This window comes from Kitasatospora sp. NPDC036934, assembly GCF_055608425.1.
This window is the reverse complement of record NZ_JBVJQR010000010.1, coordinates 112767-168937: the sequence shown is the minus strand read 5'-3', so window position 1 is coordinate 168937 and position 56171 is coordinate 112767. Positions and strand designations below refer to the sequence as shown.

Here is a 56171-nt window from a genome sequence, read left to right as displayed (position 1 = left end):
GGGCAGAGCCACGGCGAGGCGCTGGAGCGCACCGTCCGGGCCACCGTCGAGGCCGAACGCGCGGGCCTGGACAGCGTCTGGCTGGCCGAGCACCACTTCGTCCCGTACGGGGTCTGCCCCAACGCCGCGACCCTGGCCGCACTGCTGCTCGGGCGCACCCGCCGGATCGGCATCGGCACGGCGGTCAGCGTGCTCTCCACCAGCCACCCGGTGGCGCTCGGCGAGCAGGCCGCGCTGCTCCACCTCACCTCCGGCGGGCGCTTCACGCTCGGGGTGGGCCGCGGCGGGCCGTGGATCGACCTGAAGGTGTTCGGCGCCGGCGTGGACGCCTTCGAGAACGGCTTCCCGGAGCGGCTGGACCTGCTGCTGCGCTGGCTGCGCGGCTCCCGGGTGGGCGCGGACGGACCGCAGTTCGCCTTCCCCGAGGTGGCGGTGGTGCCGCAGGCCACCGAATCGCCGCGCCGCCCGGGCCTGAGCAGTTGGCTCGGTCTGGACGAGCCGACCGGCCCGGTGCGCTTCCCGCGCCAGCGCCAGGACGCCGACGGCCTGGCCGAGGAACTCACCGCCGCCGGACGACCGGTGGCCGGCCCGCCGGTGGTGGTCGCCTGCACCTCCCCGGGCGGAGTGAAGCTGGCCGCCGAGCGCGGGCTGCCGATGCTGCTCGGCATGCACTCCGGCGACGACGACAAGCTGCGGATGCTGGAGCTCTACCGCGCCGCCTGGCTGGCCGCCGGACGCGGCGAGGAGCAGCTGCGCCGGGTGACGCGCCAGCACGTCGCGGCCGGCGTGGCCCAGGTGGACGACCGCGCCTCGGCCGCCCGCGCCACCCTGCTGAACGCGATGCCCGGCTGGTTCGAGTACGGGCTGGGCGCCCACCGCACCGTGGACGGCCGCGAACGCAAGATGCGCGACCCGCACCAGTACACCGAACTGCTCTGCGACCTGCACGCGGTGGGCACTCCGAGGCAGTGCGCCGACCGGCTGCTGGCCACCGCCGAGCGCACCGGCATCCGGCGGTTCGCCCTGCTCGCGGAGGGCAGCGGCGACCGCGAGGCGACCCTGCACAACATCGCCCGGCTCGGCTCCGAGGTGCTGCCGCAGCTGAGTTGACCCCGGCCCGGACCGCCGCCCTCCCTCCCCGCACCGGGGGACGGGGGCGGCCGGCACCGGCCGGGTCAGCAGTCCCGCAGCTCCTCGGACTGGTTGAGCAGCTGCTCCCGGACGGAGGTGAAACGGCCGTACCGCGCCTCGTTGGCCTCGGACGGCAGGAACACCGCCACCCGGTGACAGTTCTGGAACGCCAGCCGGACGCCGAAGTGGCGCTGCAGGGCGCCCCGGATGGCATCGCTGGCCAGGGCGCGCAGCAGCTGGCCGCGGGCCTGCTCGCTGGGCGGCGGCACCTGGTTGTCGGCGAAGTCGGTGCCGTCGACCTTCGCCTGGGCCACCAGGGAGCTGATCAGGTCCCAGGCGTACGGCAACGAGACGCGGACGCAGTCGACGAATTCCCGCTCGTCGACCTCGCCCCGCTCGGCCTTTTCCAGCAGGGCCGGTGAGACGTCGAGCGACATGGATTCTCCTCTCGCGGTCCACCCGCGGCGGCGCCCGGGTGGTCATGCGTAGTCCAAGCTCACAGTGAGGGTGGGCGATATCGCAGATGGTGTCCGGAACACCGTGGGACGGGCGTTTCCGGCACCTGTTGCGAAGGGCGGCGGCGCCACGGGACGTGACGTCCTGAACACCGACCGCGTCAGAACAGCGTGGCAGTCAACGGCGGAGCGGGCTGGTCGTTCCTACGGATTGCTCCGGAAATACGCCGCGGTGCACCAGATTGGCCGGATCCCGTCGGATCGTTCACCTGAAGTCTCCATCCCCGTTGACAGCGACCCCGCATCCGTGGCGTCACACACCGTAGCGACCCCAGGGGGCGTACGCCAGAGCGCGGCGGGCGGCGGCGGGACCACCGAACCTCCATGTTCGCGGGGTTCGCGGTTTCTTCACCCGGTCGTCTCGGAATCGCATCAACTGGCCCCGGTGGGCTAGCGTGGTCGACCGTGCGTCTCGTAATTGCCCGCTGCTCAGTCGACTATGCCGGTCGGCTCTCCGCCCATCTGCCCTCCGCCACCAGGCTGATCCTGGTCAAGGCCGACGGCAGCGTCAGCATCCACGCCGACGACCGCGCCTACAAGCCGCTCAACTGGATGTCCCCGCCGTGCGCCCTCAAGGTGGCCGACGGGCTCTGGACGGTGGAGAACAAGGCCGGCGAGAAGCTCATCATCACGCTGGAGGAGGTGCTGCACGACTCCTCGCACGAGCTGGGGGTGGACCCCGGCCTGATCAAGGACGGCGTCGAGGCCCACCTCCAGGAGCTGCTCGCGGACCGGATGGAGGTGCTCGGGTCCGGCTGGTCGCTGATCCGCCGCGAGTACCCGACCGCCATCGGCCCGGTCGACATCCTCTGCCGCGACGCCGACGGTGCCACGGTCGCCGTCGAGATCAAGCGCCGCGGTGAGATCGACGGTGTCGAGCAGCTCACCCGCTACCTCGAACTCCTCAACCGGGACCCGCTGTTGGCCCCGGTCAAGGGCGTCTTCGCCGCGCAGGAGATCAAGCCCCAGGCCCGCGTCCTGGCCACCGACCGGGGCATCGGCTGCGTGGTGCTGGACTACGACGAGCTGCGCGGCATCGACGACGACAAGCTCAAGCTGTTCTGACCGGTCAGGCCGGTCCGCTCTTCGCCGAGGTGGTCGGGCTGGGCGTTCCGGTCGGGGGCGACGACGGCGTGGGCGGCGTCGAGGGCGCGCTCGAAGTGGTCGCCGGTGCCGACGGGGCGTGGCTCGGCACCGACGGCGGCGAGGATTGCGGACCCGGCGGCTGAGACTGCTGCGGCTGCGGCTGGCCCGGCGCGGGCGGCTGCGGCTGCCCCTGCGGGCCGTCCGACTGGGTCGCCCCCGGCGAGCTGCTCGGCCGCCTCGTCGGCGAGGCGCTCGGCGAGGCGCTCGGCGAGTGCGACGCGCTGCCGCTCGCCGAGGGCTCCGGGCTGGTCCCCGTCCCGGCCGGCGCCCCCGGCGCGGTGCCGCCGCTCCCGGCGGTACCCGGAGCGCTGTCGGCGGACGGCAGCGGCAGCGGCGCGTTGCCGGTGTCGCCGACCTCGTCCATCCGCCCGTGCGGATCGTTCCCCTTGGCCCCGTCGGGCCCGGCGAGGCTCATCGCCACCGCCGTACCGAGCACGCCGAAGGTGAGCAGGGCGGCGGAGGCCACCACCACCCGGCGGCGCTTCCCGGTACGGGCCTTCAGCCCGGCCGGTACCCGGGCCGCGATCTTGCGGATCACCGGCCCGCGTCCGGCCGCCGCCCCGGCGGGCGCGGCGGCCGGCAGCTGCCGGCCGTCGGCGCGCAGCAGGTCGAGCATCCGGCCCGCGGCGGCGACCCCGCGCTGCTCGCCGGCGGCGGCCCGCAGGGTGAGCGCGCTCTCCAGTTCGGCGATCGCCCGGGACGGCTGCCGGAGGCAGATCGCGTGGACGCCCGCCTCGTGGTGGAACCAAGCCTGGTCGACCGCCGAGCCGGTGCTCCGGGCCGCCTCCATGCCGAGTTGCAGCACCCGCTCCCAGGCGCCCCAGCGCAGCGCCAGTGCCAGCGCGGGCGCGGCCGCCCGGGCCAGCCGGACGACGGCGTCGTGCCGTCCGGCGGTCCGGTCCGCGAGCAGCACGCCGATCAGTACCTCGGCCTCGGCGGCGATCTGCGCCAGCGACACCGAGCTGTGCCCGACCCACCAGGCGAAGTGCTGGGCGGCGCCGTCGACGCAGCCGCGGGCCGGCCAGTGCGGGGCGAGCAGTTCGAGCGCCCCGGCGGTGAGCCGGTGGTGCCCGCCGATGGAGACCGCGAGCCCGGCGTCGGCGAGTTCGGCCAGCGCGCTCTCGCCATGGCCGACGTCGATCAGCGCGGGCAGGTGCGGCGCGGTGGGGCACTCGCCGCCGAGCGCGACGGCCAGCCTCAGCACGGCCTGCGCGGGCTCGCTGAGCCCCTCGGCGAGGCGGACGGCGGGCGAGGCGGTCTCGGCGACCGAGGGCAGCGGCACGGTGCGCCGCAGCGCGTTCTCCCGGATCGCCGGGTCGGGGTCGTGGACGGGCTCCTCGATCGCGCCGAAGACGTCCCGCCGGTCCTCCTCGGCGGCGACCAGCGCGTCCACCGAGACGTCCCGCTGGCGCAGCAGCGCGGCGGCCTGGACGAAGCGCAGCGGCAGTCCCTCGGACTCGAACCAGAGGTCGACCGCCCAGGCCTTCTCGGCGACGTCCAGGGGCCGTCCGGCCAGCCGGCCGGTGAGGGCGAGGCAGGCGGCCCGGGACAGCCCGGGGACGAGGTGGTCCCGCAGCCGGGAACCGGCCGGCAGCGGCGGGCCGTCCGGGGCGCCCGAGATCAGGAAGGCGCAGCCGGGGGCGGTGGCGAGCAGTTCCTCCAGCTCCGCGCCGGTCGGCTCGGCCCCGTCGATCACGACGACCGCGCGGACCTCGGCGAGGTGGGCGGTGAGCTGGCCGGGGTCGGGCCGGTAGCCAGGGGCCTGGTGGGTGGCCGCGAAGAGGTCCTGGAGCAGGTCGGCGGCGGTGCGGCGGTGCCCGCAGAGCTGGACGACACCGCCGGGGGCGAGGTCGGCGGCGGCTTCGGCGACGGCCGACAGCAGGGTGCTGCGGCCCGAGCCGGCCTGGCCGACCAGGCGTATCGAGCGCCCCTCGGCGAGCAGGCCGAGCAGTTCGGCGATGTCGGCCTCGCGGTCGAGCAGCGGCAGGTCGGTGGGCCCGGCGCCGAGGGCGAGCGGGCCGACCGCCCGGCCGACGCCGCCGAGCGGGCCACGCGCGGGCTCGCTGCGTTCGATCCGGCGCGGGCGGGGCCGCCACTCCTCCGGACAGGGTCGGGCCTCGGAGCCGTCCGGGGCGCCGACGCCGACCAGCAGGCCGCCGGAGACCAGTTCGCCGCCGCGGGTGCGGACGGCCTCCTGCCGGAACTCGCCGGATGGCTGTGCCACGTTCTGCTCCGTATCGTGTTCGGCCGCCGGCGCCCCGCGCCGGCCGGCACACGTCTCGGTCGCGGCCGCGGGCGGGCGGTGGGCACCCGGCTCCGGGCGGCCGTCATCTGACGGGCAGACTCTTGCACATCCGGGCCCGGCCGTGCAGCGCGGTCCGGGTGCGGGGAAGGTGAAGGCCTGCCGGGTCGTCCCCGACCTGCCGGGCCGGGCCGGCGGGCCGGCGCGCGCGGACCGACGCGAATTGTCGGATCCGCCCTACGAGCTAGAGGACCTGCACCTCGGGAATGCCCCCGTCGACGGCGAGGATGCGGTGCAGCTTGGTGGCCACCAGCAGCCGCTGGAGCTGGGCGGGGACGGAGCGCAGCACCAGCCGGCGGCCGATCCGGCCGGCCCGCCGGTGGGTGCCCATGATCACGCCGAGGCCGGTGGCGTCCCAGAACTCCAGCCGGCCGAGGTCGAGCACGAGGTCGCCGAGGCCACCGTCCACGGCCTGGTGCAGCTGGACGCGTGCGTCGGCGGCGGTGCGCACGTCGAGGCGGCCTTCGATGGCCAGCGCCGTGTGGTTGCCGGTGATGCGCATGCTCTCCTCCTTCGCCTGGGTGGCCTGGCTGGTCCGGTTCTTCCGGGGGGGTAGGTCCGGCCCCGGCCGCGACGGGCCGGGAGGCGGGGTGGCCGCCCGATCGGGGTGGCCGCTGGATCGAGGTCGGGACTGCCCGGGCGGGACGCCGGTGGCGGCTCGGTCCGCGCCCGGCCCCGGTCGGAATGCCGGGTTCCCCCATCTGACGGTGGAGCAGCGCCGCAGGTTGCTGGTTTCCGCCCTGATCTGAAGCAACTTCACTCGTCCGAGGGAATATACGCAGGAACTCTCCACACCTACGCTCGATTACCGCCCAAATCACCCGTCTGCGGCACCCTGCGTGAGGAAACTCACCCACCCCGGAACAGCGGGCCGCACGATGCCCCGATCGCACGGCCCACCAGGTCGTTCAGGCCCGGGAGAGGCCGCTGGGGCTCACTTGCCCTCGTAGGGGTAGAAGCCGCGGCCGCTCTTGCGGCCGAGGTCGCCGGCGGTGACCATGCGGGCCATGATCTCCGGGGCGGCGAACTTCTCGTCCTTGGTCTCGGTGTAGATGTTGTGGGCAGCGTGCAGCAGGATGTCGACGCCGGTCAGGTCGGCCGTCTGCAGCGGGCCCATGGCGTGGCCGAAGCCGAGGCGGCAGGCGGTGTCGATGTCCTCGGCGGTGGCGACGCCCGATTCGTACAGCTTGGCGGCCTCGACGACCAGCGCGGTGATCAGCCGGGTGGTGATGAAGCCGGCCACGTCGCGGTTGACCACCACGACCTCCTTGCCGACGCCCTCGGCGTAGGCGCGGGCGGCGGCCATCGTCTCGTCGCTGGTCTTGTAGCCGCGGACCAGCTCGACCAGCTTCATCATCGGGACCGGCGAGAAGAAGTGGACGCCGACGACCGACTCCGGCCGGCCGGTGACGGCGGCGATCCGGGTGATCGGGATGGCGGAGGTGTTGGAGGCCAGGACGGCGCCGTCCTTGGCGAGCTTGTCCAGCTCGCGGAACAGCCCCTCCTTGACCTCCAGGTTCTCGAACACGGCCTCGACCACGATGTCGGCCTCGGCGACGGCGCCCAGGTCGGTGGTGGTGGTGATCCGGCCCAGCGCGGCCTCGGCGTCCTCGGCGCTGAGCTTGCCCTTGGAGACGAACTTCTCGTACGAGGCGCGGATGCCCGTGAGGCCGCGCTGCAGCGCTTCCTCGGTCACGTCCCGCAGCACCACCGGGTGGCCGGCCTGGGCGGACACCTGGGCGATGCCGGCGCCCATCAGGCCGGCACCGATCACGGCGATCTGCTTGCTGGACGCATTGCTCATGGCTGGGTCTCCCGATGCCGTCGCCGCCCCGCGGGCGGGCCCTGAAAGCGGCTCAGGGCAGGGGTCGCCCACCGGGAGCCGCAGTGCTCTGGGCCGGACTTTAGTGCCCGAATCCCGTGCGCAATAGCAATCGGGAGTGTGATCTGCAACCGACCTGGTCACCCGACCAGGATGGTGGTCAGATGGTCAGACCGAGGTCCTGGGCCAGGATCGCCGCCTGCACCCGGCTCCGTAGCCCCAGCTTCGCCAAGATCCGGCTGACGTGGGTCTTGGTGGTCGCCTCCGCCATCTCCAGCCGGGCCGCGATCTCCCCGTTGGACATCCCGGCGCCGAGGCAGGCCAGCACCTCCCGCTCACGCCCGGTCAGTCCCGCCACCGCCGTCCGGGCCTCCGCTCCGACCGGCCGCTCGGGGCGGGCGAAGGTCCCGATCAGCCGCCTGGTCACCGAGGGCGCCAGCATGCCCTCGCCGCGCGCCACCGTCCGGATGCCCTCGACCAGGGTGTCCGCCTCCAGGTCCTTGAGCAGGAACCCGGCCGCGCCGGCCCGCAGCGCTCCGTAGACGTACTCGTCCAGGTCGAAGGTGGTCAGCACGAGCACCTGGGCGGCGCCGGCCTCGACCACCTGCCGGGTCGCCGAGACGCCGTCCAGCCGGGGCATCTGCACGTCCATCAGCACCACGTCGGGCCGCAGCTCCAGCGCCAGCCGGACTGCCTCCTCGCCGTCGGCGGCCTGCCCGACCACCTCGAACCCGGGCTCGGCGCGCAGGATCATCACCAGCGCCGCCCGTACCGCCGCCTGGTCCTCGGCCACCAGCACCCGGATCGTCATACCCGTCCCTCGCTCTCCCGGCCGCGCGGCAGCACCGCGCGCACGCTCCAGCATCCGTCCCGCGGCCCGGCCTCGAAGCTGCCGCCGAGCAGCCCGGTCCGCTCCGCCATGCCCACCAGCCCGGCCCGGGCGCCGGGCAGCCCACGGCCCGGCTCGCCGCGGTAGGGGCTGTCGACGGCGATCCGCAGTTCCTCGGGGCCGAACTCCAGCCGCAGCGCGACCAGTCCGGGCCCGGCGTGCTTGAGCGCGTTGGTCAGCGACTCCTGCACGATCCGGTACGCGGCCAGCCCGACCGGCACCGGGACGTCTCCGCGCTCACCCAGTTCGGTCAGCTCGAACGCCAGCCCGATGTCCCGTCCGGCCGCCCGGGCCTTCGCCAACAGGGCGTCCACCGCGGCCAGATCGGGCGCGGCGTAGGACTCGTCGGCCTCTCCCCCGCCGCTGTCCCGGAGCAGCCCGATCATGCGGCGCATTTCGGCCAATCCCTGGACGCTGTTCTCCCGGATCACCGCCAGCACCTCCACCAGCGGATCGTCCGCGGCCAACCGTTGCCTCCGGGCCACCGACTGGGCCCCGGTGGCGTGGATCGCGATCGCCGACAGGTGGTTGGCCACCACATCGTGCAACTCCCTTGCCATCCGCGCCCGTTCGGCGCCGACCGCCTCGCGCCGGTCCATCTCCGAGAGCAGTGCGGTCTGTTCGGCCCGCAGCCGCTCGGTCTCCGCCTCGTGCCGGTGCCTGCGCACCAGGTCGCCGGTCCACACCGGCCCCAGGAACACCAGCGAACCGACCACCACGATCAGCAGCCCCGCCGAGGTCCCGGACGTGTACCAGGCCAGGCTGGAGAGCACCAGCACGGTCGCCCCGCCGCTCAGGTGCAGCACCCGGGACATCCGGCTGGAGCCGTAGAGCACCGCCGCGTACAGCAGGTCGGTGTACATGATCGTGGTCGCCAGCAGGCTGCCGGCGAACACGCTCCCGGCGAAGGCCAGCCCGCCGAGCGACACCGCGACCACCGGCCGGGTGCGCCGGAGCACTTCCAGCCCGGCCATCACCAGCAGCGGCAGCACCACCGCCCAGAGCGGCAGCCGATCGGCGCGGTCGTACACCTTGAAGACGATCAACACCGCGCCGCCGAGCAGCCCGCACAGGGCGATCAGCCGGTCCAGTTGCCGCGGGGGGAGGGACGGTACGAGCACGACCCCATCTCACCATCCCCGCGGCCCGCCCGGCTCCGGTCCGCGGAGGAGCCCGCTACATCGAAAGGTGCAGGCCCGGACGGCACCGGACGACGACGACACCGCACCGCACCCGCGCGAGGCTGGAGCCACCGCCGAAACGACCGGAGCTCAACATGATCGTCACCCTCATCGTCGCGGCCGAGATCTCCTGGTGGATCGTGCTCGGCCTCGCCCTCTCCACCCGCTACCTGCTGCGTCGGCGCCGCACCAGCACCGTGCTGCTGATCGGCCTGCCGGTGGTGGACCTCGCCCTGTACGCGCTCACCGTGCTCAACCTGCGCGGCGGCGCCGAGGCGAGCTGGATGCACGCGCTGGCCGCGAGCTACGCCGGCTTCTCGGTCGGCTACGGTCCCTCGCTGGTGGCCTGGGCCGACCGGCACTTCCTGCACCGCTTCGCCGGCGGCCCCAAGCCGCCGCCCTCGCCGAAGTACGGCCCGGAGCGGACGGCGTACGAGTGGCAGATCGCCAAGCGCACGGTCGTCTCGGCCGTGATCACCCTGGCCCTGATCAGCCTGCTCCTCCCGCTGTCCGCGGGCTCCGCCCACTTCGGCGACTTCGCCCCGTGGTACTGGAAGCTGGGCATCGCGGCCGGGGTCAACGTGGTCGTGGCCGGCTGCTACTCGATCTGGCCCAAGGAGCCGCCGGCCGGCGTCACCGTGGTGGACGGCCGGGTGGCCGAGCAGCCCGCTCCGGAGAAGGTGCCCTAACGGTTCTCGCCCGGCACCCAGAGCACGTCACCGCGCTCCTTGTTGGCCACCCGGGCCAGGATGAACAGCAGGTCGGACAGCCGGTTGAGGTACTTCGCGGTCAGCGGGTTGACGGAGTCCCCGTACTCGGCGATCGCCGCCCAGGTCGAGCGCTCGGCCCGCCGCACCACCGTGCAGGCCAGGTGCAGGTGGGCCGCGCCGGGCGTGCCGCCGGGCAGGATGAAGCTGCGCAGCTTCTCCACCTGTTCCAGGTAGTGGTCGCAGTCCCCCTCCAGCCGGTCGATGTAGGACTGCAGCACCCGCAACGGCGGGTACTTCGGGTCCTCGACCACGGGCGTGGAGAGGTCGGCGCCGACGTCGAACAGGTCGTTCTGGACCCGGATGAGCACGGCCGCCACGTCCTCGGGCAGCGCACCGACCGCGAGGGCCACCCCGATCGCCGCGTTCGCCTCGTTGGCGTCGGCGTACGCCATCAGCCGCGGGTCGGTCTTGGTGGTCCGGCTCATGTCGCCGAGCGCGGTGCTGCCGTCGTCCCCGGTACGGGTGTAGATGCGCGTCAGATTGACCATGCCGCCACCCTAGCCGCCCGGGTTAGGCGACGTTGACCCTCTGTCCGGGCGGGGCCGCCTCCAGCCAGGCCAGGAAGCCGGTGAGCGCGTCCTCGCTCATCGCCAGCTCCAGCGGCGCCCCGTTGTGCAGGCAGCGCAGCACCACCGAGCCGGAGAGCAGCGCCAGCTCCTCCTGGCCCTCCGGGTAGCGCCGGCCGAGCACCTCGATCTCCCGCCGCGGCAGCACCCGGCGCGGGCGCGGGGCGTACGAGAAGACCCGGAACCACTCGATCGAGTCGCCGCTGTACCGGCCGATACCAAAAACCCACCCCTTGCCGTCGGTCGGGGGGACCGGGGCGGAGGTGGGCTTGCCGTTCTCGTCGAGGTCGGGCTGCGTCGAGGCGTCGGCGGGCATTTTGAGCCGGTAGCTGCAGTCGAACGTGCCGCCGACCCGCTGGATCAGGCGGCGGCGTACGGCGAAGGCCATCAAGCCGATCACTCCCAGCGCCACGACCGCCGCACACACCACAAGCGCGAGGACCATGCTCACCTACCTCCTCGCTACCCGCGTTCCCCGTTTACGGTCGTACCGGACGACCGCGCTGACCTACCAACTACGACGACAGTCCCGGGGTCACGCTCGCGCGTCCCCGGGACCGTCGGTCGACCCCGCCAAGCCGGGGGTCCGGCACACTCAGGCGTGGGCCTTGAGGCCGCGCGCCGCGAACAGCCGCACCTCGGCGCGACGCTCGGCGTGCGCGTCCAGGTCGGACTTCGCCTGCTCCAGTGCGCGCTCGGCACGCGCGACGTCGATCTCGTCCGCCAGCTCGGCGATCTCCGCGAGCAGAGACAGCTTGTTGTCGGCGAAGGAGATGAAGCCGCCGTGCACCGCGGCGATGACAGTGCCGCCGTCCACCGTGCGGATGGTGACCGGACCGGTCTCCAGCACGCTCAGCACCGGGGTGTGGCCCGGCATGATGCCGGTGTCACCGGAGGCCGTACGGGCGACGACGATGGTGGCCGCACCGGACCACACCTTGCGGTCGGCTGCGACCAGCTCGACGTGCAGCTCAGCCAACGTGGGCTCCTAGGCTCATGCAACCCCCGATTACTCGGGAGTTTCGGTAAGAATAACGGCCCCGCGCCCCCGGCATGAAACCGGCGGCACGGATTTGACCGGAATCACAGCCGATGCGACGCGAGGGGTGGTCCCCAGGCTCGGGGGCCACCCCTCACGGTCACTCAGCTGCTACCGGCCGCGATTACTTCTTCGCCAGCTCCGCGGCGTTCTTCTCGAGGTCCTCGATGCCACCGCACATGAAGAAGGCCTGCTCCGGGACGGAGTCGTACTTGCCGTCGGCGATCGAGTTGAAGGCCTCGATGGTCTCCGACAGCGGCACGGTCGAGCCCTCGACACCGGTGAACTGCTTCGCCACGTAGGTGTTCTGCGAGAGGAAGCGCTCGATGCGGCGGGCACGGTGCACCGTGATCTTGTCCTCTTCGGACAGCTCGTCCATACCGAGGATGGCGATGATGTCCTGGAGGTCCTTGTACTTCTGCAGGATCCCCTTGATGCGGACGGCCGTGTCGTAGTGGTTCTGCGCGATGTACCGCGGGTCGAGGATGCGGGACGTGGAGTCCAGCGGGTCGACGGCCGGGTAGATGCCCTTCTCCGAGATCGGACGCGACAGAACGGTGGTCGCGTCCAGGTGGGCGAAGGTGGTGGCCGGCGCCGGGTCGGTCAGGTCGTCCGCGGGGACGTAGATCGCCTGCATCGAGGTGATCGAGTGACCGCGGGTCGAGGTGATGCGCTCCTGCAGGAGGCCCATCTCGTCGGCCAGGTTCGGCTGGTAGCCCACCGCGGAGGGCATGCGGCCGAGCAGGGTCGACACCTCGGAACCGGCCTGGGTGAACCGGAAGATGTTGTCGATGAAGAGGAGCACGTCCTGCTTCTCGACGTCACGGAAGTACTCCGCCATGGTCAGCGCGGAGAGCGCGACGCGCAGACGGGTGCCCGGCGGCTCGTCCATCTGGCCGAAGACCAGCGCGGTCTTGTCCAGAACGCCCGAGTCGACCATCTCGTCGATGAGGTCGTTGCCCTCACGGGTGCGCTCGCCGACGCCGGCGAACACCGACACACCACCGAAGTTCTCGGCGACGCGGTAGATCATCTCCTGGATCAGAACGGTCTTGCCGACACCGGCACCACCGAACAGACCGATCTTGCCACCCGTGACGTACGGGGTGAGCAGGTCGATGACCTTGATGCCGGTCTCGAACATCTCGGTCTTGGACTCGAGGTCCTTGAAGTCCGGGGCCTTGCGGTGGATCGGCCAGCGGACCTCGACCTGCTTGTCGAACTCCGCCTTGTCGACGTTCAGCACGTCACCGAGGGCGTTGAAGACCTTGCCCTTGGTGATCTGGCCGACCGGGACGGAGATCGCGGCACCGGTGTCGGTGACCTGCGAACCGCGGACCAGGCCGTCGGTCGGCTGCATCGAGATGCCGCGGACCAGGCCGTCGCCGAGGTGCTGGGCGACCTCGAGGGTGAGGGTCTTCTTACCCGTGCCGTCGGGGTTGTCCACCTCGACGTGCAGGGCGTTGAACATGTCCGGAATCGCGTCGACGGGGAACTCCACGTCGACGACCGGGCCGATGACCCGCGCGACGCGGCCCGTCGCCGTGGTCGGCTCAACAGTGGTGGTCATACTCATTCGCTCCCGCGGCTAGCGTCGGCGAGGGCGTTGGCACCGCCGACGATCTCGCTGATTTCCTGGGTGATCTCGGCCTGACGGGCCGAGTTGGCAAGCCGCGTGAGCGACTTGATGAGCTCGCCGGCGTTGTCCGTCGCGCTCTTCATCGCGCGGCGGCGGGCGGCGTGCTCGGAAGCAGCCGACTGCAGCAGCGCGTTGTAGATCCTGCTCTCGACGTACCGCGGCAGCAGCGCGTCGAGCACGCCCTCCGCCGACGGTTCGAAGTCGTACAGCGGGAAGATCTCCGACTTGGCCGGCGTCTGGTCGCTGAGCTGGACCTCGTCCAGCTTCAGCGGCAGCAGCCGCGCCGCGACCGCGTCCTGCGTCAGCATGGACACGAACTCGGTCGAGACCACGTGGAGTTCGTCCACGCCGCCGGTCTCGGCCGTGAAGGCCTCGATCAGCTCGGCCGCCACCGTCTTCGCGTCGCCGTAGGTCGGCTTGTCCGAGAAGCCCGTCCACGAGTTGCCCACCGCCAGGTTGCGGAAGGTGTAGTACGACAGACCCTTCCGACCGACGATGTAGGTCACGACGTCCTTGCCCTCGCCGCGCAGGCGCTCGATGAGCGTCAGCGAGGCCTTGATGGCGTTGGACGAGTAACCGCCGGCCAGGCCGCGGTCCGCCGTGATCAGCAGGACGGCCGCGCGCTCGGCGTTCGGGTTCTCGGTGGTGAGCGGGTGCTTGGCGTTGGACCGGGTGGCCACCGCCGTCACCGCCCGGGTGAGCTCATCGGCGTACGGAGCGGAGGCCGCCACCGCGCGCTGCGCCTTGCCGATGCGCGCCGCGGAGATCATCTCCATCGCCTTGGTGATCTTCTTCGTCGCGGTGACAGAGCGGATCCGGCGCTTGTAGACCCGAAGCTGTGCTCCCATGGGTCGTTACGTCCTTTCCCTCGCTACCGGACTCAGGCCTGCTCGGAGAGCAGCTTGCCGTCGGCGGTCTGGTAACCCTGCTTGAACGACTCGATCGCGCCGGTCAGGGCGTCGACGGTGCCGTCGGCCAGCAGGCCGGTCTCGACGATGCCGGCCAGCAGGTCCTTGTGCTGCAGGCGGACGAAGTCCAGGAACTCGCGCTCGAAGCGGCGGATCTCCGCGACCGGGACGTCGTCCAGCTTGCCGGTGGTGCCGGCCCAGATGGAGACGACCTGCTCCTCGACCGGGAACGGCTGGTACTGGCCCTGCTTCAGCAGCTCGACCATGCGCGCACCGCGCTCCAGCTGGGCCTTGGAGGCCGCGTCCAGGTCGGAGCCGAAGCCGGCGAAGGCCTCCAGCTCACGGTACTGGGCGAGGTCCAGGCGCAGACGGCCGGCGACCGAGCGCATGGCCTTGATCTGGGCGGAGCCACCGACGCGGGAGACCGAGATACCGACGTTCACGGCCGGGCGGATGCCGGCGTTGAACAGGTCGGACTCCAGGAAGCACTGGCCGTCGGTGATGGAGATGACGTTGGTCGGGATGTACGCCGAGACGTCGTTGGCCTTGGTCTCGATGATCGGCAGACCGGTCATCGAGCCGCCGCCCAGGGCGTCGTTCAGCTTGGCGCAGCGCTCCAGCAGACGGGAGTGCAGGTAGAAGACGTCACCCGGGTAGGCCTCGCGGCCCGGCGGGCGGCGCAGCAGCAGGGAGACGGAGCGGTAGGCCTCGGCCTGCTTCGACAGGTCGTCGAAGATGATCAGGACGTGCTTGCCGTCGTACATCCACTCCTGGCCGATGGCCGAACCGGTGTACGGGGCGAGGTACTTGAAGCCGGCCGGGTCGGAGGCGGGAGCGGCCACGATGGTGGTGTACTCCAGCGCGCCGGCCTCCTCCAGGGCGCCGCGGACGGACGCGATGGTGGAGCCCTTCTGGCCCACGGCGACGTAGATGCAGCGGACCTGCTTCTCCGGGTCACCCGAGCGCCAGTTGTCGCGCTGGTTGATGATCGTGTCGACGGCCACCGCGGTCTTGCCGGTCTGGCGGTCACCGATGATCAGCTGACGCTGGCCACGGCCGATCGGGGTCATCGCGTCGATGGCCTTGATGCCGGTCTGCAGCGGCTGCTTGACCGACTTGCGGGCCATGACGCCGGGGGCCTGCAGCTCAAGGGCGCGACGGCCGGTGGAGGCGATGTCGCCCAGGCCGTCGATCGGGTTGCCCAGCGGGTCCACGACGCGGCCGAGGTAGCCGTCGCCGACCGGAACCGAGAGGACCTCGCCGGTGCGGCGCACGGTCTGGCCCTCTTCGATACCGCCGAACTCACCGAGGACGACGACACCGATCTCGCGGGTGTCGAGGTTCAGCGCGAGGCCGAGCGTGCCGTCCTCGAACTTCAGCAGCTCGTTCGCCATGACCGAGGGCAGGCCCTCGACATGCGCGATGCCGTCCGCCGCGTCAGTGACCGTACCGACCTCTTCCACAGAAGCGGCGTCCGGCTGGTACGACTGGACAAAGTCGGCCAGCGCGTCCCGGATCTCCTCCGGACGGATCGTAAGCTCCGCCATCAGGCTTCCCTGCTCTCCTAGTTTGCGATCCTCGGCCCGCCATTGAGGGCCGCAAGTACTCGACTCTCGGCCGGGTCGTATGAACCGGCCGTACGTTTTGCCGACTCCTTGGGGAGCCGGTTTCCCGACCGAGGGTCGGATGTGCTGCTGGTTGCTCAGCCTTCGAGCGACTGGCGAGCGCCTTCGAGGCGGCTCGACACGGTGCCGTCGATGATCTCGTCGCCGATCTGCACCCGGACGCCGCCGACGACCTCGGGGTCGACGTCGATGTTCAGGTGGACCTGGCGGCCGTACATCCGGCCCAGAGCACCGGACAGGCGCTCCTTCTGGCTGTCCGACAGCGGCACCGCACTGGTGACCAGGGCCACCATGCGGCCGCGGCGCGCGGCGGCGAGCTTCGAGTAGGACTCGAGGCCCTGCTCCAGGCTACGGCCACGCGGCACGTTGACCAGGGCGGTGACCAGCCGGACGGTGCCGGCGTTGGCACGGCCGCCGAGCAGCTTGTTCACCAGCGCGGCCTTGGCCACGGCACCGGCCTTCGGCTCGGTCAGCGCGGCGCGCAGCTCGTGCGAGCCGCTCACCACCCGGCCGAAGCGGAACAGCTCGTCCTCGACGTCGTCCAGGGCGCCGGCCTTGTCCGCGGCGATGACCTCGGCGTACGCGGCCAGCTCCTCGGTCGCGTCCACCAGGTCGCGCGAGCCCGACCAGCGGGAGCGGACCAGGCCGGAGACCAGGTCGACGGTCTCGCCGGAGACCTGACCGGTCAGCAGCGAGGTGACCAGCTGGGCCTTGTCCTGACCCGACCGGGACGGGTCGGTCAGGACTCGGCGCAGCGACACCTCACGGTCCAGTACGGCCGTGACGGCGGCGAGCTCCTCGGCGAGCTTGGCCGCGTCCACCGAGGTGGAGTCGGTCAGGCTGTCGAGGTTCTGCCGACCGGCGGCGAGGGCCTCACGGCTGGCGCCGATCACTTGGCCGCACCCTGAGCAACGGCGGCCTTGGCCTCCAGCTCGTCCAGGAACCGGTCGATGACGCCGCTCTGCCGGGCGGAGTCCTCCAGGGACTCGCCCACGATGCGGGAAGCCAGCTGGGTGGCCAGCGAACCCACGTCCTGACGCAGGGCGGCGGTCGCCTGCTTCTTGTCGGCCTCGATCTGGGCGTGGCCGGCGGCGACGATGGCCTCGCGCTGACGCTGGCCCTCCTCGCGCATCTCGGTGAGCTGGGCGGCACCCTGCTCGCGAGCCTGCTCGACGATGCGGGCGGCCTCGTGGCGCGCCTCGGCGAGCTCGGCACGGTACTGCTCAAGCACGGCCTGGGCCTCGGCCTGAGCGGCCTCGGCGCGCTCCATGCCGCCCTCGATGGCGTCCCGGCGCTCCGACAGCACCTTCTCGATGCTGGGGAGGAGCTTCTTGCCGAGCAGACCGAAGACGATGAAGAAGCAGAGCAGGCCGATGATGACCTCGGGCCACGCGGGGAGAAGAGGGTTCATCTTCTCCTCGGCCGCGAAGGCGACCACGGGGTTCATATCTGAACCTTTCGTCTGGGGGACTACCGGTGCGCCGGAATTACTTGCCGGTACCGAACACGAACGGCATGACGATGCCGATGAGCGCGAGCGCCTCGGTCAGCGCGAAGCCGATGAACATGTTGGAACGGATGAGACCGGCGGCCTCGGGCTGGCGGGCCATGGCCTGGACACCGTTACCGAAGATCAGACCGACGCCGATGCCGGGGCCGATGGCGGCAAGGCCGTAACCGACGGAAGCGATGGAACCGACGACGCCCTCAGCGATCATGGTCATTGCAGTTGTGTCCTTTGCAGGGGGTGGTGAACCGGTGGTGATTGGCCACCGGGCGATCCGGATGGTTCACGAGAGGCAGGGCCTCAGGCTCAGTGCGCCTCTTCCAGGGCACCGGCGATGTAGCTGCTGGCCAGCATCACGAAGATGTAGGCCTGCAGGAACTGGACCAGCAGCTCGAAGGCGGTCAGGCCGACGGCGACGATGAACGAGGCCGAGCCGTAGAGCGCACCCAGGGTCGGGCTGAGCAGGTACCAGGAGGCGATGGAGAACATCACGATCAGCAGGTGGCCGGCGAACATGTTCGCGAAGGCTCGGACCGCGAGCGTGAAGGGGCGCACGAAGATGTTCGAGAAGAACTCGATCGGCACCAGGATGAACATGACCCAGCCGGGGATGCCCGACGGCCAGCAGAGGTTCTTCAGACCGCCGACGAAGCCGTGCTTCTTGAAGGTCAGCGTCATGTAGGTGATCCACACGACCGCCGCGAGGCCGGCCGGGAACGCGATCGCCGCCGTCACGGGGAACTGCGCGAACGGGATGATCGACATGATGTTCAGCAGCCACACGAAGAAGAACATCGAGACCAGCATCGGGACGTACTTCTCGCCCTTTTTGCCGATCGTCTCCAGCACGATGGACCGCTTGACGAAGTCGTAGCCGATCTCACCGACCAGCTGCAGCTTGCCCGGAACCAGGCGCGGCTTGGCGAAGGCGGCCCAGAAGAACACGACGACCAGCAGCGCGACGATGATCGACAGCAGCATCGGCTTGTTGAAGTCGATGCCGCCGACCGAGAAGATCGGCTTGAACTGGAACTCGTTCAGACCCGGGGCCGGGAAGCCGCAGCCAGCGTCCCCGAAGTGGCAACTGCCTGAGGCGAGGGACGTGAGTTCAGCACTCACCACGGACTCCTTCGTCGTGACGCATGGATACGGCAACCTCGGTGTGTCGGCGTGGCCTGCGACCACGGAGCGGCACTGGAACTTGATGGGTTTCTCGCCGACCCCGCGCGACGGCTCGCTGCGCGACTGCGGGATCATCGAAGACTGCGCGGGTCCGGGGGGCGATCGGTCCGCTATCCGGACAGACCTGGCCTCTTCCCGTACTCCGTTGTTGCGACGGACGATAGCAGGCCGTCAGTGCGGCATAAACACCGCCCCCCTCGTTGGGGGGACAGCCAGGCCTCGTCACTGTTGACGTCCCGAGTCGGAGGGCTTGTCGCCCTTCTTTTCCGAGGCGTCGGTGTCGACGTAGAAGGTCTTGGCCTTGAGTGCGCCGCGCACCTGGAAGGCGGTCCAGATCAGCGCGCAGCCCAGCAGGGTGAAGGCGAAGGCCTGCCGGTTGAACAGTTCGGTGTTCTTGAAGATCGCGAGCACGATGCCGACCAGCAGGATCTGCGTGGTGTACACCAACAGCCCTGCGGCCATCATCATTTGAGGGTTCGACCTGGTCAGCCGGTCGAGCGCGACCTGGCCGAAGCTGAAGAAGGCCATCACCAGCAGCGCGCCGAAGAAGGCGCCGAGCAGCCCCTTCCCACCGGCAACAGCGAACGAGATCGCCATGGCGATGATCCCGGCGACCGCAGTGGGAATCGCGGCGCCTCGGAGGATCCGGGCGTCGGTGGACGGCATGTCGGCAGCTCCGGCGGCATGTCGAGGTGGCGGGGGGACGGGCACAGATGGTGGCGGGGTGGCACCGGACCGAGTGGCCGCCGCCGGGCCGCCCGCGAGGCGGGCCCGTCGAGGGAGACCGACCAGGGACGGAAGTCATCCACCTGTCAGGTCTTTCGGCGTGTTCTCGGTACTCGTGAACGGTATCACAAACTATTTGATGAGAGCTTTACCATGAATGTGTGGCTCCTGTCACACCGACGGAGCAACGATTCCGCCGAACGAGTGAGCCCAGTTGGCGGGTCGTCAACTTCCGTGTCACCGACGGCCGGTGGCCTTGCCGTGGCTGGAGGCCGCGGACGGGTCCCGGCCGGCTTCACCGAGAAGTTGCTTGTCCTTCGCCGACAGTTCGGCCATCGGTGCGCCGGACGACCGCCGCCGGTACCGCGGCGGGACGAAGGACTGCACCGCCCGGGGCGCCCGCGGCCGGAACCGCGGGGTCAGCAGCACCACCAGGCCGACCAGGCAGAGCCCGGCGAGGGTCAGCACCACCGTGCGGCCGGTGTTGGTCACCGAGAAGGCGACCGTGCCGAAGGCGATCAGCGCCGCCCAGAAGTACATGATCAGCACGGCCCGGCTGTGCGAGTGCCCGACCTGGAGCAGTCGGTGGTGCAGGTGGCGCTTGTCCGCGGCGAACGGGGACTGGCCGGCCCAGGTGCGGCGCACCACCGCGAGCAGCAGGTCGGCCAGCGGCAGCGCGATGACCGTCAGCGGCAGCAGCAGCGGGATGTAGATCGGCACCAGGGTGTGCACGGTGGCGGTCTGCGAACCGGTCTCGCTGTTGATCAGGTCCGGGTCGACCCGGCCGGTGATCGAGATCGCGGCGACGGCCAGCATCAGCCCCAGCATCATCGAGCCGGAGTCGCCCATGAAGATCCGCGCGGGGTGCATGTTGTGCGCCAGGAAGCCGATGCACATGCCGATCAGCAGCACGCTGAACAGCACGGCGGGGGCCGCGTCGGTGATCGCGTAGCCGTACCAGAGCCGGTAGCTGTACAGGAAGAACGCCATCGCGGCGATGCAGACCATGCCGCCCGCCAGGCCGTCCAGGCCGTCGATGAAGTTCACCGCGTTGACCATGACGACGACCAGGGTGACCGAGATGACCATGCCCTGGGTCGGGCTCACCGCGACCGGGCCGACGCCGGGCACCGGGAGGGTGATCACCGTGACGCCCTGCCAGACCATCACACCGGCGGCGATCATCTGGCCGCCGAGCTTCACCAGGGCGTCGACGCCCCACTTGTCGTCCAGCACCCCGAGCAGGAACATGATCCCGGCGCCGGAGAGCAGCGCGCGGATGTCACTGCCCCCGTTGAACACCTTGCTCAGGTTGTCCAGCTGCGAGGCGACCAGGATGCCCGCGCACAGCCCGCCGAACATCGCGATGCCGCCGAGCCGCGGGGTGGGCTCGCGGTGCACGTCGCGGGCGCGGACCGGGGGCATCGCGCCGGCCGCGATGGCGAACTTCCGGACCGGGCCGGTCAGCAGATAGGTCACGGCGGCGGTGCAGAACAGCACCAGCAGATACTCACGCACCACTGGCCTCCTGCATCACTGTCGAACGGGGAGGTACCGAAGGTACTCCCCTGCCTTCCCGGGGTTCGAGGTGCGTCGCCACGGCACACACCTTATTGAGTCGGACGCCCGGTCCGTGCATCGCGGTTCGCCCTCCCGGGTAGGAGAACCGAATACCTGTGGACGCCCGGCCCCCGGGCTCACCCCGCGAAGGCCGCCGCCAGCCCTCGGACCCGCTCCGCGACCGGCGCGGCCGCCTCCCCGGCGAGCAGCCGGGCGATCAGTGCGGCGATCTCGGCCAGCTCCGCCCCGCCCATCCCCTGACTGGTCACGGTGCCCGTGCCCAGCCTGATCCCGGAGGCCTCGGCGACCGGCGCCGGGTCGAACGGCAGCGCGCATTTGCCGAGCAGCAACCCGGCCGCCGCGCACCGCCGTTCGGCCTCCGCACCGGTCACGCCGAGCGGACTGACGTCGACGGTCACCAGGTGGGTGTCGGTACCGCCCGTCAGAGGGCGCATACCGGCCTCTGCGAGCCCCCTGGCGAGCTCCTGCGCCCCGAACACCGTCCGCTGCGCGTACGCCCGGTAGGCGGGCGTCCCGGCCTCCGCCAGCGCAACCGCCTTGCCGGCCACCTCGTTCATCGCCGCCCCGCCCTGGCTGAACGGGAACACCGCCCGGTCGATCCGCTCGGCCAGCTCCGCGGTGCACAGCAGCAGGCCCCCGCGCGGACCGCGCAGCAGCTTGTGGGTGGCCGCCACCGTGACGTCCGCGTGCGGCACCGGGGAAGGCGCCACTCCGGCCGCGACCAGGCCGGTGGTCTGCGCGACGGAGGCGATCAGATAGGCATCCACCTCGTCCGCGATCTCCCGGAAGGCCGCCCAGTCCGGGTGCCGGGGGTGCGAGATCGACCCCGCCACGATGGCCTTCGGACGGTGCTGGTGGGCCAGGTCGCGCACCTGGTCGAGGTCGATCAGCCCGTCCGACTCGCGCACACCGTAGCCGGTGAAGTCGAACCAGCGGCCCGAGAAGTTGGCCCGCGAGCCGCAGGTGAGGTGGCCGCCGTGCTCCAGCGACATCGCCAGCACCCCGTCACCGGGCCGCAGCAGCGCCGCGTACGCCGCGAGCATCGCCGAAGTCGCCGATCTGGGCTGGACGTTGGCGTGCGGGGCGGCGAACAGCTCGCGCGCCCGGTCGATCGCCAGCAGCTCGGCGGCGTCCGCCAGCGCGCAACCGGTGTGGTGTCGGCGGCCCGGGTAGCCCTCGGCGTACTTGTCGATCAGCGGGCCGGTCAGCGCCGCCAGGACGGCGGGGCTGGTGAGGTTCTCCCCCGCCAGCAGCTGGATCGTCTCGGCCCGCCGCTCGGCCTCGGCGGCCAGCAGGTCGGCGATCTGCGGATCAGCCCGGTGCAGCGCCTCGGACGCCCACGGGCGCCCCCTCGTCGCGGTCGAGCCGCTCGCGGCATCGGTGACGGTCATGGCAGGCTCCCGGGCGCTGCAGGGACGGTCCACCCAGGGTATGACCGGGCCGCACGCTCAGCACGGCGACGCAGGGCCGTTCGGCTCCGGGGCCCGCCCGAAAGGCCTCAGCGCGGCGCCGGGACGCCGGTGAGCGCGGTCACCACCGGGTCGACCGCGTGGAATATCTCCTCGCCGCAGTTGCGGAACATGCCGATCGGCGCCCCGTACGGGTCGTCCACCTCGTCGGACTCCGGGGTGGCGGCCAGCAGCCAGCCGCGCAGCGCGGCGGCGGCCCGGACCAGGGCGCGGGCCCGCTCAGTGACGTCGGCGCCGCGGCGCGGGTCCGGCAGGGTGCCCGGATCGATCGTCCGCACCAGCCGGGTGAACTCCTTCATCGTGAAGGTGCGCAGGCCCGCCTCGTGGCCCATCGAGATCACCTGGGCGCGGTGGTCCAGGGTCGCGGTGAGCACCAGGTCGGCCTCGACCACGTGCTCGTCCAGCAGCTCCCGGCCGGTGAAGCCGCCGCTGTCGGCGCCGTACTCGTCGAGCACGGTCACGGCGTGGTCCTCCATCGGCGCGCCCACATGGCCCCAGGTGCCGGCGCTCTCCACCAGGATCCGCCCGGCCACCCGGGGGCTGAGCCGGGTGTCCAGCTCACGCCGGGTGAGCCGCTCGGCTATCGGCGAGCGGCAGATGTTCCCGGTGCAGACGAACAGGATCCGGAAGTGGTCCAGCGGCCTGGGACCCACGCTCAGGTACGGCGCTATGCCGGGCCCGTCATGGAGCGAGGCGATGGGTGTCAACTTCCGGCCTCCAGGTCGGGGACGACCTCCCTCAGCTGCTCGATGCTGATCGCGCCGGCCCGCAGCAGGACCGGGACCTTGCCGGTGACGTCGACGATGGACGAGGCGGTGGCGTGGTCGGCCTTCCCGCCGTCCAGGTAGACCGAGATCGCGTCGCCGAGCTGGGCCTGCGCCTCGTCACAGGTCGCCGGGGACGGACCGCCGGTCTTGTTGGCGCTGGAGACGGCCAGCGGGCCGGTGGCGTTCAGCAGCTCGATGGCGACCGGGTGCAGCGGCATCCGGACCGCGACGGTGCCGCGGGTCTCGCCGAGGTCCCAGCGCAGCGAGGGCTGGTGCTTGGCGACCAGGGTGAGACCGCCGGGCCAGAACGCGTCGACCAGCTCCCAGGCCTGCTCGGAGAAGTCGGTGACCAGGCCGTGCAGGGTGGTCGGCGAGCCGACCAGGACGGGCGAGGGCATGTTGCGGCCACGACCCTTGGCGGCCAACAGGTCACCGACGGCCTCCGGGGAGAAGGCGTCCGCGCCCACCCCGTAGAGGGTGTCGGTGGGCAGCACGACGAGTTCGCCGCGGCGGATGGCCGAGGCGGCCTCGCGCAGACCCGTGGCGCGGTCCCCGGCGTCGGCACAGTCGTAGCGGCGGCTCATCGGTGCGGTCCCCTTCCGGACAGGCTCATGACGTTCACGGCGGTCTTCACAGCGCGGCTTTACGGGCGGTCGTGCTGTGCTCGATGTTCACGACCCGACCCTCCGGGCGGTCGTGCTGTGCTCGATGTTCACGACCCGACCCTCCGGGCGGTCGTGCTGTGCTCGATGTTCACGACCCGACCCTCCGGGCGGTCGTGAAGCGCGGCCGGTTGTTCAGGTCGCGGTGGTCGGCAGTGTCCGTCCAGCCGCGTTCCTCGTTGAAGATCCACGGCACCTGGCCGCCCTGCTGGTCGGCGTGCTCGATCACCACCGCGCCGCCCGGGCGCAGCAGCCGGGCGGCCACCCGCTCGATGCCGCGGATGGTGTCCAGGCCGTCCTCGCCGGAGAACAGGGACATCTGCGGGTCGTGGTCGCGGGCCTCCGGCGCCACGTACTCCCACTCGGTGAGCGGGATGTACGGCGGGTTGGAGATCACCAGGTCGAAGCGGCCGTCCCAGGAGCGGTCGTCCTCGAAGGCCTTGGTGGCGTCCCCGGCGTGCAGGGTGACCCTGGCGCGGTCCGGGCTTGCCTCGATGTTGCGCCGGGTGTACTCCAGCGCGCCCTGGTCGAGTTCGAAGGCGTGCACGGTGGAGCGCGGCAGTTCCTGGGCCAGGGCGAGCGCGATGGCACCCGAGCCGGAGCACAGGTCGACCACCAGCGGCTCGGCGACGTCCATGTCGCGCACCGCGTCTATCGCCCACTCGACGACCGTCTCGGTCTCCGGCCGGGGCACGAACACCCCGGGGCCGACCGCCAGTTCGAGGTAGCGGAAGAACGCCCGCCCGGTGATGTGCTGCAGCGGCTCGCGGGCCTCGCGGCGCGAGACCGCCTCCCAGTAGCGGGCGTCGAAGTCGGCGTCCTTCACCGTGTGCAACTGGCTGCGCTTGACGTTGTGGACGTAGGCGGCGAGTTCCTCCGCGTCGAAGCGCGGCGACGGCACGCCGGCCGCGGCCAACCGCTGGGTGGCCTGGGCCACCTCGGCGAGCAGCAGGTTCATCCGTACGACCTCATGTTTCTGCGCTCCGGCTTCGGGCTTGCGTCGGGCTGGGGCGCGCCGGTCTCAGTTCTCTTGGGCCGCGGCGAGCTTGGCCGCCGCGTCCTTGTCGACGCAGGACTGGATCACCGCGTTCAGGTCGCCGTCCAGGACCTGGTCCAGGTTGTACGACTTGAACCCCGTGCGGTGGTCCGAGATGCGGTTCTCCGGGTAGTTGTACGTCCGGATCCGCTCGGAGCGGTCCACCGTACGGACCTGGCTGCGACGCGCGTCCGAGGCCTCCCGCTCGGCTTCCTCCTGCGCGGCGGCCAGCAGCCGCGAACGCAGGATGCGCATCGCCTGCTCCTTGTTCTGCAGCTGGCTCTTCTCGTTCTGGCAGGACGCCACGATACCGGTCGGCAGGTGGGTGATCCGGACCGCGGAGTCGGTGGTGTTGACCGACTGGCCGCCGGGGCCGGAGGACCGGTAGACGTCGATCCGCAGGTCGTTGGCGACGATCTCGACCTCGACCTCCTCCGCCTCGGGGGTGACCAGCACGCCCGCCGCGGAGGTGTGGATGCGGCCCTGCGACTCGGTGGCGGGGACGCGCTGCACGCGGTGCACGCCGCCCTCGTACTTCAGCCGGGCCCAGACGCCCTGGCCGGGCTCGGCGTTGCCCTTGGTCTTCACGGCCACCGAGACGTCCTTGTAGCCGCCGAGGTCGGACTCGTTGGAGTCGATGAGCTCGGTCTTCCAGCCGACCCGCTCGGCGAAGCGCAGGTACATCCGGAGCAGGTCGCCGGCGAACAGCGCGGACTCCTCGCCGCCCTCGCCCGCCTTGATCTCCAGGATGACGTCCTTGTCGTCGCTCGGGTCACGCGGGACGAGCAGCAGGCGCAGTTCTTCGGTCAGCTCGTCGCGGCGCGCCTCGGAGTCCTTCACCTCGGAGAGGAACTCCGGGTCCTCGGCGGCGAGTTCGCGCGCGGCCTCGATGTCCTCGCCGGCCTGCCGCCACTGCCGGTAGACCCGGGTGATCGGGGTCAGCTCGGCGTACCGCTTGGCCAGCTTGCGGGCGTTGTTCTGGTCCGCGTGGACCGACGGGTCGGCCAGCCTCGTTTCGAGGTCGGCGTGCTCGACGAGGAGCTCTTCGACTGCCTCGAACATGGGGTGGCCTTCTTCCCGGGGGCTCGGAACGTGTGGGGGTTCGGAACGGGTGGAACTGCGGAACGCGCGCTGGGACGCGAACGGCGCCGGCCCCCTGCGCCCCCGACAACGAGTACGGGGGCACCGGGAACCGGCGCCGAGGGAGCGCTAGGCCTTCGCGCTGTGCTGCTTGCCGAAGCGGGCCTCGAAGCGGGCCACGCGGCCACCGGTGTCGAGGATCTTCTGCTTGCCGGTGTAGAACGGGTGGCACTGCGAGCAGACCTCGGCGCGGATCTCGCCACTGGTCTCGGTCGAGCGGGTGGTGAACTCGGCGCCGCAGGTGCAGGTCACGCGGGTGACCACGTACTCCGGGTGAACGTTGGACTTCAAGGGGTTCTCCTAGTTTTCGGGAGGGCACCGGGTCGGCGGCTGGGAGTGCCGCACGTGAACCGGGACCGACGTACCAGTCTGCCAGGACCGGCCGCATCTTCCCAAACCGAGGCCCGTCGCGGCTTATTCCGGGGGACATTCCGGATAGTTCCGGCGGGCTCCGTCAGTGCCGTGCGGTGGCCGTCGCAGTGGGCTTCGGGGCGGGCTTCGGGACGGCCGTCGGGGAGGCCGTGGGGGCCGCCTGGGCGGGGTTCTCGGGCTGGGCCGAGACGACCGCCTGCGGGATCGGCTGGTCGGCCTTGAGCGCCCCCCAGAGGTTCCCGGCCTGCGGCTGCTGCTCGACCACCCGGTTGGGGTCGCCGGGGGCGGTCACCACCGGCAGGGTGACCATGGTCAGCTGGTCCGGTCCGATCCCCTTGAGCTCCTGGACGAGCCCCACCAGCGAGTTCACCGAGCCGAGCGCCGAGTCGGTGGTGATGCTCTTGGTCATGGTGTCGCCGATCGACCACAGCTTGACCGGGTTGGAGAACAGCCCGATCCCGCCGGCCTGCTGGAGCAGCGACTTCACCATCTGCTTCTGCAGCTCGATCCGGCCGAGGTCGCTGCCGTCGCCGACGCCGTGCCGGGTGCGCACGAAGGCGAGCGCCTGCTGGCCGTCGAGGTGGTGCTGGCCGGCCGGCAGGTCGAGCCCGCTGTCCTTGTCGTGGATGGCCACCGTGGTGTCCACGGTGGCCCCGCCTATCGCGTCCACGACCCGGGCGAAGCCGGCGAAGTCCACCTGGAGGTAGTGGTCCATCCGCAGCCCGGTGAGCTGCTCGGTGGTCTTGACCGCGCAGGCCGCGCCGCCGGACTCGAAGGCGCTGTTGTACATCGCGCGCTTGACCGCCGGGACGGCCTTGCCGCCGGCGTCGGTGCACTGCGGGCGGTCCACCAGGGTGTCGCGCGGGATCGAGACGACGGAGGCCCGCGAGTGGTCCTGGCTGATGTGCACCACCATCGCGGTGTCGGAGCGGGCGGAGTCGCCGGTGTCCCCGCCGGCCAGGTCGCCGTTCTCACCGACCCGGGAGTCGGAGCCCAGCACCAGGATGTTGAAGGAGCCGTCGGTGGCGGCCGGGGGCCGGGCGTCACCGAGGCGGGAGTCGATGTCGACGCTCTTGATGTTGCCGTTGAGCTTCAGGTACGCGTAGGCACCAGCCCCGCCGCCGGCGACGACGAGCGCGGCGACCGCGCAGGCGGACCACCGCAGGACCTTGCGGCGGCGACTCGGGACCCTCTTGTGCTCGGCCATACGGTCCAGAGTAAATCGGACAAGAAGATCAAATAGTCCCAAGATGTCCCAACTCTGGAACAAAGCGGCCGCGGACGCGCGGAACCCCGGACCGCTCGCGCGATCCGGGGTTCCGTGGTCCGTCAGCCGTCCGGCTACCGTCAGTCGTTGGAGCCGGGGGTGGTCTTGGCGATCTGCATCAGGAACTCGGCGTTGCTCTTGGTCTGCTTCATCTTGTCCAGGAGCAGCTCGATCGCCTGCTGCGAGTCGAGCGCGTGCAGCACCCGGCGCAGCTTCCAGACGATGGCCAACTCCTCGCTGCCGAGCAGGATCTCCTCCTTGCGGGTGCTGGAGGCGTCCACGTCGACGGCCGGGAAGATGCGCTTGTCCGAGAGCTTCCGGTCGAGCTTGAGCTCCATGTTGCCGGTGCCCTTGAACTCCTCGAAGATCACCTCGTCCATGCGCGAGCCGGTCTCGACCAGCGCGGTGGCCAGGATGGTCAGCGAGCCGCCGTTCTCGATGTTGCGCGCGGCACCGAAGAACTTCTTCGGCGGGTACAGCGCGGTCGAGTCGACACCACCGGACAGGATGCGTCCGGAGGCCGGCGCCGCCAGGTTGTAGGCGCGGCCCAGGCGGGTGATCGAGTCCAGCAGGATGACCACGTCGTGGCCCAGCTCCACCAGGCGCTTGGCGCGCTCGATGGCCAGCTCGGCGACGGTGGTGTGGTCCTCGGCCGGGCGGTCGAAGGTCGAGGAGATGACCTCGCCCTTCACCGACCGCTGCATGTCGGTGACCTCTTCCGGACGCTCGTCGACCAGGACGACCATCAGGTGGCACTCGGGGTTGTTGTGGGTGATCGCGTTGGCGACCGCCTGCAGCACCATGGTCTTGCCGGTCTTCGGCGGCGCGACGATCAGACCGCGCTGGCCCTTGCCGATCGGCGACACCAGGTCGATGATCCGGGTGGTCAGCACGCCCGGGTCGGTCTCCAGGCGCAGCCGGTCCTGCGGGTACAGCGGGGTGAGCTTGTTGAACTCGGGGCGGCCGCGGCCGGTCTCCGGGTCCATGCCGTTGACGGAGTCCAGCCGCACCATGGCGTTGAACTTCTCGCGGCGCTCGCCCTCGCGCGGCTGGCGCACCGCACCGGTGATGGCGTCACCCTTGCGCAGGCCGTTCTTGCGGACCTGGGCGAGCGAGACGTAGACGTCGTTCTGGCCCGGCAGGTAGCCGGAGGTGCGGACGAACGCGTAGTTGTCGAGGATGTCGAGGATGCCCGCGACCGGGATCAGGACGTCGTCCTCGCCGATCTGCGTCTCGACCGGGCCGGCCTCGAAGCCCTCGCGGCCGCGGCGGCCCCGGCGGTCGCGGTACCGGCCGCGACGGCCCCGACGGCCCTCGCCGAACTCGTCGTCGTCGTAGCCGCCCTGCTGGGCCTGCGGCTGCTGGGCCTGCTGGGCCTGGCCGCCCTCGCGGCGCGGCTGGCTCTCGCCCTGGCCCTGCTGCTGACCCTGCTGGCCGCCCTGGCGGTCGGTCCGCTCGCGGCGGTTGCGGCGGTCGCGGCGCGACTCGCGGCCGTCGGCGTCCTGCCCGGCCTGAGCCTCGCCGGCGTCCTGCCGCTCGGTGCGCTCGCCGCCGTCGCGGCGGTCGCGGCGCTCGCGGCGGTCGCGACGGGTCTCGCGGCCCTCCTCCCGGCCCTCGAAGGCGCGGGTCTCGGCAGGACGGTCGGCCTGCTTGGGCTCGGCCACCGCGACGGTGGCGGCCTCGGCGGGGGCCTCGGCGGCCGCGACCGGGGCGGTGGGGGCACCGGCGGCCGAGGTGGCGCGGCGGCGGGTGCGCTCGGCACGGGCCGGCGCGGCGGTCTCGGCGGCGGCCTGGACCGGGATCTCGATCTGGGCCTGCGGCTCGGCGGCCGGGGCCGCGGCTGCGGCGGCGGCCTTGGTGCGGCGGGCCGGCTTCTCGGCCGGGGCCTCGGCATCCGCCTTGGCGGCGGTGCGCTTGGCGGCCGGGGCGCCACCGGCGGCGAGCAGCGGGTCCCCGCCGCTCTTCTCCTTGATGGTCTCGATCAGCTGGCTCTTGCGCATGCGTCCGGTACCGGTGATGCCCAGGTCCGCGGCGAGCTTCTGCAGCTCGGCGAGGACCATGCCGTCCAGGCCCGCGGCGGCACTGCGGCGGCGGCGGGCCGGGGCAGCAGGGGCGGCGGCTGCGTCCGACGCCTCGGCGTCCGGGCGCGCGCCCATCAGATCGGTGGAGTCGCTCACTAAGGGTCCTTCCCTGGAGCGGACGTCGGCCTGTCTGGCTCGGCGACCGGTTGTGCTGTCCTGACCGACGCTCGACTGCGTCGGTCCGAGGCGGTGATCCCTCGAATGGCGGGAGCCCGTCGAGGGAGAGCTGCGAGGTGCGGTGCATGAAGCACGGTGGTGCTGAGGTGGCGCGTGGGCGGCCGTGTATCGGCCTCCCCAGAGGGCGTTGCCCCCACGCTGCCTGCGAATCCCGGGCCCCCGTCGCGTGACGGTGGCCCGCGCTCCGCCCGTCCTGTGCCTCCAGGTGGGAGGCCGCGGGTGGGAGTCAGGTGCCGTCACGGCTTCGGGATGCGGCCGCGTGTCGCGCAGGCAGGCTGCGTACGCGCTGCGGTGGGCTCCCGGAGAATCGTCGCCCCGGACATCGCGGCGGCTCCACGGCAGTGGAGCGCTGGGATCGGGACGCGGCGCACCGAGCCCCGGAGGGCACCTGGTGCAGCAATGAGGTTAACACTACCGACCCCCTCAGACATTCCCCGACCTCGGGCTTGCCAATCGTGTCCGGACGGCCCGGCTCGACGCCGGGCCGAACCCGCAGCTCAGACGTCCAGCGGGAGCACGGTGGCCCCGGTCCGGTCGACGCCGAGACGGTGCGCGGCGAACGCCGGGTCGCCGCCGTGACCGTGGTGCCCGGCGAAGGCGAGCACCTTGTCGACGCCCGCCTCGTCGGTGAGCGCCAGCACGGTCGGGCCGGCGCCGGAGATGACCGCGGGGACGCCCTCCGCGCGCAGCACGCCGACCAGCGCGGCGCTTTCCGGCATGGCGGAGGCGCGGTAGTCCTGGTGCAGCCGGTCCTCGGTGGCGGCGAGGAGCAGCTCGGGCCGCCGGGTCAACGCCTCCACCAGCAGCGCGGAACGGCCCGCGTTGACGGCGGCGTCGGCCAGCGGGACGGTCTTCGGCAGCAGGCCGCGGGCGGTCTCGGTGAGCACCTCGCCGGCCGGGACGAACACGACCGGGACGACCTGCTCGGAGGGCTCCAGGGCGACCGCCTTGGCCGACTCCTCGTCGGTCCAGGCGATGGTGAAGTTGCCGCGCAGGCAGGCCGCGACGTTGTCGGGGTGGCCCTCCAGCTCGGAGGCGAGGGCCAGCAGCGCGTCGTCGTCCAGCGCGGACGGGCCGCCGATGGTGACGGCGCGGGCGGCCACGATGCCGGCGCAGATGGCGGCCGAGGAGGAGCCCAGGCCGCGGCCGTGCGGTATCCGGTTGGCGCAGACCACTTCGAGGCCGCGCGGCTGGCCGCCGAGCCGGTCGAAGGCGGCCCGCATCGAGCGGACCAGCAGGTGGCGCTCGTCCCGGGGCAGCGTCCCGGCGCCCTCGCCGGCGATGTCGACGGCGAGGCCGGAGTCGGAGACCCGGACGACCACGTCGTCGTACAGACCCAGCGCGAGCCCGAAGGCGTCGAAGCCCGGGCCGAGATTGGCGCTGGTCGCGGGAACCCTGACCCGGACGGCGGCGGCACGGAACGCAGGACCGGCCATGCGGTGGACTCTCCTGGGGAAATCGGGCGGCGCGGAGCGCGTCGTCGGTGCGAGGGTGGGGGAAGGGCCGCGGGCCACTCGGGCCTGGCGGTCGCTGTCGTCGGCGCGGCCCGTACCAGGACGAGCCCGGGGCATGTGCCACACGGCCGGACCCAGAGTATCGAAGAGAGGTTCCCCAGTGGTACACCCCGTGGGCCTTCGATCTGGTGTGTTGCCGGTTCTGGCCGGAATGCGCACCCCTCCCGGTCGAAGAGCGGGATGGAATCGGATCGGAATGCGAAGCGGAATTGACACAAAAGTGTCACCGGAGAACTTCGACGGGCCGCCCCTCGAAAGGGTCGGCCTGTCGAAGTGTCCGACCCGCCGTCAGTCGAGCAGTCCGAGCTGCCGGGCCGCGGCCGCCGGGTCGACCGGGACGACCTGCGGCTGCGGCGCGCCGGCCACCGCCCAGTCCGGGTCCTTGAGGCCGTTGCCGGTCACCGTGCAGACGATCCGCTGGCCCGGGTCGACCAGGCCGGCCTCCGCCTTGGCCAGCAGACCGGCCACCGAGGCGGCCGAGGCGGGCTCCACGAAGACGCCTTCCTGCGAGGCCAACAGCCGGTAGGCGGCCAGGATCTGACGATCCGTCACCTTGTCGATGAGGCCGCCGGACTCGTCCCGCGCGGCGAGCGCGAAGTCCCAGGAGGCCGGGTTGCCGATCCGGATCGCGGTGGCGATGGTCTGCGGCTTGAGGACGGGCGCGCCGTCCACGATCGGGGCCGAACCGGCCGCCTGGAAGCCCCACATCCGCGGGGTGCGGGCTGCCATCCCGTCGGTGGCGTACTCCCGGTAGCCCTTCCAGTAGGCGGTGATGTTGCCCGCGTTGCCCACCGGCAGGACGTGGATGTCCGGGGCGTCGCCGAGCATGTCGACGATCTCGAAGGCCGCCGTCTTCTGACCCTCGATCCGCACCGGGTTCACCGAGTTGACCAGCGCCACCGGGTACTTCTCGGACAGTTCGCGGGCCAGCGTCAGGCAGTCGTCGAAGTTGCCGTCGACCTGCAGGATCCGGGCGCCGTGCACCAGCGCCTGGCCCATCTTGCCCAGGGCGATCTTGCCCTGCGGGACGAGCACCGCGCAGACCATCCCGGCCCGCACCGCGTACGCGGCGGCGGAGGCCGAAGTGTTGCCGGTGGAAGCGCAGATGACGGCCTGCGCGCCCGCCTCCTTGGCCTTGGAGATGGCCATCGTCATCCCGCGGTCCTTGAAGGAGCCCGTCGGGTTGGCGCCCTCGACCTTGAGGTAGACCTCGCAGCCGGTGCGCTCGGAGAGCACCTGCGCGGGTACCAGGGGCGTGCCGCCCTCCAGCAGGGTGACCACCGGGGTGGCCGCGGTGACCGGCAGGCGGTCCCGGTACTCCTCGATCAGGCCGCGCCACTGGTGGGTGTGCGCGCCTCGGACGACGTTCTCGGCAACGGCGTTCATGGCTGGTTCCTTATTCCCCTTCGACCCGCATGATGCTGGCCACGTCCCGCACGCTGTCCAGCGCGCGGAGCTTGTCGACCGTCGCCGACAGCGCGGCGTCGGTGGCACGGTGGGTGACCACGACGAGCGAGGCGTCGCCGTCGCGGCCCTGCTGGCGCACGGTGTCGATGGAGACGCCGTGCTCGGCGAAGACGGACGCGACCTGGGCGAGCACGCCCGCCCGGTCGTCCACGTCCAGGCTGACGTGGTAGCGGGTGACCACCTCGTCCATCGGCTTGGCGGGCAGCTGCGTGTACACGGAGTCACCGGGGCCGGTGGAGCCGGCCAGCTTGTTGCGGCAGACCGCGACCAGGTCGCCGAGCACCGCGGAGGCGGTCGGCGAGCCGCCCGCGCCGGGGCCGTAGAACATCAGCCGGCCGGCCGCCTCGGCCTCGACGAACACCGCGTTGTACGCCTCGCGGACGGACGCCAGCGGGTGCGAGAGCGGGATCATCGCCGGGTGGACGCGCGCGGTGACGGACTCGCCGTCGGCGGCCCGCTCGCAGATCGCGAGCAGCTTGACCACGGCGCCCATCTCCTTGGCGGAGGCGATGTCGGCGGCGGTCACCTCGGTGATGCCCTCGCGGTAGACGTCCGCGGCGGTGACCTTGGTGTGGAAGGCGATCCCGGCCAGGATCGCGGCCTTGGCGGCGGCGTCGAAGCCCTCGACGTCGGCCGTCGGGTCGGCCTCGGCGTAACCGAGCGCGGTGGCCTCCTCCAGCGCCTCCGAGTAGCCGGCGCCGGTGGTGTCCATCTTGTCCAGGATGAAGTTGGTGGTGCCGTTGACGATGCCCAGCACCCGGTTCACCTTGTCCCCGGCGAGGGACTCGCGCAGCGGGCGCAGCAGCGGGATCGCGCCCGCCACCGCGGCCTCGTAGTACAGGTCCACACCGGCCGCGGCGGCGGCCGCGTGCAGCTCGGTGCCGTCCTGGGCGAGCAGCGCCTTGTTGGCGCTGACCACCGAGGCACCCTGCTTGAAGGCGGACAGGATCAGCGATTTGGAGGGCTCGATCCCGCCCACCACCTCGACCACCACGTCGATGTCGCCCCGGCCCACCAGGGCCTCGGCGTCGGTGGTGATCAGGTGCTCGGGCACCCCCGGGCGCACCCGGCCGGCCCGGCGGACCGCGATCCCGGCGAGCTCGACCGGGGCACCGATGCGAGCGGCGAGGTCGTCGGCCGTCGTCGTCATGATGCGCGCCACCTCGGAGCCCACCACACCACAACCCAGCAACGCCACCTTCAGCGGGCGCGTACGCATCATCCGACTCCGCTCTGCATTCTCGTGCTTCGGTATTTCCGGCGGTTTTTCGGGGACCGCCGGGAACTTCGGTCCGTACCAGTCTCGGGGACTTTCCGCACGGATCTACGGTCGTTCCATGATCTGAGACAAGGATTTCGTCATCCGATATCCAGACGCAGGAGATCCTCCTCCGTCTCGCGCCGGACGAGCACCCGGGCCGCACCGTCCTTGACGGCGAGCACCGGAGGCCTGAGGGCGTGGTTGTAGTTGCTCGCCATCGAGCGGCAGTAGGCGCCGGTGGCGGGCACCGCGACGAGGTCGCCGGGGGCCAGGTCGGCCGGCAGGAAGGCGTCCTTGACCACGATGTCGCCGGACTCGCAGTGCTTGCCGACCACCCGGACCAGCATCGGCTCCGCGTCGCTGGTGCGCGACACCAGGGCCACCGAGTACTCGGCGTCGTACAGCGCGGTGCGGATGTTGTCGGACATCCCGCCGTCCACGCTGACGTAGGTGCGCAGGCCCTCCAACGGCTTGACCGTGCCGACCTCGTACAGGGTGAACGCGGTCGGGCCGACGATCGCTCGGCCCGGCTCCACGCTCAGCCGGGGGGCGCTCAGGTTCGCGGCGGCGCACTCGCGGCGGACGATCTCGGCCAGTGCGGCGGCGATCTCGGCCGGCTCGCGCGGGTCGTCCTCGCTGGTGTAGGCGATGCCCAGGCCGCCTCCGAGGTCGATCTCGGGCAGTTCCACGCCGTGCTCGTCGCGGATCCCGGCCAGCAGGCCGACCACCCGGCGGGCGGCGACCTCGAAGCCCGCCATGTCGAAGATCTGCGAACCGATGTGCGAGTGGATGCCGCGCAGCTCCAGGCTGTCGTGGCCGAGCACCCGGCGCACCGCCTCGGCGGCCGCTCCGCCGGTCAGCGACAGGCCGAACTTCTGGTCCTCGTGCGCGGTGGCGATGAACTCGTGGGTGTGCGCCTCGACGCCGACGGTGACCCGGATCAGCACCTGCTGGCGCACGCCCTGGCGGGCGGCGATCGCGGCCAGCCGCTCGATCTCCTCGTAGGAGTCGACCACGATGTGCCCGACCCCGGTCTTCACCGCGTGCTCGAGTTCGTCCACCGACTTGTTGTTGCCGTGCAGCGCGATCCGCTCCGGCGGCATGCCGGCGGCCAGTGCCACCGCCAGCTCGCCGGCGCTGCACACGTCGAGGTTGAGGCCCTCCTCGTGCAGCCAGCGCACGACCGCCTTGGAGAGGAACGCCTTTCCGGCGTAGTAGACGTCCGCGCCGGTGCCGAAGGCGTCCCGCCAGGCGCGGGCCCGGCTGCGGAAGTCCTCCTCGTCGAGCACGTAGGCCGGGGTGCCGAACTCGGCCGCCAGCCGCTTGACGTCGATCCCGCCGACGGTGGCCACGCCGTCGGCATCACGGGCTACGGTGCGCGACCAGACCTTCGGGTCGAGCGCGTTCAGGTCGGCCGGCGGGGCCTGGTAGTGGCCCTCGGGCAGGACGTCGCCGTGGCGGGGGCCTGCGGGGTGTGCGGAACGACTCATCGTTTAGCCAGTCCTTCGAGACCTATGGCGAGGGGCGGCGACGGTCCCCGTTGACCGTCAGCCGCCCCCGCCGTGCGCTTGGGGGTGGTGCTTACATCCGCTCGGGCGCCGTCACGCCCAGGAGCGTGAGGCCGTTGGCGACGACCGTGCGCGTCGCGTCGGCCAGCCAGAGGCGGGCGCGCGTGAGGTCCGTGACCTCCTCGTCGCCCCGGGGCAGGATGCGGCAGTTGTCGTAGAAGCGGTGGTACTTGGCCGCCAGCTCCTCCAGGTACACGGCGACCCGGTGCGGCTCGCGCAGCTCGCCGGCCGAGGCCAGCACGCGCGGGAACTCGCCGAGGTGGCCGAGCAGGTCGGACTCCCAGTCGGTGGCCAGCAGCTCCGGTTTGAAGTCCTCGGCCGCACCGCGCGTGATGCCCTGGTCGTCGGCGTTGCGCTGGACGGCGCACATCCGCGAGTGGGCGTACTGGACGTAGTAGACCCGGTTCTCGTTGGTCTGGCTGGTCAGGATGTTGATGTCCAGCGTGATCGTCGAGTCCGTGGAGGAGCGCGCCAGGGTGTAGCGGGCGGCGTCGACGCCGATCCACTCGACCACGTCGTCGATCGTGATGATGTTGCCGGCCCGCTTGGACATGCGGACCTCTTCGCCGTCGCGAAGCATCTTCACGAACTGGCCGATCTTCACCTCGATGTTGCGGTTCATGTCGTCGCCCGCGCAGGCCGAGATGGCCTTGAGGCGGTTGACGTAGCCGTGGTGGTCGGCGCCCAGCATGTAGAGCGCGACCTCGGCGCCGCGGTCCCGCTTGGACAGGTAGTACGCGGCGTCGGCGGCGAAGTAGGTCTTGTCGCCGTCGGCCTTGATCAGGACGCGGTCCTTGTCGTCGCCGAAGTCGGTGGTGCGCAGGAAGACCGCGCCGTCCTGGTCGAAGACGTGGCCCTGCTCGCGCAGCCGGTCGATGGCCTTCTCGACGGCGCCGGAGTCGTGCAGCGACTTCTCCGAGAACCACACGTCGAAGTGGGTGCCGAACTCGTCCATCGAGCGCTTGATCTCGGCCACCATGAGCTTGAGGCCCTCGGTGCGGAAGACCTCCAGCTGCTCGGCCTCGGGCAGGTCGAGCACGCCCGGGATCGCGTCGGTGAGGGTCTTGGCGATGTCGACGATGTACTCGCCGACGTAGCCGCCCTCGGGCACCTCGCGGCCGTTCGCGGCGGCCTGCAGGGAGGCGGCGAACTTGGTGATCTGCACGCCGGCGTCGTTGAGGTAGTACTCGGTGGTGACGTCGGCGCCGGAGGCCCGCAGCACGCGCGCCAGCGAGTCGCCGACGGCGGCCCAGCGGACGCCGCCGATGTGGATCGGGCCGGTCGGGTTGGCGGAGACGAACTCCAGGTTGATCTTCAGGCCCTTGAGGGCCTCGTTGCGGCCGTAGGCCTCGCCCGCCTCGACGATGGTGCGGGCGAGCGCACCGGCGGTGGCGGTGTCCAGGGTGATGTTCAGGAAGCCCGGACCGGCGATGTCGACCTCGGCCACACCGGTGATCCCTCGCAGGCGCCCGGCCAGGACCTCGGCAATGGCTCGCGGCGGCTTGCCGGCCGCCTTGGCGAGCTGGAGGGCCACGTTCGTCGCGTAGTCGCCGTGGTCCCGGTTCTTGGGCCGCTCGACCGTCACGTGCTCGGGCACGGCGACGGCCAGTTCACCCGCCTCGACGGCGGAGCTCACTGCGGCCTGGATTGCCTGGGAAAGGTCTGCGGGGGTCACGACGCCAAGCGTAGGCGAGACGGGGTACCCGCCCGCCACCCGGTTTGCCGGTTGAGACGCCGTGGCACCCCCGCGCGGGGGGGTGTCAGCCGCGATCCGTCCGTTCTGTTCGCTCAGGGCGAAACGCGTCGGACCGTTCTCCCGCCCGCACCAGCCGCCGGACCAGCGCCACCAGATCGGCGGGGTCGAAGGGCTTGCCGAGGTAGCCGTCCACCCCGACCGCCTCCCCCAGGTCGAGGTCCGCCGGGGTGCAGGCGCTCACGATCGCGATCGGCAGCGTGCTGGTGTCCGGGGTCGCGCGCAGCCGGGCCGCCGTCCGCAGGCCGTCCAGCCGCGGCATCACCACGTCCAGCGTCACCACGTCGGGCTTCACCCGGCGGATGACCTCCAGGCACTCGGCGCCGTCGGCGGCGGTCACCACCTCGAAGCCCTCGAGCTCCAGGTTGACCCTGATCAGCTGGCGGATCACCTCGCTGTCGTCCACCACGAGGACCCGCCCGGACACTCCCGACACCTCACCGAGGGTATCGGCGGCCCCGTCGCCCCGTCCGGCCTTTGGGCACTTCCGCCCACCGGGCCACCGGGCCCGCCCCGACGATCTTTCCGGAAACCCGTGCACGAGCCCCGTCGGAAGCCTGGTAGTGTTCATTCCGTCGGAACGCGCGAGCGGCCGACAGGCCAACAGGCCCCCGTAGCTCAGGGGATAGAGCACCGCCCTCCGGAGGCGGGTGCGTAGGTTCGAATCCTACCGGGGGCACTTAGCAGTAAGTGCGACCGAGGCCCAGATCAGTGGAGTTGATCCACGGATCTGGGCCTTCGTCATGTCCGGGCACGGCCGCCCGGGGCCGGTGCCGGTGCCGGCGGGCCCGGCCCCGTGGGGGTGGGCCCGCCGGATCAGGGGGCGCTGCCCTCGACCTGGGTGTACAGGGTGGCGATGGTGTGGTCGAAGTAGGCGCTGTACGAGGTGTCGTCGGAGTCGCCGCCCTGCTGGTAGCCGCCGATGGCGCCGACCACGTCACCGGTGGCGGTGTCGATCCACGGGCCGCCGCTGGTGCCGGCCGGGTAGGACGGGCACTGGATGACGCGCTGGTAAGTGCTCTGCTGGCCGGTGGTGTTGGTGCACAGGTTGGGCTTCTCGGCGTCGGCCGGGTAGCCGTAGAGGCGGACGGTGGAGCCGAAGGGCTCGTCGGCACCCAGCTTGTTGCCGCCGACCACGTCCTCGACGTTGCGGCCGTTGTTGGGGGCGGTCTCCAGGATCGCGAAGTCCTCGTCCACGTCGCCGTTCTGGGACCAGCCGGAGGCGGTGTGCACCGCGGTCACCCGCCAGGTGCCGTACGGGGCGGAGCCGTCCCGGTAGCCGGGGGCGAAGGTCACCCCGCTCGCGCTGCTGAGGCAGTGCGCGGCGGTCAGCAGCAGGTTGCCGGTGGCGCTGTGCAGCACGCTGGCGGTGCAGAAGTGGTCGCCCGCCCCGACCGGGCCGCTGAAGAGGGCGCCGACGGTGGAGGTCTCCCGGTTGTCGGCGGGGGCGGGGGCGGTCGTGCCGAGCACGGCGTCGCGCACGTCGGGGGTGGCGGCGGCGGTGGGCGTCGGGGTGTCGGCGGGGGTCGGCGTGGCGGCCGGAGTGGGGGTCGGGCTGCCGCTCGGGGTGGTGTCCGCGACCGGGGCGGGCTCCGCCGTGGTGGTGGCGGTCGGGGACGGCGCCGGGGCGGAGACGACGGGCCGGGTGCTGCGGGCGACCTTCCCGGCGGCCGACGCGTCGGCCAGGCTGAACCCGTGCGTCCCGGCGACCACCCCGGCCACCACGACCGCGGACAGCGCGGTGAACAGCGAGGGGGCCAGCAGACGGTGACGGCGTGACCTCGCGCGGCTGTGCTGGCCCATTCCTGATTCCCCTGCCCTGCTCGGCGCCTCGTTCGGTCAATGACTATGACGCCTCAGCCTGGAAGGCTCGTTACCGCAGGCTTGGAGCTCGATGAGAATCCCTCAACGGCTCATTCCGACCGGCGATCGGGGGCCGGTCCGAGGAGGGTATCCAAGACGGACGCCTCGATGAAGCCGGTGTGCGTCCCGGCGGAGGTGCAGGCGAAGGCCCCCGCGGCCGAGCCGGCCCGGGCGCAGTCCAGCGGCGGGTGGCCGCGGAACCAGGCGTACAGGAAGCCGGCGGCGAAGGCGTCCCCGGCGCCGTTGGTGTCCACCACCGGGCGGCCCGGGTCGACCGCGGGCAGGTGGCGCAGCACGCCGTCCTCGCGGGTGAGCAGGTGGCAGCCCTCGGCGCCCGCGGTGGCGACCACCACGGCGGCCCGGCCCTCGGCGAGGATCGCCCGCATCACCCGCTCGTAGCGGTCGCGGCAGCCGGCCACCGAGAGGAACACCAGGTCGGAGCCCAGGGCGTAGTCGCGGTGGTGCGGGTTCTCGCCGTCCCAGTCGTGCAGGTCGGTGGAGGTGGTGCGGCCGAGCCGGTGGAGGTCGCCGTACATGTCCCGGTTGACGCCGGTGATCGAGAGGTGGACGTGCCGGCTGCGCTCGGCGTACGGGAGGTGGAAGGCGCGCGGCAGCCGCAGGCCGGCGGGGTGGCGGCTGTCGAAGAAGGAGAACCGGCGGCCGGCCCGGTCCACCAGGTTGACCCCGCGCGGGGTGCCGTGCGGGCTGACCAGGTGGGCGAAGTGCAGGCCGTGCCGGTCGAGGGCGGCGCGGACCAGCTCGCCCTGGGGATCGTCGCCGAGGAAGTCCAGCAGGGCGGTGCGCAGGCCGAGGCGGTGGGCGCCGAGGGCGACGCCGGTGCCGGTGTGGCCCAGGTGGTCGCGCACCGGCTCGACGTGGTGGGAGTCGCCGGGCGGCAGTTCCAGCCGGTCGACCCGGACGATGGTGTCGACACCGACCCCGCCGACCACCAGCAGGTCGAACTCGGGCTCCGGCACGACGGCTTGCGGCAGCACGACGGCGCCTCCTCGATCCCTGGACGGTGGCCAGGAGTCAAGCAGGCGCCGGAGGTTGACTGCAAGACCTTGCTGCAAAATTCAGTCGGCTGCTCCCGTCAGTCGGCCGGCGGCCGTTCCGCGCCCTTCTGCGTGCGGATCCCTGGCCGCACGTTGGCCCGCACATCGGCGATGGCCGCGGCCCTGGGGCTCGGCCGACCGTCCACGACGGCTCCGTCCACGCCCGTTCCGTCCACCGGGGACCCGTCCACGGCGGTCGGTACCGCGACGGGCACCTCCACCGCACCCGGGACGGCGGTCCCCTCGCCGGGCGCCGGACGGTGGTCGATCATCAGGAAGGCGACCAGCGCGGCCAGCAGCAGTACGCCCATCGCCACCCAGGTCGCGACCACGTAGCCGTGCACCGCACCCTGGGCCCGCACCAGTGGACCACTCCCGATCCGGGTGGACAGCCAGGTCGCCGTGGCGCTGGCGGCGATCGTGTTCAGCAGCGCCGTACCGAGCGAACCACCCACCTGCTGGGCCGAGTTGATGGTGGCCGAGGCCGCGCCGGCCTCGTTCGGGGCGACCCCGAGGGTGGCCAGGCTCATCGCCGGCATGAACACCAGGCCCATGCCGAAGCCGATCAGCAGCACCGAGGGCAGCACCATGGCGGCCCACGGGCTGTCCACCTTCATCTGGGTCAGCCAGGCCATGCCGCCCGCGGCCAGCAGCAGCCCGGGGGTGATCAGGGCCCGGGACGGCACCCTGGTCATCAGTCGCGCCGCGACACCGGTCGAACTCAGGATGATGGCGGCCGTCATGGGCAGGAAGGAGATGCCCGAGACCACCGGCGAGAAGTGCTTGATCGCCTGCAGGTAGTAGGTCAGGAACAGGAACAGGCCGAACATGCCGACCATGGCCAGGCCCACCGAGAGCGCGCCGCCGCCGCGGTTGCGCTCGGCCACGATGTGGATCGGCAGCAGCGGGTGCGCGGAGCGCTTCTCGACCAGGACGAACACCGCGAGCAGCGCCACGCCCAGCAGCAGCGAGCCGATCACCAGGGCGTCGCTCCAGCCCCGGGTGACGGCCTCGGAGGTGCCGAACACGATGGCCAGCAGGCCGCCGCAGCCGAGCAGCGCCCCGGGCAGGTCGAGCTTGATCCGGCGCCCCTTCGCGACGTGGTCGCGGTTGAGCACCCGGAACGCCGCGAAGGCGGTGACCACGGCGATCGGGGTGTTCACGAACAGGCACCAGCGCCAGTCCAGGTACTCGGTCAGCAGACCGCCGGCGATGAAGCCGATCGCGGCGCCGCCACCGGCGATCGCGCCGAAGATGCCGAAGGCCGTACTGCGTTCCTTCGGGTTCGAGAAGGTGGTGGAGAGCAGCCCCAGCGCGGACGGGGCGAGCAGGGCGCCGAACGCGCCCTGGAGGGCACGGGCGCCGAAGAGCATGGCGGGGCTGACCGACGCGCCGCCGAGGGCGGAGGCGAGGGCGAAGCCCAGCAGGCCGATGATGAAGACGCGCTTGCGGCCGAAGAGGTCGCCCAGCCGTCCGCCGAGCAGCAGCAGCCCGCCGAAGGCGAGGGTGTAGGCGGTGATGACCCACTGCCGGTCCGCGTCGGAGATGCCCAGGTCCCGCTGGGCCGACGGCAGGGCGATGTTCACGATGGTGATGTCCAGGACGATCATGAGCTGGGCGATGGCGATGATCGCCAGCGCCCACCAGCGGCGGCTGTCCGCTTCCTCATGACCGGTGACGGCTTGAGCAGACACTGGTCGAGCCTTCCGGAGGGGGTACGGAGAGGTCACGCAGTCGCCTTCCAGCCAAACCCCGGCTCCGGGGAAGCGCAAGGAAAAACCTGTACAAATCGACCTTTCTCCGACAAAAGGACCAGGGCCCCGGGACTCCTGACCGAGTCCCGGGGCCCTGATCCCCACCACGTCCGCCGGACGGGCTCCTAGAGCGCGGACAGCTCCGCGACCAGGTCGTCCAGCCCCAGCGAGCCCTGCGAGAGCGCCGCCATGTGCCAGGCCTTGAGGTCGAACTCCTCGCCGCGCGCCTCGTGCGCCGCCCGCGCCGCCGCCCGGCCGCGCAGCCAGGCCCGCTCGCCCAGCTTGTAGCCGATCGCCTGGCCGGGCATGCCCAGGTAGCGGACCAGCTCGCTGTCCAGGAAGTCGGCGGACAGCCCGCAGTAGCGGCCGAAGAACTCCCGCGCGTGCTCCGGGCTCACCGGCTCGCCCGGCCGGTACGGGGAGTCCGCCGGGAAGTCCAGGCCGACGTGCATGCCGATGTCGACGATGACCCGCAGCGCCCGCATCATCTGGGCGTTCAGGAAGCCCAGCCGGTGGCCCGGGTCGGTGAGGTAGCCGAGCTCGTCCATCAGACGCTCGGCGTACAGCGCCCAGCCCTCCATGTTGGCGCTCACCCCGCCGAGGCTCACCTGGTAGTTGGAGAGCCGGTCCGCGACGTACACCCACTGCGCGAGCTGCAGGTGGTGGCCGGGGACGCCCTCGTGGTACCAGGTCGACACCAGGTCCCAGACCGGGAAGCGCTCCTCGCCGAGCACCGGCAGCCAGGTCCGCCCCGGGCGGCTGAAGTCCAGCGCCGGCTGGGTGTAGTAAGGCGCGGCGGCGCTGCCGGGCGGGGCGATCCGCGACTCGACCCGGGTGACCGGCTCGGCCAGGTCGAAGTGGGTGCCCTGGAGGTCCCGGATGGCCTGGTCCATCAGGCCCTGGAGGTACTCCCGGGCCGCCTCGGCGCCCTCGATCGACGGGCCGTCCGTCTCCAGCCACTTCATCGCCGCCATCGGGCCGACGCCCGGGCGGACCTTCTCGGCCTCGGCCTCCATCTGCGCGAGCAGGTCGTGGAACTCGCTCCAGGCCCAGGCGTAGGCCTCGTCCAGGTCCAGGTCGGCACCCGTCCAGTAGCGCACCCAGCGGGCGTAGCGCTCCCGGCCCGTGGTGTCCGGGGTGTCCGCCGCGGCCGGGCCGTACACGTCGCGCAGCCAGTCGCGCAGTGCGGCCAGCGCGTCGGCGGCGGCGACCGCGTGGCCGGTCAGCTCGGCCCGCACGCTCTCCGGCGCGGCCTGGACGAACTCGCCGAACCAGCCGCCGGCCACCTCACCGGACAGCCACTCGCCGAACTGCCCGACCACCGTCTCCACCTGGCGCGGGCCGGACAGCAGCCCGCGCTCGACGCCCTCGGCCAGCGTCCGCCGGTACTGCTCCAGCGCCAGCGGGAAACGGGCCAGCCGGCGGCCGATCAGCTGCCAGTCGGCCTCGGTGTCGGTGGCCATCAGCGTGAAGGCCTCCCGCGTGTTGTGCACCGGGGAGCCCAGGTTGCGCACCGCGCGGTAGTCCTCCCCCGCGTCGTGCACGGCGAGTTCGGCGGTCAGCCGCTCGCGCAGCAGGCGGGCGCAGCGGCGCTCCGCCTCGTCGTCGGCGGCGCCGGACCGCTCGGCCTCGTCCAGCCGGGCCAGGGTGCGGCGGGCGAGGTCGGCGATGGCCTCGGCCCCGGCCGGGGACAGGTCGGGCAGCCGGTCGTCCTCCGGGTTGAGGCCGAGGTACACCGCGGTCAGCGGATCGAGGTCGGCCAGGGCCTGGACGTAACCGTCGGCGATGCGGCGGGGGGTGTCCCCGCCGGTGGTGATCAGTTCTTCAACCATTCGGACATCATCGCGGGGCCCGGGCCGATTGCAAGCCCCTTTGAGCGGTCCGTCGACCGGCCGCGGTCCGGTTCCGGCGCCCGACACAGGACCTGAACACCCGTTCGGAGAGATCCGGTGCGCGACAGGTCCCGATCCGTCCGACGCCCATTACGCTGACGACCATGGAAGCCCGCCCCACCACGGCAACCGGGCCGGTGCCCGCCCAGGCCGCCCCCGAACCGCGTCCGCGCCGCTCCGGCTACCGGCGGCTGCCGGTCGAACAGCGGCGCGAGCAGCTGATCGCGGTCGCCCTGGAGCTGTTCGCCTCCCGGCCGCCCGAGGAGGTCGGGCTGGACGACGTGGCCGAGGCCGCCGGCGCCTCCCGGCCGCTGGTCTACCGCTACTTCGCGGGCGGCAAGCAGCAGTTGTACGAGGCCGCGCTGCGCACCGCGGCGGACGAGCTGACCGCCCGCTTCGCCGTCCCGCCGACCGGGACGCCGTCCGAGCAGCTGGCCTCCGCGCTGGACGGCTACTTCGCCTTCGTGGCCGAGCACGACGCCGGCTACTCGGCGCTGCTGCGCGGCGGTTCGGTGGTGGAGACGGCCCGCACCTCGGCGATCGTGGACGACGTCCGGCGGGCGGCGCTCAAGCGGACCCTGCGGCACCTGGGCGTGCGGGAGGCCGGCCCGCGGTTGACCCTGCTGGTGCGCTCGTGGATCGCGGTGGTCGAGGGCGCCTCGCTGAGCTGGCTGGACGAGGGGCGCGCGCTGCCGGTGGACGGGCTGCGGGACTGGCTGGTGGACCAGTTCACGGCGATGGCGGCGGCCACGGCGCTGCACGATCCGCAGACGGCGGAGGTGCTGGCGGGGCTGCTCGCGCTGGAGGGGCCGCGGGCGGAGCGGGCCGAGCGGCTGCGGGCGGTGCTGGGGGGCGCTTCCCCGGACGGGGACTGACGGCCTCCCGACCCCCGTGCCAAGGGTCGGGGCGGCGCGGCGCGGCGGTCAGGCCTTGCCGAGCACCTGGCGCTGGCGGCCGAGGCCGTCGATCTCGATCTCGACAACGTCCCCCGGGGCGAGGAACGGCTTGCCAGGGTGGCCCAGGGTGACCCCGGCCGGAGTGCCGGTGACGATCACGTCGCCGGGCTCCAGCACCATGAACCGGCTTGCGTAGCGAACGAGTTCGAGCACCGGAAAGATCATCTCGGCGGTGTTGCCGTGCTGTCGCCGCTCGCCGTTGACCCACAGCCGCAGTGCCAGGGACTGCGGGTCGGCGACCTCGTCGGCGGTGACCAGCCAGGGCCCGAGCGGGGTGAAGGTCTCCGCCGACTTGCCCTTGTCCCACTGGCCGCCGCGCTCGAACTGGAAGGCCCGTTCGGTGACGTCGTTGGCGATCGTGTAGCCGGCGATCACCCCGGCCGCCTCGGCGTGCGAGTCCAGGTAGCGGGCGGTGCGGCCGATCACGATCGCCAGTTCGGCCTCGTAGTCGGTCTTCTCGCCGCCGCGCGGCACCAGGACCTCGTCGTACGGGCCGACCACGGTGGAGCTCGGCTTGAGGAAGATCACCGGCTCGTCCGGGATCGCGGCCCCGGCCTCGGCCGCGTGGTCGCGGTAGTTGAGCCCGATGCCGACCACCTTGCCCGGTCGGGCCACCGGTGCGCCCACCCGCAGGCCGTCCAGGTCCAGCACCGGCAGGACGCCGTCGGCCACCTCTCGGGCCAGCCCGGCGGTGTCCAGCCCGGACAGGAAGGCCCCGTCGAGGTCGCGGGCCCGCCCGGAGAGGTCGTACGCGGTGCCGTCCTCGCCCAGCACGACCGGGCGCTCGGCGCCCGGGGGTCCGACACGGAGGAGCTTCATCGATCCGTCACCAGCCTTTCGTCGCAGCTCACCGGGGGCGGCGCGGACACCGCTCCCGAGTCTGGCAACGAGGTATATCAACGGCCCGGGTCGGTGGACCAGACCGTTCCGATGGGCGGATTCCCATCAAATCGCACAGCGGCGCAGGGCCCCGAATCGGCGGCCCGTACGGTTGACAGCCGCCGGGCGCCCGACGTCACCCGGAGGATCCGCCGGCGAATCCTTGCACGCCCAGGGCGAACGTCCGTGTGCCGGACCGCCGCGGGGCGCAGGATCCGGGACATGGAGATCACCCGGGTACGCGACGAGTTGCACATGATCACCCTGGAGTTCGGCACCGCCTACCTCTGGCGGGACGACCACGGACTGACCCTGGTCGACACCGGCATCGCCGGATCGGCGGACGGGATCGAGAAGGGCATCCGCACCATCGGGCTGGAGCCGGCGGCCGTACGCCGGATCGTGCTCACCCACCACCACGAGGACCACACCGGCTCGGCCGCCGAGCTGGCCTGCCGCTGGAGCGCCGAGGTGGTGGCGCACCGGCTGGAGGCGCCGGTCGTCCGGCGCGAGCAGCCGGCGACGCCGCCCGTACTCAGCCCCTTCGAGCAGCAGCTGTGGGACGGGCTGCCGCCGATCCCGCCGGCCGAGCCCTGCCCGGTGCACCGCGAGGTCGAGGACGGGGACGTGCTGGACATCGGCGGCGGCGCGGTGGTGGTGCACGTGCCCGGCCACACCGACGGCAGCATCGCGCTGCACCTGCCCGGGCCCGGGGTGCTGTTCACCGGCGACGTGGCGTCCAACGTGCAGGGCCGGACCGGGCCCGGGGTGTTCCACACCGACCCGGCCCGCGCCCTCGCCTCCTTCCACCGGCTGGCCGCGCTGCCGGTGGAGACGGCAGTCTTCGGGCACGGCGACCCGATCGCCACGGGTGCCTCAGCCGCGCTGCGCGCCGCCGCCGAGCAACACCCGCAGGTCTAGCGCCCGCCCCGGACCCGGGCCGAGCCGGCCGGCCTCCCGCTGCCAGTGGGCGAGGTCGCGCCGCAGGTCGGCCCGGGCCTCCGGGGTGGCGCCGGGCTGCTCGGCAAGCGCCTCCAGCAGCGCGGCGCCGGCGCCCCGGAGGCCGTCCCGGGCCAGCCAGAGGGCCAGGTCGTGGCAGGTGCGCAGGGTGCGCGGGTCGGCCGGCCCGCAGATCCGGGCGAAGTCCGGGACGAGCTGCACCAGGATGTCCACCGCGTCCCCGGGCCGGCCCTCGGCGCCGTGCTGCCAGGCCAGGTCGGCCCGGCGGCGCAGCTGCTCCGGGCTGGGGTCGTCCGGACGCAGCATCCCGGGGCGGATCGCGCTCAGCCGCTCCAGCACCTCGGCGGCGGTGGCGGGCCGGTCGGCGGGCCGCTTGGCGAGCAGCTGGGCGACCAGCTCGGCCAGGGCCGGGTCCTTGCCGCGCACCCGGGGCGGGGTCTCGGACATGTGCTTGCGCATGTAGTCGTACGGCGAGTCGGCGCGGAACGGGCGCCGGCCGGTGCTGACCTCGTACAGCATCACGCCGAAGGCGTAGAGGTCGGCCCGGCCGTCCACGGTGCCGCCGGACCAGCACTCGGGCGCCAGGTAGGGGACGGTGCCGACCACGCTGCCGGTGGAGGTGAGGCCGGTGGACTGGGTGAGCAGCCGGGCGATGCCGAAGTCCAGCACCTTGGCGCGGTCCCCGCTGTCCGCGATCATCACGTTCTCCGGCTTGATGTCCCGGTGGATGACACCGCTGCGGTGCGCGGCGTCCAGCGCCTCGCAGATCTGCGCCATCCAGGCGAGCGCCCGCCCGTGGTCGGGCAGGCCGTCCTTGAGGACCGCGGACAGCGGACGGCCGCGGACCAGCTCCATCACCAGGTAGTGGAGATCCCCGGAGACATCGATGGCCCGGCCGTAGTCGTGCACCGTGACGATGTGCGGGTTGGACAGGTTGCCCGCCAGCTTGGCCTCCCGGACGAACCGGCCGACGGCCTCCCGGTCCGCGGCGTGCTCGGCCAGCAGCAGCTTGACCGCGACCGGCCGGTCCAGCACGGTGTCGGTCGCCCGCCAGACCACGCCGAAGCCGCCCTTGCCCAGCCACTCGTCCAGCCGGAAGCGTCCGCCGAGCACCTCTCCCTTGTGCATGCCCTCCCCCAACGTGCCCGCCCCCGAACGGCGTTCGCCGTCGGCGGGGTCACCATAGCGGCGGTCGGGGACGAACGGGTGAACGAAGCCGGCCCCGGTGTCAGGACTTGGGCTCGGGCAGGCCGACCGGGTTGATCTCGGAGGTCCGCACCGCCTCGTTCTCCAGGCCCCAGCGCTTGAGCACCTGCCCGTACGTGCCGTTCCTGATCGTCTCGTCGATCGCGCCGTTGAGCGCCTTGACCAGCCCGTTGTCCTTGCGGGTGGTCGCCGCGATCTTGCCGAGGACGTCGGCGCCGCCGCCCGAGTAGGTGCCGACCACCTCGGTCCGGCCGGTCTGCACGGCGTGGAAGGCCAGGCTGGGGTTGGGGCCGGTGTAGACGTCGATCCGGCCGGAGGAGAGCGCCAGGTAGTACTCGGTGCCGGAGAAGTACTTGATGTCGATCGGCTTGAGGCCGTTGCGGACGTTCTCCTCGCTCCAGGAGATCAGCAGCTTCTCCTGGTTGGTGCCGGTGGCGACGCCGACGGACCGGCCGGCCAGGTCCTCGGCACCGCCGACCTTGATCCCGCTGCCCTTCCTGGTCTCGAAGCCGAGGACGTCCAGCCGGTAGGTGGCGAAGTCGTACTTCTCCTTGCGCTCCTCGGTGACGGTGATGTTGGACAGGCCCGCGTCGTACTTGCCGCTGTCCAGGCCGACGAAGATGTTCTCCCAGGAGACCGGGTTGAACTCGACCTTGAGGCCGAGCACGTCGCCGATCAGCGAGGCGATGTCCGGCTCGACGCCGATGACGGTCTTGTCGTCGTCGGCGTAGAAGTCCAGCGGCGGGATGGTGCCGATGGAGTCGACGACCTTCAGGGTGCCCCTCTTCCGCATCTCCTCCGGCACCAGCGCCGCGATCGCGTCGACCTTGGGCGTGCCGACCCGGTTCTGCCGGGGCGAGAGGTTCACCACCGTGCCGTCGGGCGCGGTGCCGCCCTCGGCTCCGGCGAGGTCCGCCGAGGCGCCGGTCGCGCCGCTGCCGCAGCCGGCCAGCAGGAGGGCGGCGGCGAGCGGGCCGGCGGCGGCCACGAGGGCGCGACGGGGTAGGGACATGGCGGAACTCCTGCTCGGTGAAGGCGGGTTGGGGGGCTTGCCGAGGGAAGGGCGACTACAGGACCTTGGCCAGGAAGGCCCGGGTGCGCTCGTGCCGCGGGCGGTCCAGGACCTCGGCGGGCGGGCCCTGCTCGACCACCACGCCGCCGTCCATGAAGACCACGGTGTCGGCGACCTCGCGGGCGAAGCCGATCTCGTGGGTGACCACGATCATCGTGGTGCCGCTGCGGGCGAGGTCCTTGATGACGTCCAGCACCTCGCCGACCAGCTCGGGGTCGAGCGCCGAGGTGGGCTCGTCGAACAGCAGCACCTTGGGCTCCAGCGCCAGCGCCCGGGCGATCGCCACCCGCTGCTGCTGGCCGCCGGACAGCTGCCGGGGGTACGTGGCGGCCTTGTCGGCGAGCCCGACCCGCTCCAGCAGGGCCAGCGCCGCCGCCCTGGCCCCGGCCCGGGACCGGCCCAGCGCGGCGACCGGCGCCTCGACCAGGTTCTCCAGCACGGTCAGGTGCGGGAAGAGGTTGAAGTTCTGGAACACGAAGCCGATGCCGGTGCGCTGGCGCAGCACCTCGCGCTCCTTGAGCTCGTACAGCCGGTCGCCGGAGCGCCGGTAGCCGATCAGCTCGCCGTCGATGGCGACGTGGCCGCGGTCGAGCTTCTCCAGGTGGTTGATCGCCCGCAACAGGGTGGACTTGCCGGAGCCGGACGGGCCGAGCACCACGGTGACCGAGCCGGCCGGGACGTCCAGGTCGACCCCGCGCAGCACCTCCAGCCGGCCGAAGCTCTTGTGCAGGCCGCGGACCTGCACCATAGGCGCGGCCTCGGTCGGCGCGGTCGTGGTCGGCGCCGCCTCGGTCGGCGCGGTCGTGGTCGGCGCGGTCACGGGGTTCCTCCGGGGGTTCGGACGGCGGTACGGACGGCGGCACGGGCACTGGTACGGGCGGGCAGGCTCCGCAGGAAGGTCCGCAGTCGCTGCGGCGGGGTGGGCGGCGGGGTGCGCCGGGTTCCGCGGGAGAAGTAGCGCTCGACGTAGTACTGGCCGATCGACAGCACCGTGGTCAGCACCACGTACCAGACGGTGGCGACCATCAGCAGCGGCACCACCCGGCCGGTCCGGCCGTAGATCACCTGGGCCTGGTAGAACAGCTCGCCGATGGCCATCACATAGACCACCGAGGTGCCCTTGAGCAGCGAGATCACCTCGTTGGCGGCGGCCGGCAGGATGCCCCGCATGGCCTGCGGCAGCACGATCCGCCAGGCCTGCCGCCGGCGCGGGATGCCGAGCGCGGCGGCGGCCTCGCGCTGGCCGGCGTCCACCGCGATGATGCCGCCGCGGATGATCTCGGCGGCGAACGCGGCCTGGTGCAGCCCGAGGCCGAGCACGGCGGCGCCGAGCGCGCCGAGCACGCCGACCGTCTCGAACTCGCCGAAGGTCGGGCCGAACGGGATGCCGAAGCCGAACCGCTTGTAGAGGTAGGAGAGGTTGAACCAGAACACCAGCTGGACGATCAGCGGGATCGAGCGGAACACCCAGACGTACGCCCAGGCGATGGTCCGCAGCACCGCACTGCGGGACAGCCGCATCCCCGCCACCACGGCGCCGAGCAGGAAGCCCAGCGCCGTCCCGTAGGCGGTGAGTTCGAGGGTGCGGCCGATCGCCTGGAGGATGGTGTCGGCGGTGAAGTACCGCCGGAAGGTGGCCCAGTCCCAGCCGGGGTTGGTGGCCAGGCCGTGCAGGAACTGGGCCAGCACGACGAGGGCGGCGATCCCGGCCGCCCAGCGCCACGGGTGCCGGGCGGGGACGGTCCGCAGGCCGTCCAGTCCGGCGGCGTCCAGGCCGGGGCCGGTCGCGGGTCTGGGTGGGGACGGCGGTGCTGGGGTGTCGACGGTCACGGGGGTCATCGGGCGACTCCTTCAACGGGCCCTGGCGTCACGGGTGTTCGGGCGGGCTGAGCTGCGACTCCTGGATCGCCGAGTCGGTGAGCCCCCACTTGCGGAGGATCCGCTCGTACGTCCCGCCCTTGATCAGCTGGTTGACGGCCGCCTGGAACGCCGGGGCGAGCGGGGAGCCCTTCTTGAAGGCGAAGCCGACGTCCAGCCGGTGGAACTCGTTGAGGAAGCGCACCCCGGCGGCCTCCTGCGCGGCCTGGTGGCGCAGCCCGTTGATGGTGGACATCTCGACGTCGACCCGGCCCTGCTGGAGGCCGGTGAGCAGGGCGCCGCCCTCGCTGAACGCCTTGACCTCGTACGGCTTCCTCCCGGCGTCGGCGCACACGCCCCTCTTGCTGTTGAGCGTGGTCTCGAAGGTGGTGCCGGCGCCGGTGCCGATGGTCAGCCCGCAGAGCTGGATCAGGTCGGTGACCGGCTGGACTGCCGTGTTGTCCTTCTTCACAGCGAAGCCCTGGCCGTCGTCGATGTAGGTGACGAAGTCGACGGTCTTCAGCCGCGCGGCGGTGACCCCGAAGTTCCCGGTGCCGACGTCGAACTTGCCGCTGTCCAGGGCGGGCAGGATGGTCTCGAAGGCGGCCTCCTGGCGCTGCACGGTCAGGCCGAGCAGCTTGGCGACGGCGTCGGTGAAGTCCACGTCGACCCCGACCGGTTTCCTGCTCGCCTGGTCGGCGTAGAAGGCGCTGGGCGGGGCGCCGACGGACGAACCGAACTTCACCACACCGGACTTGCGCACCTCCTCGGGCAGCAGCGCGGCGGCGGCCTCCGACCTGGCCAGGCCGGAGACGACGTCCTCGGTGGCGGCGGCCGGCCCGCCCGCCCCGGCCCCGCCCACGATCTTCGGGTCCGAGCCGCACGCGGCCAGCGCCAGGACCGGCAGCAGGGCGGTGGCCGCGAGGAGGCGGCGGCGGACGGTGGTGGTTCTCACGGGGGGCCTTTCAGTGGGTCGGGAACAGAGCCGGCAGGGGCTTCTCGAACGGGAGCGGGCCGGTGGGAACGGGCCGCCCCTGCTGCCCGTCGGCGGTGACGTCGAACAGCGGGGTGTAGCCGGCCGCCAGGTACAGGGCCTTGGCCTCGGGCTGGCGCGGGCCGGTGGTGAGGTACATCCGGTGGTAGCCGGCGGCCGCGGCCGTGCGCTCCAGCTCGGCCAGCACCCGGCGGGCCAGGCCGCGGCGGCGGTGCGCGGAGTGCGTCCACATCCGCTTGACCTCGGCGGTCCGCTCGTCATGGCGCAGGTACCCGCCGCCGGCCACCGGTTCGCCGCCCGCCAGCAGGAGCAGCAGCGCGCCGTGCGGCTCGGCGAAGGCGTCGGCCGGGTAGCGTGCCATCTCCTGGTGGGCGCCGGGGCCGTAGCGGGTGACGTACTCGTGGGTGAGTTCGCGCAGCAGCGGACCGACCAGCGGGTCGTCCAGGGTGACCTTGCGGAACTCCTCGCGGGGGACCTCGGGGGGCACCTCGCTCACGACCGCACCGCTCACGCCTGCACCGCTCACGCCTGCACCGCGATCAGCTGGTGCCGGTCGCGGTCGGCGCGCGCCGCGGCCTCGGCCTTGGCGGCGTCCCGCTTGGCGACCTCCTCGCGGACGATCGGGATGACGTACCGGCCGAAGTCGATCGCGTCGTCCAGCAGGTGGTAGCCGCGGGCGGAGAGGATGTCCACGCCGAGGTCGTAGTAGTCCAGCAGCGCCTCGGCGACCGTCTCCGGGGTGCCGACCAGCGCGTTGGAGTTGCCCGCCCCGCCGGTGGCCGCGGCGGTCGGGGTCCACAGTGCCCGGTCGTAGCGCTCGCCGGCTTCGGCGATCTCGATCAGGCGCTGGGAGCCGGTGTTCTCAGGTGTCGCAGCCTCCGGCTGGGCGGTCGCCGGACGGCGCCTCGGCGCGAGCTCGCCGCTCTCCCGGCGGGCCCGGATGGCGGCCACCGTGCGGTGCGCCTTCTCCCAGGCCAGTTCCTCGGTCGGCGCGATGATCGGCCGGAAGGCCACCTGGATCCGCGGCGGGTCCGTCCGGCCGGCGGCCCGCGCGGCCTCCTTCACCCGCTCGATCTGCTCGGCGGTGCGGGCCAGCGGCTCGCCCCACAGGCAGTAGATGTCGGCCTCCGCGCCGCCGGCCGCGTAGGCGGCGTCCGAGGAGCCGCCGAAGGAGACCGCCGGGCGCGGCTGCTGCACCGGGAAGACGTCGGAGACGAAGTCGTTGAAGCGGTAGTGGGGGCCCTCGTGGTCGAAGGGCTCCCGGCTGGTCCACGCGTTCTTGACGATGCCGATGTACTCGCGAGTTCGCTCGTAGCGTTGGTCCTTGGTGAGGAAGTCGCCCTCGCGCTGCTGCTCGTGGTCGGTGCCGCCGGTGATGAAGTGGACGGTCAGCCGGCCGTCGCTGATCCGGTCGAGGGTGGCGAAGGTCTTGGCGGCGAAGGTCGGGTAGGAGACGTTCGGCCGGTGGGCGAGCAGGATCTGCAGCTGGTCGAGGTGCGAGGCGAGGAAGGCCGCCGCGGCGGCGGGCTCCGGGGAGCCGGAGCCGTACGCGAAGAGCACCCGGTCCCAGCCGTGGTCCTCGTGCGCCCGGGCCAGCCGCAGGGTGTAGTCGCGGTCGAAGGAGGCGGTGGTGCGCGGACTGGTCTCCGAACCGTCGCCGGTGGCGGCGATGCCGAGGAATTCGACGGGCATGGCGGAACCTTTCGGGGTGGGTCTGGTCCGGTGGGCTGCGGGCGGGCAGGCCGGAGGTGGCCGTGGCAGGGCGCGGCCGTCGGGCGAAGGGGCGGTGGAGCGGTGGCGGGGCGAACGGGCGCGGAGGGTGCGGGGGCACGAGGAGGGAGGGAACGGCCGGAGCGCGGTGCGAGGGCGGTGCGAGGGCGGTGAAGTGCTAGGCGGCAGCGTGTGCCTGACGGTGCGTCAGTTCGACTGACGGGCGACGGTTCCCGGCCCGCGACGGGGCACACCGAGGGAGGACTCCCCGAAGGGGATCAGGGCCGGACGGGCGGCCCGCTGCCGGGTCAGCCGCGACACGCCGCGGACCACACCCGACCGAAGTCGATGTGGTCGCGGGTGACCAGGGGCTGCTCGGCGTACATGGCCTCAAGTTGAGCAGTCGGCCGAGCGGTACGTCAACCATCCATCATTGCCGCACTGTTGCGATCTCCTGTCGCGTTTCCGGCGTGTTGCGGGCGGCCCCGAAGCGAGCCGGATCGCAGCCCGATCGCGGTCCGGTCGCGGTCCGGTCGCGGCCCTGTCACCCTTGACAACCGTCGATCGCGCATGCGTACGATCGACGCGGAGTGCAGTGCGCTGCGCCGGCCGTGTTGAGGGACGCGGGCCGGCTCCCGAGGGCCCGTACGTGATCACCCCCGTACCTCTCCCCGCCCGCACTCCGCCCAGGAGCCGCCGCCATGGCCACCCCGCAGGACGTCCTGCCCGCCCCCGCCCCGGCCCTCGCCGGGAGCCCGCCACCGCCCCGGGCCCCCGAGGCCCGGATCGTCGCCCGCCACAAGCCCGGACAGTGGATCGCCGCCGCCGTCGCCCTGCTGCTGGCCGCGATGGCGGTCGGCTCGGTGATCCGCAACCGGGCCTTTCAGTGGAGGGTGGTCGCCGAGTGGTTCACCGCCCGGTCCGTGCTCGACGGTCTGGCCCTCACCCTGTGGCTGACCGCCGTCACCCTCGCCCTCGGCTTCGTGTTCGGCACCGTCCTGGCCAGCATGCGGCTGTCCACCAACCCCGTACTGCGAAGCATCGGTTGGGCCTACATCTGGATCTTCCGCTCCACCCCGCCACTGGTGCAGCTGCTGTTCTTCTTCAACATCGGCGCGCTCTACCCGACCCTCGGCCTGGGCATCCCGTTCGGCCCCGAGTTCGTCACGGTGAAGACCGTCAACCTGATCGGCCCCACCCTGACCGCCGTCATCGGCCTCACCCTGCTGGAGACCGCGTACGCCGCCGAGGTGATCCGCGGCGGCATCCTCTCCGTCGACCGAGGCCAGTTGGAGGCCGCCGCCGCACTCGGGCTGGGCCGGTGGCGGGTGCTGCGCCGGATCGTGGTGCCGCAGGCGATGCGCTCGATCGTGCCGACCGCCGGGAACATGCTGATCGGCGCGCTCAAGGGCACCAGCATCGTCAGTGTGCTGGCCGTCTCCGACCTGCTCTACTCGGTGCAGCTGGTCTACCTGCAGTCCTACCGGGTCATCCCGATGCTGATGGTCGCCACCCTCTGGTACCTGGTGATCACCACCGTGCTGTCCGTCGGCCAGTACTACTTGGAACGCCACTTCGCCCGGGGCGCCACCCGGGACGGCCTGCCGCCCACCCCGCTGCAGCGCGCCCGCGTGGCCCTCGGGAAGGCGGTCCGGGCATGACGTCCCTGGTCATCGTCGGCGCCGGGCCGCGCGGCACCGGGCTGCTGGAGCGGATCGCCGCCAACACCGCCGAACTGCTGCCCGCCGACCGGTCGTTGGAGATCCACCTGGTCGACCCGTACCCGCCCGGCGCGGGCCGGATCTGGCGCCACGAGCAGTCCCCGCTGCTGCGGATGAACTCGATGGCCGAGGACGTCACCATGTTCACCGACGAGCGCGCCACCATCGAAGGGCCGGTCCGGCCCGGCCCCTCACTGGCCGAATGGGCCCTGCGGCAGCGGGAGTTCGCGCCCTACCGGGAGGTCGCCGACCCGGCCGTCCGGGCCGAGCTGGCCGCCCTGACGGCCACCGACTTCCCCACCCGGCGGGCCCAGAGCGCCTACCTGGACTGGGTGTTCCGCCGAGCCGTCGCCGACCTGCCGGCCCACGTCACGGTCACCGTCCACCGCGGCACCGTACGGCGGATCGACGGACCGGCCGACGGACCGCAGACCGTCCACCTCGACGACGGCACGCTCACCGCCGACCACGTCGCCCTCACCCTCGGCCACCTCGACTCCGCCCCGCACCCCCGGTACGCCGCCGACACCGCCTTCGCCGCCCGGCACGGCCGCTTCCACCTCCCGCCCGCCTACTCCGCCGACGTCGAGGCAGAGCTGGCCCGGATCGCCCCCGGCGAACAGGTGGTGCTGCGCGGCCTCGGCCTGGCCTCCGTCGACCTGGTCGCGATGCTCACCGAGGGGCGCGGCGGCCGCTTCGCCCCCACCGGCGACGGGGCCGCCCTGCGCTACCTGCCGTCCGGCCGCGAACCGGTGCTGCACCTGGGCTCCCGGCGCGGCGTCCCGTACCACTCCAAGACCGACTACCGGCTCCAGGGACCGCCCGCCCCGCTGCCCCGGTACTTCGACGCGACCGCCGTGGACGCCCTGCTCGCCTCCGGCCGGCCGCTCGAACTGCGCCGCGACGTCTGGCCGTCGATGGCCAAGGAGATCGGCTTCGGGCACTACCACGAGCTGTTCCACGCCCACCCGGAGCGCACCGCCCTGCCCTGGCCGGAGTTCCTGGCCCGCTACGACCGGTACGACTGGTACTCCCCCGAACTCGCCGCGCTGGTCGCCGAGGCCGTCCCCGACCCGGCCGACCGGATCGACTTCGAACGGCTCGACCACCCGCTGGCCGGCCTCGAACTCGGCTCCACCGAGGAACTCCAGGCCCGGCTGCGCGGGTACGTCACCGCCGACGCCGACCG

General features: G+C 72.2%; 51 protein-coding genes and 1 tRNA gene (2 of these 52 cut by a window edge). 8 read left to right on the top strand and 44 right to left on the bottom strand.

The window, feature by feature from the left end; all coding sequences use genetic code 11:
- Positions 1-1110, top strand: the 3' portion of a protein-coding gene (locus ACZ7BZ_RS17555) for an LLM class flavin-dependent oxidoreductase (protein ID WP_470359077.1). 201 nt of this gene lie to the left of the window's left edge; the window shows 1110 of its 1311 coding nt (coding positions 202-1311); its start codon lies beyond the left edge, outside the window; it ends in the stop codon at positions 1108-1110.
- 65 nt (positions 1111-1175) lie between these two features.
- Here ACZ7BZ_RS17555 and ACZ7BZ_RS17550 read toward each other — a convergent pair whose 3' ends face one another.
- Positions 1176-1568, bottom strand: coding sequence for an SCO5389 family protein (locus ACZ7BZ_RS17550; RefSeq protein WP_380452930.1), 393 nt, complete (start codon positions 1566-1568; stop codon positions 1176-1178).
- 483 nt (positions 1569-2051) lie between these two features.
- Between ACZ7BZ_RS17550 and nucS the strand changes: the two genes are divergently transcribed.
- Complete coding sequence (gene nucS / locus ACZ7BZ_RS17545) at positions 2052-2711, top strand: endonuclease NucS (protein ID WP_470359076.1); 660 nt, start codon at positions 2052-2054, stop codon at positions 2709-2711.
- 4 nt (positions 2712-2715) lie between these two features.
- Here nucS and ACZ7BZ_RS17540 read toward each other — a convergent pair whose 3' ends face one another.
- The 5 genes from ACZ7BZ_RS17540 to ACZ7BZ_RS17520 form a co-directional block, all read right to left on the bottom strand.
- The gene (locus tag ACZ7BZ_RS17540; protein WP_470359075.1) at positions 2716-5016 is read right to left on the bottom strand and encodes an ATP-binding protein; all 2301 of its coding nucleotides are present in this window, start codon (positions 5014-5016) and stop codon (positions 2716-2718) included.
- A 262-nt stretch (positions 5017-5278) separates the two neighbouring features.
- Entirely contained in the window at positions 5279-5596 is a 318-nt protein-coding gene (locus tag ACZ7BZ_RS17535; protein WP_380452924.1) for an STAS domain-containing protein, read from the bottom strand.
- Positions 5597-6028: 432 nt separating this feature from the next.
- Positions 6029-6898: a 3-hydroxyacyl-CoA dehydrogenase family protein gene (locus tag ACZ7BZ_RS17530; protein ID WP_380452922.1), complete on the bottom strand. Its 870-nt coding sequence runs from the start codon at positions 6896-6898 to the stop codon at positions 6029-6031.
- 178 nt (positions 6899-7076) lie between these two features.
- Entirely contained in the window at positions 7077-7727 is a 651-nt protein-coding gene (locus ACZ7BZ_RS17525; RefSeq protein ID WP_470359074.1) for a response regulator, read from the bottom strand.
- The gene (locus tag ACZ7BZ_RS17520) at positions 7724-8926 is read right to left on the bottom strand and encodes a sensor histidine kinase (protein ID WP_470359073.1); all 1203 of its coding nucleotides are present in this window, start codon (positions 8924-8926) and stop codon (positions 7724-7726) included. The genes ACZ7BZ_RS17525 and ACZ7BZ_RS17520 overlap by 4 nt, the downstream gene beginning before the upstream one ends.
- A gap of 155 nt (positions 8927-9081) precedes the next feature.
- Between ACZ7BZ_RS17520 and ACZ7BZ_RS17515 the strand changes: the two genes are divergently transcribed.
- Positions 9082-9675: a hypothetical protein gene (locus ACZ7BZ_RS17515; protein WP_470359072.1), complete on the top strand. Its 594-nt coding sequence runs from the start codon at positions 9082-9084 to the stop codon at positions 9673-9675.
- Here ACZ7BZ_RS17515 and ACZ7BZ_RS17510 read toward each other — a convergent pair.
- The 26 genes from ACZ7BZ_RS17510 to ACZ7BZ_RS17385 all read right to left on the bottom strand — a co-directional run bounded on the left by ACZ7BZ_RS17510 (position 9672) and on the right by ACZ7BZ_RS17385 (position 37499).
- On the bottom strand, positions 9672-10244 hold the full coding sequence (locus tag ACZ7BZ_RS17510) for a cob(I)yrinic acid a,c-diamide adenosyltransferase (RefSeq protein ID WP_470359071.1): 573 nt from the start codon (positions 10242-10244) through the stop codon (positions 9672-9674). The genes ACZ7BZ_RS17515 and ACZ7BZ_RS17510 overlap by 4 nt on opposite strands.
- 22 nt (positions 10245-10266) lie before the next feature.
- Positions 10267-10767, bottom strand: a complete 501-nt coding sequence (locus ACZ7BZ_RS17505) for a DUF2550 domain-containing protein (protein ID WP_188302971.1) — start codon at positions 10765-10767, stop codon at positions 10267-10269.
- A 150-nt stretch (positions 10768-10917) separates the two neighbouring features.
- Positions 10918-11301 carry a F0F1 ATP synthase subunit epsilon gene (locus ACZ7BZ_RS17500; RefSeq protein ID WP_030282045.1) on the bottom strand — a complete coding sequence of 128 codons (384 nt, stop codon included), beginning with the start codon at positions 11299-11301 and terminating at the stop codon, positions 10918-10920.
- A 184-nt stretch (positions 11302-11485) separates the two neighbouring features.
- Positions 11486-12931 carry a F0F1 ATP synthase subunit beta gene (gene atpD / locus ACZ7BZ_RS17495; protein WP_470359070.1) on the bottom strand — a complete coding sequence of 482 codons (1446 nt, stop codon included), beginning with the start codon at positions 12929-12931 and terminating at the stop codon, positions 11486-11488.
- 2 nt (positions 12932-12933) lie between these two features.
- On the bottom strand, positions 12934-13848 hold the full coding sequence (locus ACZ7BZ_RS17490) for a F0F1 ATP synthase subunit gamma (RefSeq protein ID WP_470359069.1): 915 nt from the start codon (positions 13846-13848) through the stop codon (positions 12934-12936).
- 32 nt (positions 13849-13880) lie between these two features.
- The gene (gene atpA / locus ACZ7BZ_RS17485) at positions 13881-15455 is read right to left on the bottom strand and encodes a F0F1 ATP synthase subunit alpha (protein ID WP_380452908.1); all 1575 of its coding nucleotides are present in this window, start codon (positions 15453-15455) and stop codon (positions 13881-13883) included.
- A gap of 155 nt (positions 15456-15610) precedes the next feature.
- Positions 15611-16426, bottom strand: a complete 816-nt coding sequence (locus tag ACZ7BZ_RS17480; protein ID WP_465740662.1) for a F0F1 ATP synthase subunit delta — start codon at positions 16424-16426, stop codon at positions 15611-15613.
- Positions 16423-16980 (bottom strand): F0F1 ATP synthase subunit B, encoded by a 558-nt coding sequence (locus tag ACZ7BZ_RS17475; protein WP_188302976.1) that lies wholly within the window; start codon positions 16978-16980, stop codon positions 16423-16425. The genes ACZ7BZ_RS17480 and ACZ7BZ_RS17475 overlap by 4 nt, the downstream gene beginning before the upstream one ends.
- Positions 16981-17020: 40 nt before the next feature.
- On the bottom strand, positions 17021-17257 hold the full coding sequence (atpE, locus tag ACZ7BZ_RS17470; RefSeq protein WP_097236234.1) for an ATP synthase F0 subunit C: 237 nt from the start codon (positions 17255-17257) through the stop codon (positions 17021-17023).
- Positions 17258-17346: 89 nt separating this feature from the next.
- On the bottom strand, positions 17347-18159 hold the full coding sequence (gene atpB, locus ACZ7BZ_RS17465; protein WP_380452903.1) for a F0F1 ATP synthase subunit A: 813 nt from the start codon (positions 18157-18159) through the stop codon (positions 17347-17349).
- A 285-nt stretch (positions 18160-18444) separates the two neighbouring features.
- Complete coding sequence (locus ACZ7BZ_RS17460) at positions 18445-18888, bottom strand: hypothetical protein (RefSeq protein ID WP_380452902.1); 444 nt, start codon at positions 18886-18888, stop codon at positions 18445-18447.
- 297 nt (positions 18889-19185) lie between these two features.
- Positions 19186-20466, bottom strand: coding sequence for an MraY family glycosyltransferase (locus ACZ7BZ_RS17455; RefSeq protein ID WP_380452900.1), 1281 nt, complete (start codon positions 20464-20466; stop codon positions 19186-19188).
- A gap of 179 nt (positions 20467-20645) precedes the next feature.
- Positions 20646-21920, bottom strand: coding sequence for a serine hydroxymethyltransferase (locus tag ACZ7BZ_RS17450; protein WP_470359068.1), 1275 nt, complete (start codon positions 21918-21920; stop codon positions 20646-20648).
- A gap of 107 nt (positions 21921-22027) precedes the next feature.
- Complete coding sequence (locus tag ACZ7BZ_RS17445) at positions 22028-22669, bottom strand: arsenate reductase/protein-tyrosine-phosphatase family protein (protein WP_380452987.1); 642 nt, start codon at positions 22667-22669, stop codon at positions 22028-22030.
- A gap of 32 nt (positions 22670-22701) precedes the next feature.
- Positions 22702-23349, bottom strand: coding sequence for an L-threonylcarbamoyladenylate synthase (locus ACZ7BZ_RS17440; RefSeq protein WP_380452896.1), 648 nt, complete (start codon positions 23347-23349; stop codon positions 22702-22704).
- Positions 23350-23518: 169 nt separating this feature from the next.
- On the bottom strand, positions 23519-24385 hold the full coding sequence (gene prmC / locus ACZ7BZ_RS17435; protein ID WP_380452894.1) for a peptide chain release factor N(5)-glutamine methyltransferase: 867 nt from the start codon (positions 24383-24385) through the stop codon (positions 23519-23521).
- A 63-nt stretch (positions 24386-24448) separates the two neighbouring features.
- The gene (gene prfA / locus ACZ7BZ_RS17430) at positions 24449-25525 is read right to left on the bottom strand and encodes a peptide chain release factor 1 (RefSeq protein WP_380452892.1); all 1077 of its coding nucleotides are present in this window, start codon (positions 25523-25525) and stop codon (positions 24449-24451) included.
- Positions 25526-25672: 147 nt separating this feature from the next.
- Positions 25673-25894 (bottom strand): 50S ribosomal protein L31, encoded by a 222-nt coding sequence (gene rpmE / locus ACZ7BZ_RS17425; RefSeq protein WP_030235761.1) that lies wholly within the window; start codon positions 25892-25894, stop codon positions 25673-25675.
- A gap of 163 nt (positions 25895-26057) precedes the next feature.
- On the bottom strand, positions 26058-27182 hold the full coding sequence (locus tag ACZ7BZ_RS17420; RefSeq protein ID WP_470359067.1) for an LCP family protein: 1125 nt from the start codon (positions 27180-27182) through the stop codon (positions 26058-26060).
- A gap of 140 nt (positions 27183-27322) precedes the next feature.
- Positions 27323-29419, bottom strand: a complete 2097-nt coding sequence (gene rho, locus ACZ7BZ_RS17415; protein ID WP_470359066.1) for a transcription termination factor Rho — start codon at positions 29417-29419, stop codon at positions 27323-27325.
- A 578-nt stretch (positions 29420-29997) separates the two neighbouring features.
- Positions 29998-30936, bottom strand: coding sequence for a homoserine kinase (gene thrB / locus ACZ7BZ_RS17410; protein WP_470359065.1), 939 nt, complete (start codon positions 30934-30936; stop codon positions 29998-30000).
- Between the two features lie 366 nt (positions 30937-31302).
- Entirely contained in the window at positions 31303-32400 is a 1098-nt protein-coding gene (gene thrC / locus ACZ7BZ_RS17405; RefSeq protein WP_470359064.1) for a threonine synthase, read from the bottom strand.
- A 10-nt stretch (positions 32401-32410) separates the two neighbouring features.
- Positions 32411-33703, bottom strand: a complete 1293-nt coding sequence (locus ACZ7BZ_RS17400) for a homoserine dehydrogenase (RefSeq protein ID WP_470359063.1) — start codon at positions 33701-33703, stop codon at positions 32411-32413.
- Between the two features lie 137 nt (positions 33704-33840).
- On the bottom strand, positions 33841-35232 hold the full coding sequence (gene lysA, locus ACZ7BZ_RS17395) for a diaminopimelate decarboxylase (RefSeq protein WP_470359062.1): 1392 nt from the start codon (positions 35230-35232) through the stop codon (positions 33841-33843).
- A gap of 91 nt (positions 35233-35323) precedes the next feature.
- Positions 35324-36985: an arginine--tRNA ligase gene (gene argS / locus ACZ7BZ_RS17390; RefSeq protein WP_470359061.1), complete on the bottom strand. Its 1662-nt coding sequence runs from the start codon at positions 36983-36985 to the stop codon at positions 35324-35326.
- Between the two features lie 85 nt (positions 36986-37070).
- Positions 37071-37499 (bottom strand): response regulator, encoded by a 429-nt coding sequence (locus tag ACZ7BZ_RS17385; protein WP_470359060.1) that lies wholly within the window; start codon positions 37497-37499, stop codon positions 37071-37073.
- 171 nt (positions 37500-37670) lie between these two features.
- Between ACZ7BZ_RS17385 and ACZ7BZ_RS17380 the strand changes: the two genes are divergently transcribed.
- Positions 37671-37742, top strand: a tRNA-Arg gene (locus ACZ7BZ_RS17380).
- Between the two features lie 137 nt (positions 37743-37879).
- Here the strand turns inward: ACZ7BZ_RS17380 and ACZ7BZ_RS17375 are convergent.
- From ACZ7BZ_RS17375 to ACZ7BZ_RS17360, 4 genes are all read right to left on the bottom strand, one after another.
- Complete coding sequence (locus tag ACZ7BZ_RS17375; RefSeq protein WP_470359059.1) at positions 37880-38866, bottom strand: trypsin-like serine peptidase; 987 nt, start codon at positions 38864-38866, stop codon at positions 37880-37882.
- Between the two features lie 110 nt (positions 38867-38976).
- Entirely contained in the window at positions 38977-39918 is a 942-nt protein-coding gene (locus ACZ7BZ_RS17370) for a carbohydrate kinase family protein (RefSeq protein ID WP_470359146.1), read from the bottom strand.
- A 101-nt stretch (positions 39919-40019) separates the two neighbouring features.
- Complete coding sequence (locus ACZ7BZ_RS17365) at positions 40020-41675, bottom strand: MFS transporter (RefSeq protein WP_470359058.1); 1656 nt, start codon at positions 41673-41675, stop codon at positions 40020-40022.
- A 185-nt stretch (positions 41676-41860) separates the two neighbouring features.
- Complete coding sequence (locus tag ACZ7BZ_RS17360) at positions 41861-43567, bottom strand: DUF885 domain-containing protein (RefSeq protein ID WP_380452870.1); 1707 nt, start codon at positions 43565-43567, stop codon at positions 41861-41863.
- A 164-nt stretch (positions 43568-43731) separates the two neighbouring features.
- On the opposite strand from ACZ7BZ_RS17360, the gene ACZ7BZ_RS17355 reads away from it, so the two are divergent.
- Entirely contained in the window at positions 43732-44502 is a 771-nt protein-coding gene (locus ACZ7BZ_RS17355) for a TetR/AcrR family transcriptional regulator (RefSeq protein WP_380452869.1), read from the top strand.
- Between the two features lie 48 nt (positions 44503-44550).
- On the opposite strand, the gene ACZ7BZ_RS17350 is transcribed toward ACZ7BZ_RS17355, so the two are convergent.
- Positions 44551-45402 (bottom strand): fumarylacetoacetate hydrolase family protein, encoded by an 852-nt coding sequence (locus ACZ7BZ_RS17350; protein WP_470359057.1) that lies wholly within the window; start codon positions 45400-45402, stop codon positions 44551-44553.
- A 282-nt stretch (positions 45403-45684) separates the two neighbouring features.
- Between ACZ7BZ_RS17350 and ACZ7BZ_RS17345 the strand changes: the two genes are divergently transcribed.
- Positions 45685-46383, top strand: coding sequence for an MBL fold metallo-hydrolase (locus ACZ7BZ_RS17345; RefSeq protein WP_470359056.1), 699 nt, complete (start codon positions 45685-45687; stop codon positions 46381-46383).
- Here ACZ7BZ_RS17345 and ACZ7BZ_RS17340 read toward each other — a convergent pair.
- The 7 genes from ACZ7BZ_RS17340 to ACZ7BZ_RS17310 all read right to left on the bottom strand — a co-directional run bounded on the left by ACZ7BZ_RS17340 (position 46339) and on the right by ACZ7BZ_RS17310 (position 53243).
- Positions 46339-47550, bottom strand: a complete 1212-nt coding sequence (locus ACZ7BZ_RS17340) for a serine/threonine-protein kinase (protein WP_470359055.1) — start codon at positions 47548-47550, stop codon at positions 46339-46341. The genes ACZ7BZ_RS17345 and ACZ7BZ_RS17340 overlap by 45 nt on opposite strands.
- A 100-nt stretch (positions 47551-47650) precedes the next feature.
- On the bottom strand, positions 47651-48640 hold the full coding sequence (locus ACZ7BZ_RS17335) for an ABC transporter substrate-binding protein (protein WP_470359054.1): 990 nt from the start codon (positions 48638-48640) through the stop codon (positions 47651-47653).
- A gap of 55 nt (positions 48641-48695) precedes the next feature.
- A complete protein-coding gene (locus ACZ7BZ_RS17330) occupies positions 48696-49448 on the bottom strand; it encodes an amino acid ABC transporter ATP-binding protein (protein ID WP_470359145.1) in 753 nt (250 codons plus the stop codon).
- A gap of 68 nt (positions 49449-49516) precedes the next feature.
- Positions 49517-50539, bottom strand: a complete 1023-nt coding sequence (locus ACZ7BZ_RS17325; RefSeq protein WP_470359053.1) for an amino acid ABC transporter permease — start codon at positions 50537-50539, stop codon at positions 49517-49519.
- Positions 50540-50567: 28 nt separating this feature from the next.
- Entirely contained in the window at positions 50568-51512 is a 945-nt protein-coding gene (locus tag ACZ7BZ_RS17320; protein WP_470359052.1) for an ABC transporter substrate-binding protein, read from the bottom strand.
- A 10-nt stretch (positions 51513-51522) separates the two neighbouring features.
- Positions 51523-52047, bottom strand: coding sequence for a GNAT family N-acetyltransferase (locus tag ACZ7BZ_RS17315; protein ID WP_470359051.1), 525 nt, complete (start codon positions 52045-52047; stop codon positions 51523-51525).
- Between the two features lie 26 nt (positions 52048-52073).
- Positions 52074-53243 (bottom strand): LLM class flavin-dependent oxidoreductase, encoded by a 1170-nt coding sequence (locus tag ACZ7BZ_RS17310; RefSeq protein ID WP_470359050.1) that lies wholly within the window; start codon positions 53241-53243, stop codon positions 52074-52076.
- Positions 53244-53962: 719 nt separating this feature from the next.
- Here ACZ7BZ_RS17310 and ACZ7BZ_RS17305 point away from each other — a divergent pair.
- Both ACZ7BZ_RS17305 and ACZ7BZ_RS17300 read left to right on the top strand, forming a co-directional pair.
- Positions 53963-54922 carry an amino acid ABC transporter permease gene (locus tag ACZ7BZ_RS17305; RefSeq protein ID WP_470359049.1) on the top strand — a complete coding sequence of 320 codons (960 nt, stop codon included), beginning with the start codon at positions 53963-53965 and terminating at the stop codon, positions 54920-54922.
- Positions 54919-56171, top strand: the 5' portion of a protein-coding gene (locus ACZ7BZ_RS17300) for an FAD/NAD(P)-binding protein (protein ID WP_470359048.1). Its footprint extends 673 nt past the window's final position; 1253 of the gene's 1926 nt are visible here — the first part of the coding sequence; the start codon lies at positions 54919-54921; its stop codon lies beyond the right edge, outside the window. Before ACZ7BZ_RS17305 ends, ACZ7BZ_RS17300 begins: the two co-directional genes overlap by 4 nt.

Excerpts from the sequence above, each read along its gene's own strand:
- lysA (WP_470359062.1), bottom strand. The coding sequence starts at position 35,232 with ATGAGTCGTTCCGCACACCCCGCAGGCCCCCGCCACGGCGACGTCCTG.
- ACZ7BZ_RS17340 (WP_470359055.1), bottom strand. The coding sequence starts at position 47,550 with ATGCACAAGGGAGAGGTGCTCGGCGGACGCTTCCGGCTGGACGAGTGG.
- ACZ7BZ_RS17515 (WP_470359072.1), top strand. The coding sequence starts at position 9,082 with ATGATCGTCACCCTCATCGTCGCGGCCGAGATCTCCTGGTGGATCGTG.
- ACZ7BZ_RS17530 (WP_380452922.1), bottom strand. The coding sequence starts at position 6,898 with ATGAGCAATGCGTCCAGCAAGCAGATCGCCGTGATCGGTGCCGGCCTG.
- ACZ7BZ_RS17490 (WP_470359069.1), bottom strand. The coding sequence starts at position 13,848 with ATGGGAGCACAGCTTCGGGTCTACAAGCGCCGGATCCGCTCTGTCACC.
- ACZ7BZ_RS17345 (WP_470359056.1), top strand. The coding sequence starts at position 45,685 with ATGGAGATCACCCGGGTACGCGACGAGTTGCACATGATCACCCTGGAG.
- ACZ7BZ_RS17310 (WP_470359050.1), bottom strand. The coding sequence starts at position 53,243 with ATGCCCGTCGAATTCCTCGGCATCGCCGCCACCGGCGACGGTTCGGAG.
- atpE (WP_097236234.1), bottom strand. The coding sequence starts at position 17,257 with ATGACCATGATCGCTGAGGGCGTCGTCGGTTCCATCGCTTCCGTCGGT.
- ACZ7BZ_RS17525 (WP_470359074.1), bottom strand. The coding sequence starts at position 7,727 with ATGACGATCCGGGTGCTGGTGGCCGAGGACCAGGCGGCGGTACGGGCG.
- ACZ7BZ_RS17325 (WP_470359053.1), bottom strand. The coding sequence starts at position 50,539 with ATGACCCCCGTGACCGTCGACACCCCAGCACCGCCGTCCCCACCCAGA.
- ACZ7BZ_RS17460 (WP_380452902.1), bottom strand. The coding sequence starts at position 18,888 with ATGCCGTCCACCGACGCCCGGATCCTCCGAGGCGCCGCGATTCCCACT.
- ACZ7BZ_RS17335 (WP_470359054.1), bottom strand. The coding sequence starts at position 48,640 with ATGTCCCTACCCCGTCGCGCCCTCGTGGCCGCCGCCGGCCCGCTCGCC.
- thrC (WP_470359064.1), bottom strand. The coding sequence starts at position 32,400 with ATGAACGCCGTTGCCGAGAACGTCGTCCGAGGCGCGCACACCCACCAG.
- ACZ7BZ_RS17510 (WP_470359071.1), bottom strand. The coding sequence starts at position 10,244 with ATGGTCAATCTGACGCGCATCTACACCCGTACCGGGGACGACGGCAGC.
- ACZ7BZ_RS17360 (WP_380452870.1), bottom strand. The coding sequence starts at position 43,567 with ATGGTTGAAGAACTGATCACCACCGGCGGGGACACCCCCCGCCGCATC.
- ACZ7BZ_RS17330 (WP_470359145.1), bottom strand. The coding sequence starts at position 49,448 with ATGGTGCAGGTCCGCGGCCTGCACAAGAGCTTCGGCCGGCTGGAGGTG.
- ACZ7BZ_RS17505 (WP_188302971.1), bottom strand. The coding sequence starts at position 10,767 with ATGGTCCTCGCGCTTGTGGTGTGTGCGGCGGTCGTGGCGCTGGGAGTG.
- ACZ7BZ_RS17450 (WP_470359068.1), bottom strand. The coding sequence starts at position 21,920 with ATGACCGTCACCGATGCCGCGAGCGGCTCGACCGCGACGAGGGGGCGC.
- ACZ7BZ_RS17400 (WP_470359063.1), bottom strand. The coding sequence starts at position 33,703 with ATGATGCGTACGCGCCCGCTGAAGGTGGCGTTGCTGGGTTGTGGTGTG.
- atpA (WP_380452908.1), bottom strand. The coding sequence starts at position 15,455 with ATGGCGGAGCTTACGATCCGTCCGGAGGAGATCCGGGACGCGCTGGCC.
- ACZ7BZ_RS17440 (WP_380452896.1), bottom strand. The coding sequence starts at position 23,349 with ATGAGCCGCCGCTACGACTGTGCCGACGCCGGGGACCGCGCCACGGGT.
- ACZ7BZ_RS17375 (WP_470359059.1), bottom strand. The coding sequence starts at position 38,866 with ATGGGCCAGCACAGCCGCGCGAGGTCACGCCGTCACCGTCTGCTGGCC.
- ACZ7BZ_RS17305 (WP_470359049.1), top strand. The coding sequence starts at position 53,963 with ATGGCCACCCCGCAGGACGTCCTGCCCGCCCCCGCCCCGGCCCTCGCC.
- ACZ7BZ_RS17355 (WP_380452869.1), top strand. The coding sequence starts at position 43,732 with ATGGAAGCCCGCCCCACCACGGCAACCGGGCCGGTGCCCGCCCAGGCC.
- prmC (WP_380452894.1), bottom strand. The coding sequence starts at position 24,385 with ATGAACCTGCTGCTCGCCGAGGTGGCCCAGGCCACCCAGCGGTTGGCC.
- atpD (WP_470359070.1), bottom strand. The coding sequence starts at position 12,931 with ATGACCACCACTGTTGAGCCGACCACGGCGACGGGCCGCGTCGCGCGG.
- ACZ7BZ_RS17350 (WP_470359057.1), bottom strand. The coding sequence starts at position 45,402 with ATGAAGCTCCTCCGTGTCGGACCCCCGGGCGCCGAGCGCCCGGTCGTG.
- ACZ7BZ_RS17420 (WP_470359067.1), bottom strand. The coding sequence starts at position 27,182 with ATGGCCGAGCACAAGAGGGTCCCGAGTCGCCGCCGCAAGGTCCTGCGG.
- thrB (WP_470359065.1), bottom strand. The coding sequence starts at position 30,936 with ATGGCCGGTCCTGCGTTCCGTGCCGCCGCCGTCCGGGTCAGGGTTCCC.
- prfA (WP_380452892.1), bottom strand. The coding sequence starts at position 25,525 with ATGTTCGAGGCAGTCGAAGAGCTCCTCGTCGAGCACGCCGACCTCGAA.
- ACZ7BZ_RS17550 (WP_380452930.1), bottom strand. The coding sequence starts at position 1,568 with ATGTCGCTCGACGTCTCACCGGCCCTGCTGGAAAAGGCCGAGCGGGGC.
- ACZ7BZ_RS17475 (WP_188302976.1), bottom strand. The coding sequence starts at position 16,980 with ATGAACCCCGTGGTCGCCTTCGCGGCCGAGGAGAAGATGAACCCTCTT.
- ACZ7BZ_RS17535 (WP_380452924.1), bottom strand. The coding sequence starts at position 5,596 with ATGCGCATCACCGGCAACCACACGGCGCTGGCCATCGAAGGCCGCCTC.